This window comes from Azospirillum sp. HJ39 (genome assembly GCF_041507355.1).
In the GTDB taxonomy this organism is placed as follows: domain Bacteria; phylum Pseudomonadota; class Alphaproteobacteria; order Azospirillales; family Azospirillaceae; genus Azospirillum; species Azospirillum thiophilum.
In genome coordinates this window covers 57,672-115,342 of the sequence record NZ_CP167914.1, presented here as the reverse complement: position 1 = coordinate 115,342, position 57,671 = coordinate 57,672, and the positions used below count along the sequence as shown (strand labels likewise).

At 67.9% G+C, this 57,671-nt stretch carries 35 protein-coding genes and 1 pseudogene (2 of these 36 cut by a window edge); 12 read left to right on the top strand and 24 right to left on the bottom strand.

Features of this window, described 5'->3' with window-relative positions; all coding sequences use genetic code 11:
* The 5 genes from ABMY26_RS35885 to ABMY26_RS35865 all read right to left on the bottom strand — a co-directional run.
* Nucleotides 1-990, bottom strand: the 5' portion of a protein-coding gene (locus ABMY26_RS35885; RefSeq protein WP_372400716.1) for a tetratricopeptide repeat protein. 1,017 nt of this gene lie to the left of the window's left edge; 990 of the gene's 2,007 nt are visible here — the first part of the coding sequence; it begins with the start codon at nucleotides 988-990; the stop codon falls past the left edge of the window.
* Nucleotides 987-2,558, bottom strand: coding sequence for a tetratricopeptide repeat protein (locus ABMY26_RS35880; RefSeq protein ID WP_372400715.1), 1,572 nt, complete (start codon nucleotides 2,556-2,558; stop codon nucleotides 987-989). Before ABMY26_RS35880 ends, ABMY26_RS35885 begins: the two co-directional genes overlap by 4 nt.
* A gap of 79 nt (nucleotides 2,559-2,637) precedes the next feature.
* Nucleotides 2,638-3,462 (bottom strand): class I SAM-dependent methyltransferase, encoded by an 825-nt coding sequence (locus tag ABMY26_RS35875; RefSeq protein ID WP_372400714.1) that lies wholly within the window; start codon nucleotides 3,460-3,462, stop codon nucleotides 2,638-2,640.
* A gap of 63 nt (nucleotides 3,463-3,525) precedes the next feature.
* On the bottom strand, nucleotides 3,526-5,244 hold the full coding sequence (locus ABMY26_RS35870) for a tetratricopeptide repeat protein (RefSeq protein WP_372400713.1): 1,719 nt from the start codon (nucleotides 5,242-5,244) through the stop codon (nucleotides 3,526-3,528).
* 9 nt (nucleotides 5,245-5,253) lie between these two features.
* The gene (locus ABMY26_RS35865) at nucleotides 5,254-5,841 is read right to left on the bottom strand and encodes an SIS domain-containing protein (RefSeq protein WP_372400712.1); all 588 of its coding nucleotides are present in this window, start codon (nucleotides 5,839-5,841) and stop codon (nucleotides 5,254-5,256) included.
* A gap of 204 nt (nucleotides 5,842-6,045) precedes the next feature.
* Between ABMY26_RS35865 and ABMY26_RS35860 the strand changes: the two genes are divergently transcribed.
* Entirely contained in the window at nucleotides 6,046-6,576 is a 531-nt protein-coding gene (locus ABMY26_RS35860; protein ID WP_372400711.1) for a hypothetical protein, read from the top strand.
* 28 nt (nucleotides 6,577-6,604) lie between these two features.
* Here the strand turns inward: ABMY26_RS35860 and ABMY26_RS35855 are convergent, their stop codons facing one another.
* A complete protein-coding gene (locus tag ABMY26_RS35855) occupies nucleotides 6,605-7,933 on the bottom strand; it encodes a hypothetical protein (protein WP_372400710.1) in 1,329 nt (442 codons plus the stop codon).
* Nucleotides 7,934-8,109: 176 nt separating this feature from the next.
* Between ABMY26_RS35855 and ABMY26_RS35850 the strand changes: the two genes are divergently transcribed.
* The 3 genes from ABMY26_RS35850 to ABMY26_RS35840 all read left to right on the top strand — a co-directional run bounded on the left by ABMY26_RS35850 (nucleotide 8,110) and on the right by ABMY26_RS35840 (nucleotide 16,032).
* Nucleotides 8,110-9,699, top strand: coding sequence for a tetratricopeptide repeat protein (locus ABMY26_RS35850; protein ID WP_372400709.1), 1,590 nt, complete (start codon nucleotides 8,110-8,112; stop codon nucleotides 9,697-9,699).
* Between the two features lie 112 nt (nucleotides 9,700-9,811).
* Nucleotides 9,812-12,802, top strand: a complete 2,991-nt coding sequence (locus ABMY26_RS35845) for a glycosyltransferase (RefSeq protein ID WP_372400708.1) — start codon at nucleotides 9,812-9,814, stop codon at nucleotides 12,800-12,802.
* A 110-nt stretch (nucleotides 12,803-12,912) separates the two neighbouring features.
* Nucleotides 12,913-16,032, top strand: a complete 3,120-nt coding sequence (locus tag ABMY26_RS35840) for a M10 family metallopeptidase C-terminal domain-containing protein (protein WP_372400707.1) — start codon at nucleotides 12,913-12,915, stop codon at nucleotides 16,030-16,032.
* A 6-nt stretch (nucleotides 16,033-16,038) separates the two neighbouring features.
* Here ABMY26_RS35840 and ABMY26_RS35835 read toward each other — a convergent pair whose 3' ends face one another.
* The 5 genes from ABMY26_RS35835 to ABMY26_RS35815 form a co-directional block, all read right to left on the bottom strand.
* The gene (locus ABMY26_RS35835) at nucleotides 16,039-18,303 is read right to left on the bottom strand and encodes a site-2 protease family protein (RefSeq protein ID WP_372400706.1); all 2,265 of its coding nucleotides are present in this window, start codon (nucleotides 18,301-18,303) and stop codon (nucleotides 16,039-16,041) included.
* Nucleotides 18,304-18,339: 36 nt separating this feature from the next.
* Nucleotides 18,340-19,794, bottom strand: coding sequence for an efflux RND transporter periplasmic adaptor subunit (locus ABMY26_RS35830; RefSeq protein WP_372400705.1), 1,455 nt, complete (start codon nucleotides 19,792-19,794; stop codon nucleotides 18,340-18,342).
* Entirely contained in the window at nucleotides 19,791-20,612 is an 822-nt protein-coding gene (locus tag ABMY26_RS35825) for an efflux RND transporter periplasmic adaptor subunit (protein ID WP_372400704.1), read from the bottom strand. The genes ABMY26_RS35830 and ABMY26_RS35825 overlap by 4 nt, the downstream gene beginning before the upstream one ends.
* The gene (locus ABMY26_RS35820; RefSeq protein ID WP_372400703.1) at nucleotides 20,609-22,762 is read right to left on the bottom strand and encodes a TolC family protein; all 2,154 of its coding nucleotides are present in this window, start codon (nucleotides 22,760-22,762) and stop codon (nucleotides 20,609-20,611) included. Before ABMY26_RS35820 ends, ABMY26_RS35825 begins: the two co-directional genes overlap by 4 nt.
* Nucleotides 22,763-22,828: 66 nt before the next feature.
* Nucleotides 22,829-38,287, bottom strand: a complete 15,459-nt coding sequence (locus tag ABMY26_RS35815; RefSeq protein WP_372400702.1) for an Ig-like domain-containing protein — start codon at nucleotides 38,285-38,287, stop codon at nucleotides 22,829-22,831.
* A gap of 712 nt (nucleotides 38,288-38,999) precedes the next feature.
* Here ABMY26_RS35815 and ABMY26_RS35810 point away from each other — a divergent pair.
* Nucleotides 39,000-39,101, top strand: a pseudogene (locus ABMY26_RS35810) (recombinase family protein); the annotation flags it as partial.
* A gap of 52 nt (nucleotides 39,102-39,153) precedes the next feature.
* Here ABMY26_RS35810 and ABMY26_RS35805 read toward each other — a convergent pair.
* The 3 genes from ABMY26_RS35805 to ABMY26_RS35795 all read right to left on the bottom strand — a co-directional run bounded on the left by ABMY26_RS35805 (nucleotide 39,154) and on the right by ABMY26_RS35795 (nucleotide 41,021).
* Nucleotides 39,154-39,840 (bottom strand): phage tail protein, encoded by a 687-nt coding sequence (locus ABMY26_RS35805; protein ID WP_372400701.1) that lies wholly within the window; start codon nucleotides 39,838-39,840, stop codon nucleotides 39,154-39,156.
* A gap of 78 nt (nucleotides 39,841-39,918) precedes the next feature.
* Nucleotides 39,919-40,239, bottom strand: a complete 321-nt coding sequence (locus ABMY26_RS35800) for a hypothetical protein (RefSeq protein ID WP_372400700.1) — start codon at nucleotides 40,237-40,239, stop codon at nucleotides 39,919-39,921.
* A gap of 110 nt (nucleotides 40,240-40,349) precedes the next feature.
* Nucleotides 40,350-41,021, bottom strand: a complete 672-nt coding sequence (locus ABMY26_RS35795) for a phage tail protein (RefSeq protein WP_372400699.1) — start codon at nucleotides 41,019-41,021, stop codon at nucleotides 40,350-40,352.
* Nucleotides 41,022-41,324: 303 nt separating this feature from the next.
* Here ABMY26_RS35795 and ABMY26_RS35790 point away from each other — a divergent pair, with 303 nt between their 5' ends.
* A complete protein-coding gene (locus ABMY26_RS35790) occupies nucleotides 41,325-41,894 on the top strand; it encodes a GNAT family N-acetyltransferase (protein WP_372400698.1) in 570 nt (189 codons plus the stop codon).
* Between the two features lie 142 nt (nucleotides 41,895-42,036).
* On the top strand, nucleotides 42,037-42,528 hold the full coding sequence (locus ABMY26_RS35785) for an RT0821/Lpp0805 family surface protein (RefSeq protein WP_372400697.1): 492 nt from the start codon (nucleotides 42,037-42,039) through the stop codon (nucleotides 42,526-42,528).
* A gap of 75 nt (nucleotides 42,529-42,603) precedes the next feature.
* Here the strand turns inward: ABMY26_RS35785 and ABMY26_RS35780 are convergent, their stop codons facing one another.
* Nucleotides 42,604-43,947, bottom strand: a complete 1,344-nt coding sequence (locus tag ABMY26_RS35780) for a surface carbohydrate biosynthesis protein (RefSeq protein WP_372400696.1) — start codon at nucleotides 43,945-43,947, stop codon at nucleotides 42,604-42,606.
* 311 nt (nucleotides 43,948-44,258) lie between these two features.
* Here ABMY26_RS35780 and ABMY26_RS35775 point away from each other — a divergent pair, with 311 nt between their 5' ends.
* Nucleotides 44,259-44,951 carry a hypothetical protein gene (locus ABMY26_RS35775; protein WP_372400695.1) on the top strand — a complete coding sequence of 231 codons (693 nt, stop codon included), beginning with the start codon at nucleotides 44,259-44,261 and terminating at the stop codon, nucleotides 44,949-44,951.
* Between the two features lie 154 nt (nucleotides 44,952-45,105).
* Here the strand turns inward: ABMY26_RS35775 and ABMY26_RS35770 are convergent, their stop codons facing one another.
* The 8 genes from ABMY26_RS35770 to ABMY26_RS35735 form a co-directional block, all read right to left on the bottom strand.
* On the bottom strand, nucleotides 45,106-46,191 hold the full coding sequence (locus ABMY26_RS35770) for an alpha-ketoacid dehydrogenase subunit beta (RefSeq protein WP_372400694.1): 1,086 nt from the start codon (nucleotides 46,189-46,191) through the stop codon (nucleotides 45,106-45,108).
* On the bottom strand, nucleotides 46,184-47,137 hold the full coding sequence (locus ABMY26_RS35765) for a thiamine pyrophosphate-dependent dehydrogenase E1 component subunit alpha (RefSeq protein WP_372400693.1): 954 nt from the start codon (nucleotides 47,135-47,137) through the stop codon (nucleotides 46,184-46,186). Before ABMY26_RS35765 ends, ABMY26_RS35770 begins: the two co-directional genes overlap by 8 nt.
* 11 nt (nucleotides 47,138-47,148) lie before the next feature.
* Nucleotides 47,149-48,162 (bottom strand): kinase, encoded by a 1,014-nt coding sequence (locus ABMY26_RS35760; RefSeq protein WP_372400692.1) that lies wholly within the window; start codon nucleotides 48,160-48,162, stop codon nucleotides 47,149-47,151.
* A 62-nt stretch (nucleotides 48,163-48,224) separates the two neighbouring features.
* Nucleotides 48,225-49,169, bottom strand: a complete 945-nt coding sequence (locus ABMY26_RS35755; protein ID WP_372400691.1) for an NAD-dependent epimerase/dehydratase family protein — start codon at nucleotides 49,167-49,169, stop codon at nucleotides 48,225-48,227.
* Between the two features lie 46 nt (nucleotides 49,170-49,215).
* A complete protein-coding gene (locus tag ABMY26_RS35750; protein ID WP_372400690.1) occupies nucleotides 49,216-50,379 on the bottom strand; it encodes a DegT/DnrJ/EryC1/StrS family aminotransferase in 1,164 nt (387 codons plus the stop codon).
* A gap of 175 nt (nucleotides 50,380-50,554) precedes the next feature.
* Nucleotides 50,555-51,448 carry a GSCFA domain-containing protein gene (locus ABMY26_RS35745; protein WP_372400689.1) on the bottom strand — a complete coding sequence of 298 codons (894 nt, stop codon included), beginning with the start codon at nucleotides 51,446-51,448 and terminating at the stop codon, nucleotides 50,555-50,557.
* 150 nt (nucleotides 51,449-51,598) lie between these two features.
* Nucleotides 51,599-52,426, bottom strand: coding sequence for an NAD-dependent epimerase/dehydratase family protein (locus ABMY26_RS35740; RefSeq protein WP_372400688.1), 828 nt, complete (start codon nucleotides 52,424-52,426; stop codon nucleotides 51,599-51,601).
* Complete coding sequence (locus ABMY26_RS35735; protein ID WP_372400687.1) at nucleotides 52,407-53,372, bottom strand: aldo/keto reductase; 966 nt, start codon at nucleotides 53,370-53,372, stop codon at nucleotides 52,407-52,409. Before ABMY26_RS35735 ends, ABMY26_RS35740 begins: the two co-directional genes overlap by 20 nt.
* 205 nt (nucleotides 53,373-53,577) lie before the next feature.
* On the opposite strand from ABMY26_RS35735, the gene ABMY26_RS35730 reads away from it, so the two are divergent.
* A complete protein-coding gene (locus tag ABMY26_RS35730) occupies nucleotides 53,578-54,873 on the top strand; it encodes a tetratricopeptide repeat protein (protein ID WP_372400686.1) in 1,296 nt (431 codons plus the stop codon).
* 46 nt (nucleotides 54,874-54,919) lie between these two features.
* Here ABMY26_RS35730 and ABMY26_RS35725 read toward each other — a convergent pair whose 3' ends face one another.
* Entirely contained in the window at nucleotides 54,920-56,008 is a 1,089-nt protein-coding gene (locus tag ABMY26_RS35725) for a tetratricopeptide repeat protein (RefSeq protein ID WP_372400685.1), read from the bottom strand.
* 464 nt (nucleotides 56,009-56,472) lie between these two features.
* Between ABMY26_RS35725 and ABMY26_RS35720 the strand changes: the two genes are divergently transcribed.
* From ABMY26_RS35720 to ABMY26_RS35710, 3 genes are all read left to right on the top strand, one after another.
* Nucleotides 56,473-56,853, top strand: a complete 381-nt coding sequence (locus ABMY26_RS35720) for a hypothetical protein (protein WP_372400684.1) — start codon at nucleotides 56,473-56,475, stop codon at nucleotides 56,851-56,853.
* Nucleotides 56,854-56,868: 15 nt separating this feature from the next.
* Nucleotides 56,869-57,231: a phytanoyl-CoA dioxygenase family protein gene (locus ABMY26_RS35715; RefSeq protein ID WP_372400728.1), complete on the top strand. Its 363-nt coding sequence runs from the start codon at nucleotides 56,869-56,871 to the stop codon at nucleotides 57,229-57,231.
* Between the two features lie 170 nt (nucleotides 57,232-57,401).
* A protein-coding gene (locus ABMY26_RS35710) for a class I SAM-dependent methyltransferase (protein ID WP_372400683.1) crosses the window boundary here: on the top strand, nucleotides 57,402-57,671 show its start. 624 nt of this gene lie beyond the right edge of the window; only the first 270 of its 894 coding nucleotides appear in the window; the start codon lies at nucleotides 57,402-57,404; its stop codon lies off the right edge, out of view.

Sequence of the window (57,671 nt, the reverse complement as noted above, 5' to 3'; positions counted from 1 at the left end):
GGCCAGTACCTCGAACCGCTCGCGGTCGTGCAGTTCGAACAGCTCGGCAGCCAGATAGGCGGTGGCGTGCTCGTGGAAATCCGCCGAGAAATAGGCGACGCGCAGCCGGCGGTCGTGCTCACGGGGCTGGGCCGCCGCCCGCTCCGGTATCCGCGCCGGCGAGGCCGACCCGCGCTTGACCAGCCGGTCGAAGAACAGCCGGGCGGAGCGGTCCTGCTGGGCCGGGGTGGTATCGATCGACAGGGTGGCGAGCGGGATGACGACGCCGCCGTCGCGGTCGATGGTTTCGCGCACCCTGGCGCACAGCCGGTCGTAATCGTCCCAGGAGCAGAGCGTCTGCTGGAGGTAGAGGTGGTAGCACAGCGCTTCGGTCTTGGCCGGGGCGAGCGCCACCGCGCGGGTGTAGGCGGTCTGTGCCTCGTCCAGCCGCCCCAGCTCGCGCAGGGTGTGGGCGTAGCCGAGCAGCGCCTCGCCGTTGCCGGGGGTGGCGACCAGTGCCCGGCGCAACGCCCGGGCCGCCTCGGCCACCCGCTGCCCTTCGCGCAGGGCGACGCCGAGATTGCCGGCGGCGAGCGCGTCGGTGGGCCGCAGCTGCAGCGCCCGGGCGAAGTCGGTCGCCGCCCCGTCGCGGTCTCCCAGTGCCAGCCGGGTCGAGCCGCGGTTGACGTAGCCCTCGGGGGTGCCGGGGCTCAGCAGGACGCTGCGGTTGTGCGACTCCAGCGCCTCGGCGGTGCGGCCGAGATGCTGGAGGACCGTGCCGAGGTTGCCGTGGGTGTCGGGCAGGTCAGGCCTGTTGGCGAGCGACTGCCGCAGGATGGCTTCCGCCTCCTCCGGGCGGTTCTGCTGCATCACCACCACGCCCAGCAGCTGGGTGACCTCGCCCTGGCCGGGGATCTCGTCCAGGATCGCCCGGCACACCCGTTCGGCCTCGGCCAGCCGGCCGGCCCGATAATGCTCCAGAGCCATCTGGACGGCTTCGTTGAGGGTCATGGCTGCGGCACTCCGGCGGCGGCAATGGCAGAGGCGGTGTGGGCAGAAGCTGTACGGGCGGCGAGCGCCGTGACGTCCGCCGTGACCCGCGCCATCGCCTCGGCCCAGTCGCCGGGGCTGGCCTGCCGGAACAGCCGCATGGTCGGATACCAGGGGCTGTCGAGCCGGTCCCGCATCCAGCGCCAGTCGGCGAACCATTTCAGCACCACCCACACCGGACGCCCCATGGCGCCGGCGAGGTGGCAGACCGAGGTGTCGCAGGTGACGATCAGATCCATGTTGGCCATCACCGCGGCGGTGTCGAGGAAGGCGTCGGGACCGGCATCGAAGCCGGCGCCCAGTTCGGTCACGCGGACCCGGTCGCGCAACCGCTCCAGATGGTTGAGCCCCGACACCTTCTGCAGGCTGTAGAGCCGGACGCCTGGCAGCCGGCCCATCGCCTCGAAACACTCCAGCGGGATCGACTTGCCGGTCTCGTTGCCGTGCCAGTTGATGCCGATGCGCAAGGCGGCGGGCTCGTCGCCGTCCAGCCGGTCCAGCCGGTCCTTCCAGTCCGCCGCCAGCTCCGGCTCGGCCCGCAGGTAGGGGACGCCGCCCGGCACCTTGTCCGGCGTGGTGCCCAGCCGGTGCATCAGGCTCATCAGCGAGACCTGGTAATCATAGGCCGGCAGCGGCTCGCCGAAGGCGACCAGCCCGTCCAGGTCGGGGGCGGTCGACAGCACGCGCTTCAGCACCGGCTGGCATTCGTAGACGACGCGGGCGCCCATGCCCTTCAGAACGGTGGCGTAGCGGATGAACTGGAAGGAATCGCCCAACCCCTGCTCGAAATGCACCAGCAGGGTCCGGCCCTCCAGCGGCTGGCCCTGCCACAGGGTGCCGGGCATGTTGCGCTTGCGCCAGACCGGCTGTTCCAGCCGCCCTTCGTAGGCGATCGTGCCGTTGGGATAGTCGCCGGCCATCAGCAGGCAGGTGCCCAGGTTCTTTCGGTATTCCGGCTTGCCGACATCGATGGTGAGCGCGCGGCGGTAATGGCACGCCGCCTCGGGCGGGCGGCCAAGGCTGAGGCTGACGGCGCCCAGATTGTTGTAATTGGTGGCTTCGTGGGGTTCGACCAGGATCGACAGCCGATAGGCGGCCCGGGCCCGCTCGCCGTCGCCGATGAACATGAAGGCGTTGCCGAGCATCAGCAGCGCGCCTGGATAATCCGGCCTCAGCCGGACCAGTTCCTTGTAGGCCAGCAGCGCATGATCGAGCTGGCGCCGGTCGAGCAGGATGTTGGCGAAGGCGTTCAGCGCATCCGGATAGTCGGGCCGCAGCCGCAGCGCCTGGCGCAGGGCCTCCAGCGCCTCGTCGGTGCGGCCGGCGGAACGCAAGCACAGGCCGAGGTTGCCGTGCAGGTTGGCGAGGTCGGGGCGCTCGTCGATCAGGCGGCGGAAGGTCGCGATCGCCTCTTCGAAGCGGCCGGCCTGGAACTGGGCCGCGCCGGCGTTGAAAGCCTCGATGAAGGCCGGTGAGAATTCGGAAATGGCAACCCCCAACGCTTCGCCACGCGGATGGACCCGCCGCACGGAACCGCGGCTTCTTACCCCAAGACGCCGGCCGTCAGCAATGGACCTTGCCTGCGGCCGGCCGGGAAGTGCCTGCGTCTCAGCCCTGCGGCTTCGTTCCGATGGCGGCCCAGGAGATCTCGTTGACCCAGGCCAGCCGCACCTCCTCCAGCCCGGCGCCCGTCATCAGTGCCTCTACCTCCGCGCGTGTCCAGTAGTTGGCGATCTTCGGCAGCATCTGGTCGAAGACGATGGAGCGCAGGTGGGCGAAGTCGAAGCGGCGGATCAGGCGGAAATATTCCAGACGGTCCAGCCCGAGCCGCAGCGCCAGCCACAGTACGGCGGTCGGCGCCAGCGACAGCGCGTGGACCAGCCCGATCGGCAGGCGGCTGAACAGCGCCTTGCGCAGCGGGTCGGCGAAGCGGACGATCCAGCCGTTGTTCTCGCGGCCATAGACCCAGACCATCACCCGGCCGCCCGGCTTCACCGCGCGCACCATATTGGCGAGCGCGATCCCGGGATGGGCCAGATGGTGGATGACGCCGATCGAGAAGGCGAGGTCGAAGCGCTCGACCTCGCCCAGCTCGTAGGCGCTCTGGCGGCGTACCTCCATCGTCGGATGGGGCGCCAGCGTCGCCCGCGCCGAGGCGAGGCTGCGCTCGTCGATGTCGATGGCCAGCCCCCCGGCGGCCCCGTAACTCATCGGCCAGTGGCTGTTGCGTCCCATGCCGCAGCCGACGTCGACGAAGCTCCGGCCGCGCCAGTCCTCCGGGGTCATGAAAGGCGTCCAGCGGCGGAACTGTTCCTCGTAGATGCTCTTCAGCTCGGCATAGCGGCCCCACTCGTAGCCGAAGCGGTCGGCCGACCCGCTGTGCACCGCGGAGGCGGTGTCGGGGGCGGCGGAAGGGGGCGGCGCTTCGCTCATCGCGGCGGTCCGGTCTCGTGAATGGAAGGAGGGGCTATCGGTAGAAGCCGGGGGGCCGCCTTGTCAAGCCGGGTGCCCGGCGGCATCCCGGCCTGGGGGCCGGTTCACGCCGTCGCACCAGCGCCGCCACATCAGCCGGTAGGCGGTTTCCAGGTTGTGCATGAAGCGCGCCTCGTCGCATAGCGCCGAGGCCTTCACCCGCGCCCGCATCCCCAGGCGCAACCGCATCAGCCGGGTGAGGTCGCCCGCCAGTTCCGCGGCGATGGCGGCGTAGCGCTCGGGGGTGGCGGCGACCAGCTCGGGCAGGCCGATGGCGGCCATCAGGCTGGCGCCGACGCGGGCGGCGTGCCGGGATCCTGCCAGCGTGACCAGCGGCGCCCCCATCCACAGCGTGTCGCAGGTGGTGATGGTGCCGTTGTAGGGGTGCGGGTCCAGCGCGATGTCGATGCGGTTGTAGGCGGCGAGATGACCTGCGGCGTCCTTGATGAAGCCGACGAGTTCGAGCCGGTCCGGGTCGATGCCGGCAGCGGCGAAGCGCGCCCGCAGCGTCGCCGCCGTGCCGGGGTCGGACAGCGGCCGGTCCTTCAGCAGCAGGCGGGAATCCGGCACCCGCCGCAGCACTTCGGCCCACAGCTGGACCGTCTGGTCGGTGATCTTGGACAGCTTGTTGAAGGATCCGAAGGTGACCGCTCCCGTCGCCCCGGCCGGCAGCGGCACGACGGGCGGCGCATCGGCCGGCGGATGGAAGCACAGGAAGGGAGCGGGCAACCGGACCAGCGCCTCCGCCGCATGGGCGTCGGCGAGGCCTTGCGGGTCGCTGACCCTGTCGACGATGCGGTAGCCGACCGCCTCCATGCCGGTGCCGTTGGGGTAGCCCAGCCACGTCACCTGCACCGGCGCCGGGCGGTGGGCCAGCATCGGCAGCCGGTTCAGCCCCGAATGGCCGGCGAGGTCGACCAGGATGTCGATGCCGTCGGCGCGGATCAGCGCGGCGAGCGCGGCGTCGTCGAGATCGCCCACGGCACGCCAGCCGTCGGCCTGCGCCCTGAAGCGGGCGGTGAAGGCGTCGGCGTTGGACTCCGGCAGGATCGAATAGCAGACGATCTCGAACCCCCGGCGGTCGGCGGCCTCGAACAGGGGAGTCAGGAAATAGGCGCCGAGATGCTCGCGGAACTCCACCGACAGATAGCCGATGCGCAGCCGCTTGTCCGGATCGGGCCGGTTGGTGTGCGGAGCCGGTTCCGGCACCGGCGGCCGGCCGAATCGCTCATCGAACCGCCGGTGCTCGGCCAGCAACCGCTCGCCCGACAGGTCGAGGTAGTTGAGGCACAGCAGTCGCTGGCTGGCAATCGTTGCATTGGCGGGAGAGAGCCGTTCGGCCCGATCGAAGCATGCATCGGCGGCGGCGGCCTCGCCGCGCATCTGCCGGGCAACGCCCAGATTGAACCAGAGGCCGGCGTCCTGCCGCGGATTGATGGTGATCGCCCGGCTCCAGCAGCGTACCGCCTCGTCCAGACGGTTCTTGCCATAGGCGTCGCTGCCCCGCCCGACCCAGGGTTTGTCGTAATCAGGCTGCAGGGCCAGGGCGACTTTCAGGGCGGTCGCCGACTCCTCCGGACGTTTCAGATCGGCCAGGATGATGCCGAAATTGTTCCACAGGTCGGCGGCCGTGCCGTCCTGTGCCAGCATCCGGCGATAGAGCGCAGCCGCCTCTTCCAGGCGTCCGGCGACGAAAGCCTCCAGCGCGTGGCGCTTCAGCGCTTCCTGGACGGGCGGGGCCATGGACGGGACTCAGGCCAGCCGGGCTTCGACCTGTTCGCACAGGTAATGATACAGGCAGATGTGGACCTGTTGGATCAGCGGGGTGGAGCGCGACGGTACGTCGAGCAGGATGTCGCTTACCGCCGCCATCTTGCCGCCGCCCTCGCCGGTCATGGCGATGGTGGTCATGCCCAGCCCGCGGGCAACCTCGAAGGCGGCGATCACGTTGCGCGAGTTGCCGCTGGTCGAGATGCCCAGGATCACGCCGCCCGGTTCGCCATAGGCCTCGGTCTGGCGCGAGAAGACGGTGTCGTAGGAGTAGTCGTTGCTCCAGGCGGTCAGCACCGCCGGGTTGGAGCTGAGGCAGATCGCCTTCAGCCCCCGCCGCTCCTTCAGGAAGCGGCCGACCAGTTCGCCGGTGATGTGCTGGGCGTCCGACGCCGAGCCGCCGTTGCCGCAGACCAGCAGCGCCTTGTTGGCGCCCAGCGCCGCGGTGATCGCCGCGACCGCCGCCTCGACCTGGGCGGGCTCCAGCGTGTCGATGGTGCGCCGCAGGACATCGATGGCGTTGTCGAGATAGCCGCGCAGCGAGGGAACGGCGGAAGGCTGGGAGTCCATGGACGGAGCACCTTGTGCTTGGACGACGGGGACGTGCCGGAGGAGGACCGGGCGCGCGAAGGACCGTGTGGCGCGCAGTGCATCCTATGGAACGCGGGGGTCTGTCAACTCCGAGCCGCGCAATGAACGCTTTCCCGCACCTTGCCGAAGCCCTATTTTCGGTGCGTTCTCCGAGTTCCGGGGTTTGGCAAGGCAGGGCTGGCCATGACACCGCGTACGGTCCGACTGGGCCCCCTCAGCGTGAAGATGTACTGCGCGATCGGCATGATCGCGGTGTCCTGGGCCCAGCTGGAGGACATGGTGTCTCTGTGCATCTCGCGGCTGCTGGGCACCGAGCATACCGATTTCCTCCCCATCGCCTCCAACATGCAGATCAAGGCCCGGTTCGACGCCCTGAAGACCCTTGCCACCCTGCGCCTGCCCCCAGACGAGGCGAAGGCGCTGGTCGCCCAGTGCGACGAGGCGCTGGAACTGGGGCGGGAGCGCAACAAGATCCTGCACGGCTCCTGGATCCAGGGCGAGACCGACGACGTCGCCATCCGCCTGAACTACCGCGCCCACGGCCGCGTCTCGGCCAACGCCCCGGTGATTTCCGCCCGCGAGATTGCCGAGATCAGCGACCGCATCACCATGCTGACCGAAGGCTTTGCCCAGACCCTGCAGCGTCTCGGCCTGCTCGACCCCAGGAACCCGATGCGCACCCCCGTCAAACCGCCGGACAAGGCGGCGGATTGAAAAGTGCCTCTCCGCCGGTTTTCCGGGCCTACCGCCACGCCTCGAAGGTTTCCAGCGCGGTGTTGCCGGCCGCCGGGCGCAGTAGCGCGCGCGGGGAAGGGTTCAGCGCGGCGGCAGTGGCGGCGAAGGAGCCGGTGCTGATCGCCAGCAGGTCGGCCCGGGTCAGGATGTGGAAGTCCTGCAGATACTCCAGCCCCTCCCAGCGGACCGGGAAGTCGGCCGGGGTCGCCGGGTTGAAGCGGGCGAACTCCGCTATCACCCCCGGCTCGTCGGTGGAGACGAACAGCACCGGGCTCTCCAGCGTCGGCCAGATGCCGTCCAGCCAGTCCAGATAGAGCGACAGCGGCGTGTAGTCCTGGTTCCACCAGTCGGTCTGGCGGATATGCACGGCGACCAGCGTGCGGCCGCGGCGACGCAACGCCTCGACCGGCGGTTCCAGGAAGCGGCTCCAGCAAGCCCGCGGGGTCAGCCAGGACAGGATGTCGGCCCGGCGGGCCTGCAGCATCGGGTTGACCGGCGAACCGCCCAGGAAGACGTCGCGGTCACGGAACGGGTCGGCCACCCGCTCGTCGAACCCGCGGGCGAAATCCTTGCGCTGCTGCAGCCAGCCCTTGAACTCGGGCAGCACCTCCGTCCCCAGTTTGGGGTCGTCGATGGCGAAGAAGGCGTGGCCGACCCAGTCGGGGGTCAGGAACTCCATCCCATATTTTTCGGCATAGAGGCGGGCGGCGACATACTCGTTCACCGTCTGGGCGAAGCGCCCGTAGGTGCCGAGCGAGGCCATGCTGAGCCGGGGGCGGTCGCGCCGGGCCTCCCGCCGCCCGTAGAAGCGCGCGCCATCCAGCAGGGAAGAGGTTGGCAGGGAGCGCTCGAAACGCCTCAGCGAATAGGAGATGTAGGAAGGCGAATAATTGCCCTTCAGCCGCACCGACCGTTCCAGCAGCGCGTCGGCGCCGTCGACATCGCCCTTGGCCTTGCGCGCCTCGGCCAGGCCGGCCATCGCCTCCGGATAATCGCCCCGCGTCTGCATCGCGCAGGAGAAGGCGATCTCCGCCCGGTCGAACCGGCCGCACAGCAGGAGCGCCGTTCCCAGATGGTGCATGGTGTCGGCCGAGGTGGGGTCGCGGCGGAGCGCTTCCGACAGCACCGTCACCGCGCGGGCCGGATCGCGGTCCTTGTAGGTGGCGATGCCCAGGATCAGCAGGGCCTGGGCATCGCCCGGCTCGGCCTCCAGGATGCGGGTACAAATATGCGTGGAGATGTCGAGCCAGCCCGAATTGCAGTAATTGAGCGCCTGCCGCAGGGCTTCGGACACGGAAACCCGCTGTCCTGGGAAGATTTCGATCTCGATGGACATGACGGTTCCGGTGGGATGGCGGCGGCGGTCCGGGTCGGGTGGGGAAGCCCCGGATAGGGTCCTGACTTGTACCGCCACCGCCCGGAGGGTCAAGCTGCCTTGTTGCAAGGTCCGGGAAATTGACTGATCTTCCCATCCCCTTTCAGCGATTTCCAGCATCGGGGCTGCGGCGTTCCATGACATCGATCCATGACATCCTGACGCGCGCCGTCGGCCTCCATCAGGCCGGCGAACCCGGGCAGGCGGCCGCGCTCTACCGCAGCGTCCTGGCGATCGCGCCGGACCAGTCGGATGCCTTGCATCTCCTGGGGCTGCTGATTCGCCGCGACCGGCTGCAGGACGGGGTGACCCTGATGGCGCGCGCTCTGGTGCTGTTCCCCACGCTGCCCGCTGCCCTGTTCAACCTGGCCAATGCCTTGATCGACCAGGGGCGGCTGGACGAGGCGGCTGCGCATTTCCGCCGCAAGCTGGAGCTGGACCCGGACTGCGGCATGACGCTGTCGCGGCTGGGCAGCGACGCCCTGGCCTGCGGGCGGATCGACGAGGCCGAGCGGTGGTTCCGCCGCACCGTGGCCGTCGACGGCATGAGTTCCCGGCTGCACTACGCGTTGGAACGCTGCGTCACCGCGCGGGCCTTGCGCGACGATGCCGCCGACCCGTCGCTGCCGCCGGGGCTGGTGGTGCGCGGCGTGTTCCGCGACAGCAGCGGTTACGCCTACAAGGTTCGCCGGCTCGTCCGGCATCTGGTGGAGGCCGGGGTCCGGGTCCGGCTGGTCGACCTGAACTATGGCGATACCGACAACCTGCCCGACGACCAGATCGACCCGTTGCTGCGCACGCTCGACCAGCCGGTGCGGGCCAGGGCGGTGCTGACCATCACCACCCCGCCCGCGGTGGAGGCCATCCCGGGGCTGAAGACGATCAACTTCACCATGTTCGAGGCGGCGGGCATCCCGGCCCTGTGGGCGGGGCACAGCCGGCGTCACGATCAGGTCATCGTGGCGACCGAATCCTCGCGCACGGCGTGGCTGGGTGCCGGCCATCCGGCTGACCGCATCCATGTCTGCCCCGAAGGGGTGGAGACGGTGGCGGCCTCCGGCGTGGCGCCCGCGGCCATCGTCGACAGCGCGGGGCGCCGGCTGTCCGACCACCGGGTGCGCGTGCTCAACGTCTCCGACCTCAACAGCCGCAAGAATCTGGCAGGGCTGCTGCGGGTCTGGCTGCGCACGACGCGGCCGGAGGATTCGGCGGGCCTGATGCTGAAGGTCGGCAAGGGCGGCGGCATCGCCGGCAGCATCCGCGAGATGCTGGCCGGGGCGTCGGCGGAAACCGGCCGGACCCTCGCCCAGGCGGCGCCGGTCTTCCTGGTGGAAGGCAAGCTGTCGGATGCGGAGATGATGTCGCTCCACGCCTCCTCCACCCATTACTGGAGCATGTCGCACGGCGAGGGCTGGGATTTGCCGATGGCCCAGGCCGGCGCCATGGGGCTGACCCTGCTGGCACCCGACCACAGCGCCTACTGTGCCTATCTGGACGACCGGGTGGCACACATGATCCCCTGTCGCGTCACCCCGGCCTCCGGCGGCTACCGCGGCCAGGACTGGTGGACGCCCGACGAGGACGCCGCCGCCCGGCTGCTGCGCGCGGTGATCGACGACCCGGACGGCACCCGCCGGTCGGCGCAACGCCATCTGCTGGACCATTTCAGCTGGCCCCAGGCGGCGCAGCGCCTGATCGCCCTGCTGACGGAGATGGATGCGCTCTGAGGCCGGAGGAAAGACTGGAGGGAACCGTCAGGAGAGACGCTACCACGAAGGGCTGGCCTTTCGCCGGGCAGGAGTGCCAATAAGGGCACCCGTCTCCCCGGAGTCCGTCCGCATGCCGTCCCCGCTGCCCAGTCCGCGCACGCTGTTTTGCTGCCTGGCGCCGCCCGACTATTACCGCCGGCCGCTGTTCTCCGAGCGGGAGGTGTTCTGCGGCCCCGACTGTCCGACGGTCGAGACCGGCGACGGTTTTTCCTCGCTGGCCACCCCGGCCGGCGAGTTCGACCTGCCCGCCGTCGTCGCCCGGCTGCCGGCCCACCAGCGGCCCGAGCTGATCGTCGTCAAGGCCGACGCCACCCGGCGCAACCTCGCCCGCGGGCTCGACCGGCTGCCGGGGGCCAAGGTGCTCCTGGTCGGCGACACCCACCATTTCGCCAGCCCGCTGCGCACGCTGCTGGCCTACGGCGCGATGGAACGGTTCGACGCCGTGATGCTGGACCACACCCGCCAGCACGCCCACCTCTTCCTGGAAGCGGGGTTCGAGCGGGTCTACTGGATCCCGGCCGTCGACTACGCGCTGCGCCGCCGTGACATCCCGGCCACCGCCACCCATCCGCTGACCTTCGTCGGCCAGATCGGCGCCTTCCATCCCTGGCGCCGCCATGTGCTGGACCAACTGGTCAAGGCCGGGCTGCCGTTGCGGGGGCTGCGGGCCTCGCCGGAGCAGGCGGCCGACGTCTACGCCGCCTCCGCCGTCACGCTGAACGTCTCGCTCAACGGCGACCTCAACCTGCGGGTCTTCGAGGCGCTGGGTGCCGGCGGCTTCCTGATCACCGACGCGCTGTCGCCCGAAGCCGGGCTGGAGCGCTGCTTCACCCCCGGCTCCCATCTCGTCACCCACCGCTCGGCGGGGGAACTGGTGGAGCTGGTCCGCCATTACCTCGCCCACCCGGCCGAGGCGATGGCGATCCGCCGCGCCGGGCAGGCCCACCTGCTGGAATTCCACAGCCCGGAGGTCAAGCGTGCCCAGTTCTTCGATGCGGTGTTCGACGACCGCGTCGACCCGGCGCTGGAGGTGCGCGGCGAACGGCGCGGCCTGCCGCCGCTGCCGGCGCACGGAGCCGGCCTGCGCCGCCGCATCGAGGCCTACGAGGCGGTGCAGCGCCTGCACCTGAAGGCGGAGCGGCTGACCGTCCACACCGATGCCGGGGACAGCCTGAACCTGCGTGCCCTGCTCCGCGACCTGCCGCGCGTGGCGGTGGCCGGGGGGCCGGCCGAGGAGGGGCTGGAGGCCATGGCCAGCCCGGTCGCCCTGCCGCTGCCGCCGCCCGCCGACACGGTGCGGGTGGAGGCGGTGCTGCTGCTGCCCTGGCACGGGCTCGCGTCCATGGAGGTCGACCGCCGGATGGCGGCGCTGCCCGGCGCCTCCGTGCTCTGCCCGACCGCGTCGGCGCGCGACCACGCCGCAGCATCCGCCCATCTGGCCGGCTGGGGCTTCGTCCCGACCGAACCCGGCGGTGCCCTGTTCCAGTGCGCCGACCCGTTCCGTTATGCCGAGCGGTCGCTCGCCGCGCCGGATCCGGCGGCGGAGCTGAAGCGCGCCCGCGTCGTGGCGCTGGAGCCGCTGGTCCGCACCGCCGATCAGGCGATGGCGGGCGCGCGGCTGGCCGGGGCGCTGGGCGATGCCGGGCTGGCGGAGCGTTTCCTTCAGCGTTGCGTGGGGCTCGACCGCCAGCGGGTGGACGCGCTCGCCGGTCTCGCCCGCCTGTGCGCGGCGGCCGGCCGCACGGTCGAGGCCGCCATCTATGCCAACGAGGCCAGCCGCGCCGCGCCCGGGGGAGCATCGGATCTCGACGGGGACGCGCTCGCCGCTGCGGCCGCCGGCCATCCGGGGCTGGAGCGCTACCGGTCGCTGTTCCGGCAGGCCGCCGTCCCTTCGACCGGGCGCCGGCGCCGCATCCTGGTGGTCACCAACCTGTTCCCGCCGCAGGAGTTCGGCGGCTACGGCCGCAAGCTGTGGGAATTCTCGGCCGAGCTGATCCGCCGCGGCCACGAGGTCCGGGTGCTGACCGCCGACATGCCCGAGCTGGCGCGGCCGGGCATGGCCGGCACCGAGGACATCGAGGGGCGGGTGGACCGCTCGCTGGCGCTCTACGGCAGCTGGAAGGACGGGCGCGGCGTCGCCAGCGACGATCCGGAGCGCTGCGCAGCCCTGGTCCACGCCAACATCCACCGCGTGCTGGAGACGGCGGAGACCGTCCATGCCGAGGCCTGTCTGGTCGGCAACCTCGATTTCGTCGGGATCGGGTTCCTCGATCCGCTGACCCGGCGGATGGGCGTGCCGGTGCTGCACTGCCTGGGCAACCAGACCCCCGGCTACGGCCGGGAGGCGGCCCCGCGCTCGCCGCTGTACCGCGTCGGTCCGGCGAGCGGCTGGGTGGCGGAGCGGCTGGCCGCGGACGGCTACGACCTGCCCGCCACCGTGATCCACCCCGGCGCCCGCGTCGATTATTTCCACCGCGCGGTGATGCCGGCGACCGACCGGCTGCGCATCGCCTTCGCCAGCCTGATCACGCTGTACAAGGGACCGCAGACGCTGATCAACGCGCTGGGCATCCTGCACCGCCAGGGCATCGACTTCGATTGCAGCATCGCCGGCGAGGCGCCGGATGCCGATCTGCTGGCCCGCTGCCGCAACTTCATCGGGCGCCAGGGCATGGCGGACAAGGTGCGTTTCACCGGCTTCCTCGACCGCCGCGGCCTGTCCGACCTGTTCGCGCGGTCCAACGTGCTGGTCTTCCCCAGCGTCTTCCAGGAACCCTTCGGCATCACCCATGTCGAGGCGATGGCCGCCGGCCTGGCGGTGATCAGCAGCGGCACCGGCGGCAGCCGCGACATCCTGCGCGACGGCGTCGACGGGCTGCTGTTCCCGGCCGAGGACCATGAGGCGCTCGCCGCCCGTCTGCGCGGTCTGGTCGAGGACCGTGCCGCCTGGATCCGCCTGGCGCTGTCGGGCCGCGACCGCGCCCGCAACTTCACCGTCTCCCGTTCGGTCGACCGCATCGAAGCGGTGTTCGAGGAGCTGATCGCGGCGAAGGGGAATTGACCCACGATCCGCCTGTGAGAAAAGACGTCCGGGCCGGCCTCCCCTTTCGATTGGGGAGTGAAAGATTGTAAGCTGCGGAGGCCGCATTCCGCGTCGCGACACTCCCGACCATGACGACCGCAAGCCTCGATTCCCTGGCCATCCCCGTCCCGGCCCCGGCCGACACTGTGCTCGCCTGCTCCTGCCTGCTGTGCAGCGCCGCCGGCTGGAGCGCCGCGCCGCTTGCCGGTGGCCTCGACGCGCAAGCGGCCCCGCCCGGCGCGCTGTCCGGCACCGTGGCCGCCCTGCTGCCGTCGGGGACTCCGCGTTGGGGCAGCGGCGGCGTCGGCAGCGGGGCGTCCGTCAGCTACAGCTTCATGGAGCAGGCGCCATCCTATGCCTCCCTGGGGGATGCCAGCGGCTTCGCGGTGCTGTCCTCGACGCAGCGCGATGCGGTGCGTCAGGCGCTCGCCGCCTGGAGCCAGGTCGCCAACATCTCGTTCGTCGAAACCTCCGACAGTGCCAACGGTGGGCAGGGCGGCTCGATCCGCTTCGGCACCAACCGGCAAAGCTCCAGCGCCGCCTACGCCTACTACCCGACCGGATCGCTCTACGGCGGCGGCGGCGACGTCTATCTCGCCAACAACACCTCGACCAACACCAGCCCGACCGTCGGCAGCTACGGCTACCTTACCATCCTGCACGAGATCGGCCACGCCATCGGGCTGAAGCATCCCGGCAACTACAACGCCACCGGCGGCGGCAGCGAGGGGCCCTACCTGTCCACGGCCGAGGACAGTTACCGCTACACGATCATGTCCTACAACCGGCATCCCAGCCTGGGCCTGAACGGCCTGGCGACCGGACCGGCGCTGTACGACATCGCGGCGGCGCAGTACCTGTACGGCGCCAACAGCCAGACCCGCACCGGCGACGACCGCTACGTCTTCGCCAGCACGACCAACGCGGTTGCCCAAGCCATCTGGGACGCCGGCGGCAGCGACAGCATCGATGCGAGCGCCCAGACCGGCACGGTGTCGATCAACCTGACGCCCGGATCCTTCAGCTCGATCGGTCCCAACGGGTCGGGCGGGGCGGCGGTCGACAACGTCGCGATCGCCGACGGCGTCACCATCGAGAATGCCGGCGGCGGGGCCGGCAGTGACATCCTGATCGGCAACGATGCCGCCAACGTCCTGACCGGCGGGGCCGGCAACGACACGCTGACCGGCGGCGGCGGCAACGACACCCTGGCCGGCGGCGGCGGCATCGACACCGCGGTCTTCTCCGGCAGCCGGTCGTCCTACGGCGTCACCATCAGCGGTGACAATGCCACCATCGCCCACAGTGGCAGCGACGGCACCGACAGCCTGACCGACGTCGAATACGCCCTGTTCGCCGACATCCGGATCAGCCTGATGCCGCCGACGGTCAGCGCCCGTCCCGGCCGCGTTTCCATCGGGTCGGCGGTAAACCTCGCCAGCCTGGTCACGGCGGCCGATCCCGCCGGCGGTGTTGTCACCCAGTATGAACTGGTCGACAACACCGCCGGGGCCGGACGTCTGGTGTCCGGCGGCGTTGTGCAGGCCGATGGGGCCGTACTGTCCCTGACCGCCGCCGGCTTCGCCGGGGCAACGTTCGCCGCCTCCACCCTGACCAGCATCGACGAGCTGTCGGTGCGCGCCTACAACGGCGTGGCGTGGAGCCGCTGGATCGGCTTCACCATCGCCTCGCGGCCGGCCAACCGGGCACCGGTCCTGCAGGGCGACAAGACGCTGATCGCACAGGAAGGCGGGCCGGTCATCCCGCTCGGCATCGATCCGCCGCAAGACCCCGACGAGGGCGATACCATGACCGTCGCGCTGGTCCGGCTGCCGATTGCCGGCACCGTCCGGCTGGCGAACGGCACCGCGGTCTCCACCGGCACGACCATCGCCGCGGCCGACCTGCCCGGCCTGACCTATCGGGCGGCGTTGGGCGCGTCGGGGCCGGCCGGTGCCTTCGCCTACACTGTCACCGACAGCCAGGGCGCCGTCGGCGGCCAGACGGTGTCGTTGCGGGTGAACCCGCTGAGCGACACGCTGGCCAGCTTCGACCCGCTGGTCTATCTCGCCTCCAATCCCGACCTCGCCGCGGTTTTCGGTACGGACGAGGCCGCTGCGCGCGCGCATTACCTGGGTTCCGGCCGCGCCGAGGGGCGGGCGACCGCGTCCTTCGACCCGCTGTCCTATCTGGTCGCCAACCCCGACGTGGCCGCCGCCCATGGCTACGACCGCACCGCCGCGGCCCGGCATTACCTGGCCTTCGGGCGTCGGGAAGGGCGGACGGCCGGTGGCTTCGATCCGCTGTCCTACCTCGCGGCGAACGGCGACCTCGCGGCGGCCTTCGGGACCGACACCGTCGCGGCGACCCGCCACTACCTGACCAACGGCCGCAGCGAAGGGCGCAGCATCCGCTTCGACGGCTACGGCTATCTGGTGTCGAACCCGGATCTGGCCGCCGTCTTCGGTTTCGACCCGGTTGCGGCGACCCGCCATTACCTGACCGACGGCCGCGGCGAGAACCGCAGCATCGGCTTCGACAGCCTGGGCTACCTCGCCGCCAACCCGGATCTGGCCGCCGTCTTCGGCACCGACACCGCCCAGGCAGCCCACCATTACTTGTTCTACGGCCAGCGGGAAGGGCGGAGCTCCAGTTTCGACGCTCTCTCCTATCTGGCGGCGAACAGGGATCTTGCCGCAGCCTTCGGCAACGACGCGACACAGGCGGAGGAGCATTACATCCGATTCGGCCGGATCGAGAACCGGGCGACCGTCTTCAGCACCCACGATTATCTGATGGCGAACCCGGAGCTGCTCGGCGTCTTCGGTCTCAACGACCAGCGGGTGACGCTCTACGCCGTCCTCTCCGCCGGGATCCCGCGGCGGGACATCGGCTTCGACCCGCTGAGCTATCTTGCCGCCAATCCGGATCTGGCAGCGCGCTTCGGCACCGACACCGCGGCTGCCGCTGACCATTACCGGTCGATCGGCCAATCGGAAGGCCGGTCAACCAGATTCAACGCCCTGGCATACCTGATGGGAAACGCCGACCTCCAGCGCACCTTCGGCACCGACCAGCAACAGGGGCTGATCCATTTCATCCTGCATGGCCGCAACGAGCCGCGCCCCAACCCGATCGGCTATGTCCGGCCGGCATCGACCGGGCTCGCCAATGCGAGTGACGGGATGCTGGCAATCGGCATGGGGTAGCGGACGTCAGAATCCCGTCTCGCGGATCAGCACCGATGCGGCCACGCGCCAGAAACGTTCGGCGATGCTGCGGGCCTCGCCCTCCACGCGGACGATGCCGCGGGTGACGCGCTCCGGCCCGTCCTGGGCGTCGTTGCGGGCGTTGCTGGGGACGTTGCCGGGAGCGGGAGGCCCGACATCCAGGGCGATGCGGTAGACCGCCTCCACCGGGGCGAGCGCGCTGCGGCCGGCCCCGCCTTGCGGCTGGCCATTCTGGGGAGGCGCCGCCTGTCCTTCCACCGCCACCGGCCCGCCATTGACCGAGGCGAGCGCCGGTACGTCGAGTACCGTCACGCTGACCGGGTCGACCGCACGCACCCGCGCCTCACGGCGCGGGGCCAGCGGGTCGTCGGGGTGGAAGCGTGCGGAGGCCCCCGGCCGCAGACGGTCGAAATCGCCCTCTCCGACATAGCCGACCAGTTCGCCGGCGCCCGGCGCCACCACCATGACCAGCGGCAGCTTGGGTCCGATCCAGCGTCCGGGGATCAGCGCATCCTCCATGTCCCGCACGGTACCCGACAGGGGTGCGCGCACCACCAGCCGCTCCCGGCTGTCGAGAAGCCCCTGCCGTTCGGCGATGGCGGCGGCCAGATCCTCCTCCATCGCCCGCACCCGGTCGAGCTGCTCGCGGCTGGCGCCCAGGCGGGCGATCTGTTCCTGCATCCAGTCGATGCGCAGCTCCGCCTGACGCAGCTTGCCGTCCAGGTCGGGGGCGGTCAGGCGGAACAGCGGCTCGCCCTCGACCACATTCTGGCCGCGGGTGACCAGCGTCTCCTCCAGCAGGGCGGGGAAGGGGGCGTAGACGGTGGCGAAGCCGGACGCCCGCCAGACCACCGGCACCGACACGGTGGCGGTCACCGGCAGCAGAGTCAGCCCCAACGCGGCCGCCAGCCCGGCCAGCGTCAACCCGACGCGCAGATTCGGCCGGAAACGGTCGCGCAAGCTCCACCAGGCCTTGGCCTCGGCCAGGAAGGGGCGGGCGATGAACCAGCCGATCTCGATGGCGAACAGCAGGATGCCCAGGACCTTGACGGCGACATGGTAGACCAGCAGCGCGATGCCGAGGAACAGCACCAGCCGGTAGACCCAGGTGGCATAGGAATAGACCAGCAGGATGCGGCGGCGCGACGCCGGCATCTCCTCCGGCGGGGCCATGCCGAGCCCGAACAGCCATTCCCGCAGCTTCCAGCGCGCCATGGCGAAGCCGCGCTCCTGCAGGTTGGGCACGTCCAGCGCGTCGGACAGCAGGTAATAGCCGTCGAAGCGCATGAAGGGGCTGAGGTTGATCGCCAGCGTGGTGATCCAGCTGACCGTCGCCAGGAAATAGGCGGCGCTGCGCAGCGGCCCGTCGGGCAGGAAGCTCCAGGCCAGCGTGGCGAAGACGGCGATCGTCAGCTCGGTCAGCATGCCGGCGGCCCCCACCGCCAGCCGCTGCCGGCGCGAGACCAGCCGCCAGGCGTCGGTGGTGTCGGTGTAGAGCACCGGCCACATCACCAGGAAGGCCACCCCCATGGTCGGCACCCGGCAGCCGAAGCGCTTGGCGGTGTAGGCATGGCCCAGCTCGTGGCAGATCTTGGTGCCCAGCAGCGTGACGCCGTAGAGCGCCAGCCCTTCGGGCGAGAAGAAATGCTGGAAGGTGTGCAGGAAGGCGTCCCACTGGCGCGCCACCAGCAGTCCGGCCACGGCGGCGGTCAGCAGCACCAGGACCAGCCAGGCCCGGCTGTAGAACGGAGCCATCCATCCCGCCGTCGCCGACAGGAAGCGGTCGGGCCGCACCAGGGGGATGCGGAAGAACAGGTAGTTGTGGATCAGCCACCAGAACCAGCCGGTTTCCCGCGCCGCCGCCTGCCGCGTCAGATAGGCCGTATCGACGGTGACGGTCAGGTTGTTGGCCGCCAGGAACTGGTAGAAGCCGATGACGTCTTCATCCGTCGGCTCGAACAGGCTGTCCTCGGCCACCGCCGCGGCGATGGCGCGCGGGTTGGCGTGGTGCCAGTGCGCGATCAGCGCGAAGGCTTCCGGCCCGATGCGGAAATAGCGGTTGCGCACCGGGTCGTGGATGGTCCAGCCCGGCGCTCCGTCCTGTCCCGCCGGTGCAGGCAGCAGCGCCAGATCGTCGCGCAGGCCCGGCAGCCGCAGGGAGGCCAGCGGGTCTTCCGCATGGTCCGAAGCCCGGACGGCGGCCCGGATCATGCCGGCGGAGGCGGTTGCAGGGGGGAGGGCGATGGACATGGGCGGTGCCTTGGGCCGGAGCCTTGGAATGGAGCCTCAAACCCCCAGCGTCTGGCGCAGCAAGGCCAGCGGGCGGCGGAACAGGTAGAGGGCCAGCGGCACGCGGTCGCCCAGGATCTTGGCGGTGCCGCGCAGGCCGATGCGGGGCGGTGCCTGGCCCGAAGTCCCGGCCGGCTCCAACGCGGCCTTGACCCGGTAGGACAGCACCCCGGCGGTCGACAGGCCGGCCTCGTAGCTGGCATGGGTCAGGCGGGCGCGCAGCGGGTTCAGCGGGTCGACGTTCAGGAACAGCTCGACCGGAGACCCCGGTTCCAGCACCAGGGCGTCGCCGACCGGCACCATGATGTCGATCTCCGGCGCCTGCGGGTCGGCCAGGGTCAGCACGCGCTCGCCCACCGACACCGGCTTGCCCAGCCAGTCGTTGATGTCGGTGAAGACGGCGATGCCGGCGCGCTCGGCCTTCACCGTCACCCGGTCCAGCAGGTCGCGGGCGAGCGCCAGCTCGGCGCGGCGCAACTCGACCTGGGCGCGCAGCTGGGAGACGCGGGCCTTGGTCTGCGGGTCGGCGAAGGCGGCCTGGGAAGCGGTCAGCAGTTCCGCCTCCGCCTGGGTCAGCCCCTTGCGCGCCACCTCGAAACGGCTGCGCAGGACGGTGGACTCGAAGCTGAACAGCGGCTGCCCGGCCGCCACGGCCGCGTTCGGCTGCACATGGAAGCGCTCGATCACGCCGTCCAGCGGGGCGGCGACGATCACCGGGTTGCTGGTCTGGATCTCGGCCGGCGCCAGGGTCGACATCGGCACCGGGATGGCGAGCGCGCCGGCGATCAACAGCAGGACCAGCAGCGGCAGCACGGCGCGCCGCAGCCCGCGCCGGCTGGCGCGCTTGCCGGACAGCGCCCACCAGGCATGGCCGTAGCCCTCCGCCAGATGGCCCAGCAGCAGGATTTCGCCGTCGGTCCAGGGCTCGTCCCGGCCCAGCCACAGGCCGGCCGGCGGCGGGCCGGCCTTGCCAGCGGCTTCCGGCCGGGCACCGGGCAGGATGTCGGGCTTGGTCTCCGGTTTGCGCAGCGGGCACCACAGCACCTGTGCCGGTCCCCACTCCCCCCAGGCGCTGCGCACGGCGGCAGGCAGGGCGGCGGGATCGACGACATGGACGGCGTTGCCTTGCGCCCCGGCGGAGACGGCGCGGGCGGCGTCCTCCAGCCAGCGGGCGAAGGGGGCGTTCGGTTCCAGCACGGCGATGTTCGACACCGCCTCCAGCGTCGGCCGTCCCCGCTCGGCCAAGGTCAGGAAGGCGGCCTGCCGGTAGGCGATCAGCCGGCGGGTCTGGTTGACGATATGGTAGCGCAGCTCCGGCGCCGTCGCCTGCCGCCACGCCTGGCGCTGCAGATCCAGCAGCATCAGCAGGCCGTTGACGGGTTGGGGAGCCGCCTGGGGCGCCGGCTGCGGGGGTGCGTTCTGGGACGGGTTCTGGGCGATGGCTGCGCTCATGGCGCCGCACCGGCTTTGGCCGCACCCGGCTGGGCGGGCAGGGACGACACCGCCGGTGCCGGGAAGATGGCGGTGCCGCTCATCCCGGCCACCAGACCGGAGGGCGCGCCGCCCTCGCCGGTCAGCTTGGCGGTGACCTTCACCGACTGGCTGGCGGGGTCGACCTTGGCGCCGGGCAGCAGCACCTCGCCGGGCAGGGTTGCCCCGGTCTCGTCGACGCGCAGGTCGAAGCGTTGCCCGGGCTTCAGCCACACCAGCCAGGAGGAGGGGACGATCAGCTCCACCTTCAGGTCGCGGTCGGACAGGATCTCCAGCAGCGGTGCGCCGGCGGCGACCGACTCATGCTCCTGGATGCGGCGCTCGACTGCCCGACCGTCGAACGGGGCCTTGATGTCGCAGCGACGGGCCTGCACCTCCGCCTTGCGGACATCGGCGCGGGCGACCTGGACCTTGGCCTCGGCCAACTGGACCTCCGCCTCGCCGATGGAACGCAGGCTGTTCAGGCGCCGGTTGACCCGTGCCGTCACCTCCGCCGCATTCAGCTGGGCGCGGGCGCCGTCCAGCTCCGCCTGATAGCTGGCGCAGTCGAAGGCGACCAGCAGGTCGCCGGCCTTGAAGCTCTGGCCGGCATCGACGCCCATGCGGGCGATGCGGCCGGGGATCTCGGAGGACAGGACCGCGTGCCGCCGGGCCTCGATCAGGGCGCGGACCTGCCCCTGGGAGGCATCCTGGGCGAATGCCGGGGCCGAGGCGATGCCTCCCCCCGGCAGGACGGCCAGAAGCGCGGCGGCGCAGGCCGCCGCGGCGAACCGGATCACAGCGATGCGACCCCGCCGGTCGACGGGGTGCCGGACTGGTTTTCCTGGGCCGAAACGGTACGGACGGTGCATTCCCGCTGCTTATCCTTCACACGATGGCAGAAGCGCTCCGCCGCGGCACGGTCGGCGAAGCCGCCGGCGCGCAGCTGGACGATGGGCTTGCCATCCTGGCTGCGCCGGGTGGTGACGTACAGGGCGCCGGCCCCTTCCGTTCCGGTTCCCAGGCGTCCGGCGATCATACCCCATTCCCGCTCCGCCAACCTGTGGCTTGCGTAAGCCCCGAGATCGGCCTGGATGACGGGAGAGAACGACGCCGTCGCAACCGGAGCCGATGCGGCTGCCGGGGTCTTCACCTCCGGGGCGGGCGCCGCGACGGCCATGTGAGCGGGAGAGGAGCTGGACGATGCGGGCGCGGATGGGATGGAGGCCGGGGTGGCGGCGACCGCCGCATCCTTCGGGGCCTTCGCAACCGGAGCGGCGGCGACCGGGGGTGGGGCCGGGGTTGGGGCCGGAGCCGGGAGCGGGGTGGGCACCGGGGCAGGGACGGGCGCCGCCGGCTTGGCGGCTTCGGCCTTTGTGTCCTTGGCCGCGTCCTTGGCCATCAGCTCCCGCATGCGCAGCATGGTGCCGGCGCGCTCCTGCCAGGAGGACAGGCCCTTGGACACCGCCTGGGTCAGGCTGTTCAGGTCGTCGGCGGCGACCGTTTCGGGCAGCGGGTCGACGCCGGCCGACACCATGACCCGGGCGTAGGCGTTGTGCAGGTCGGCCAGCACCAGATCGCGGCGCAGGTCGGACAGAAGCGCCGTCACCTCCGACTGGATCACGCCCAGCTCGCCCACCTGTCCGGCATCGCCGACGTTGGTGTATTGCGAGCGGATGCGGGTATCGAGGTCGGCCTGCTCGGCGGTCAGCGCGAATTCCTGCTTCAGCTCGCGGAACTGCAGCATCGCCACATGCACCTGGCTCAGCACCGCCATGCTCAGCGCCTGCCGGCGGAAATCGACCAACTCCTCCTGCGCGTCGGCGTAGGACTTCGTGGCGGGGGCGGAGACCAGGTTGATCAGGTTCCAGCTGATCCGCGCACCGTAATCGGCCCAGCGCTGGTTCAGCAGGAAGCTGTTGCTGTCATAGCGCAGGGCCGAATTGACGTCGATGCCCGGCAGCAGCTTCAGCAGCGACCGCCAGGTCTCGTCGGCGGTGATGCGCTGGTTGTAGCTTTCCTCCAGCAGCTCCGGCCGGTTCAGCAGGGCGTAGGTTTCCAGCGCCTCGACCGCCACATCCATCTTGGGCGGGGATGTCATGACGGTGGCGGACGGCAGCTCGATCTCGAACGGCTCGCCCGGCGGCAGGCCCATCAGCGCCCCCAGCTGCGACTTCGACGCCACCAGCTCACGCCGCAGCGACTGCAGCTGGCGCAGCGTCTCCACCAGGGTGCGGGTGTAGTTCAGCGCCTGCAGCGGGGCCTGGACGCGCAACGCCTCCAGCGTGCGGGCGTCGCGGCGCGCGCCCTCGACCCGCTTCTCCAGCGGCGCCAGCCGCCTCAGCAGCCGTTCGGCGGCCACCGCGCGCCAATAGGCGGTGCGCACGTCCTGCATGATGCCCTGGACGACGCGGCGGCGCCGTTCGTCGGCGATCAGCACCAGGTTGGCGTTCTGCCGAGCCCGCAGATAGCTGACGCCGAAGTCCAGAATGTTCCAGGTGAAGGCGAGGTCGCCGGTGCGGCGGTGCCTGTCGGTGGCGGTGGTGCTTTCCCCCGTCCGGCGGCCGGTGGCGAGGTTCAGGCTCTCCGATCCGGCGTCGTTGTTACGGCCGACATAGCCGGCGGATGCCACCACCCGCGGCAGCATGTCGTAGCGCGACAGGTTGAGCTGGTCGGTGGCGACCGCCATCTCCATGATCTTCACGCGTTCGTCGAGGTTGTACTTGATGGCGCGCGCCATCGCCTCGTCCATCGACACCGCCTTGGTCAGCGGCTCCTGCGGAGCCAGGACGACGCCCAGATCCTTGCGCACGCGCGCCATGTTCTCCTCGGCCGTCAGCGGCTCGGGTGTGACCGCGCAGCCCGCGGCCAGCAGGGATGCCGCGAGGGCGGCGACGGGAACCACCGAAGAAAGCAAGCGGCGGCGGAGTCGAGCGGTCGAAGTCTTCATGGCAGGGACAATTCCGTTCGGCGGAAAATGATTGGAAAGGAAAAGGGGTGGGAGGGGCCGGCCGCGTCAAGCGGCTCGGCTGTCGGGCAGGACGTGGCTGGCGAGGGCGGCCAGCAGGTCGGCGGCGCCGGCCGGGCCGCCATGGACGTGGGCGACCTGACGGGCGAAGCCGGGGGAGGCCGGCATGACCTCGGCGCGGCTGTCCGCTCCGCGATCCGCCGGACGGCCCGCCCCGTCCGCCGGGATGCCGCCGCCGTCCTGGGGAGTGTCCTGGGGCTGGCCCTGACCCTGACCTTGCTGGTCCTGCGGAGCGGCCGGCCCCTGCGGCGCCTGGGGTTGGCCCTGGGATTGGGGCTGGGGCTGGCCCCGCGGGGCGAGGGTGGTGGGCTGACCGCCCGGCGTCCCTGGCTGTCCGGCTGTCGGACCGCGGTTCTGTCCGGGACCGGCGCCGTTGCCCTGCTGGCCTTGACCCTGCTGGCCCTGGCTGCCGTTCAGGCCGGTGCCCTGGGGGCCGGTCTGGGATCCGGTCTGGCCGGGAGTGCCCTGGCCGGTCTGGCCACCGGTGGTGCCACCCGTTCCGGTTCCGGTTCCGGTGCCGAGGCCCGTGCCGGCACCGGTATTGATCGCTCCGGGCGTACCGCCGGTGCCGAAGCCGCCCAAACCGCCGCCCAGCCCGCCACTGCCCAGGCCACCGCCCAGGCCGGTGCCGAGACTACCACCCAGGCCACCACCACCCAGGCCACCCCCCAGCCCACTGCCGCCCAGCCCACTGCCGCCCAGTCCGCCGGAACCGGACGAACCGCCGCCGATGCTGTTCAGCGTCACCGAACGGCCGGCGTCCGTGCTGGCCGAGCTGCCGCCGACGCTGTTCAGCGTCACCGAGCGGCCGGCGTCCGTGCTGGCCGAGCTGCCGCCGACGCTGTTCAGCGTCACCGAACGGCCGGCATCCGTGCTGGCCGAGCTGCCGGGAGTTCCGGGTCCGCTGCTGCTGCCGCCGTTGCTGCTTCCCGGCAGGGACGGCAGGGAACTGCCGGCCCCGCTCGTCGAGCCGTTCGAGGGCGAACCGTTCGAGGACGGGCCGTTGGACGACGAGCCGGTGCTCGAGCTGCTCGATTGCGACGGACCGTTGCCGCTGGTGGTGACGGGTGTGCTCGTCACCGGGAGGGTGGTCGTGTTGTTGGTGTCGGCTGTCGTCGTGGCTCGGCTCACCGTGACCGTCACCGACGCCGCAGCCGAGCTGTTGCCGGCGATGTCGCGGGCCTGGATGGCGATCGACCGGCTGGTCGCCGTCCCGCCGAAGCTGGGGTCGGCCGCACTCGACCGCAGGCCGATCGCCCGCACCGCCGCCTGATAGTCGGCCGCCGACGCGACGCCGGTCAGGACGATGCCGGTGCCGTCGCGGGTCGCCGTGATGCCGGCCGGCAGGGTGCCGATCACCAGTTCGTCGCCGCTGCGGGCATCGGCCAGGCTGACCGTTACCCGGTTCAGCGTGCTGGCGTCGGAGAGCGAGATGGCGGAGCCGAGCGTCGCCGTGCCGCCGGCGCTCAGCGTCGGGCCGGCCCCCGTGGAGACCGTCGGGGCCTGGGTGTCGACGGTCAGGGTCAGCGACCCCGACCGGCCGATATTGCCGGCGGCGTCGGTCATGGTGGTGGCGACGCTGTGGGCGCCGTCGGCCAGCGGGGAGGCCGGGGTGAAGCTCCAGCTTCCGTCCGCCCCGGTCGTGGCGGTACCCGCCACGACGCCGTCCAGGATGACGGTGACCGTGCTGTTGGGCTCGGCGGTGCCGGTGAAGGTCGGGCGGGTGGCGGCGGTGACGTTGGCCGTATTGTCGAGGCCGCCGGCAACCGCCGGGGTCGACAGAACCGGCGGCGTGGCATCGATGGTCAGCGTCAGCGCCGCCGACGTGCCGCTGCTGTTGCCGGCCGGGTCGGTCGCCCGGCTGGCGATCGCATGGGTACCTTCGGCAAGCGGGGTGGTGAGGCTGTAGCTCCAGCTGCCGTCGGTGCCGGCCGTGGTGGTGCCGACGGCCGTGCCGTCGACCAGCACGGTGACGGTCGCCCCGGGTTCCGCCGTGCCGCCGACGGTCGGGCGGCTGATGTTGGTCAGCCCGTCGGTGGCCGACGTGCCGGTGTCCTGGCCGGCCGCCAGGACCGGAACCGACGGGGTGGCCGGAGCCACGGTGTCCACCAGGACGTTCTGCAGGCCCGGCAGGCCGGTCAGCGTTGCCGGCAGCGGGATGCGGGCAAGGTCGGTGATGCCGCCGCCGTTGTAGTTCAGACCGGTGACGGCGATGCCGTCGGCGTCGGCGTCGCCCGCCTGCACCACATAGTCGAAGCGCAGGACCGATCCGACGCTGGCCGCCGGGTTGTAGACCGCCTGACGGGTCTGGCCGCCGATGTCGAGCGTGATGGTCGGGGTGCCATTGACGACCACCACCTCGCTCATCTGGATGTAGAAGCTCAGCGTCTTGCCGACGCCGTAGGTGCCGTCGGCCGGCGGGACGATGCTGCGGATCGACGGCGCCGTCGTATCGATGGCGATGTCCTTGTTCAGCCCCAGCGACCGCACGTCGCCCGGTGCCGTCAAGGTCAGGACCCCGGCGTTGCCGGCGGCGTCGGTGATCGAGCCGGCGAGCGCCGACGCACTGACGGCGTCCAGGTCGGCGGCGGTGTCGCCGGCCTGCACCGTGTAGGTGAAGGTCAGCGTGTTGGTGCCTGTCCCGCCGCTGTAGGTGGCGGTGCGGCCGGTGTTCAGCGCCAGGGTCGGGGTGCCGCTGACGGTCACCGTCTCGCTGAAGCTCACCTGGATCGAGATGGTTTCGCCGGTGGTGTAGGTGCCGTTGCCGGTGCCGGACGTGACGTTGGTGACGGTGGGGGGGAGACTGTCGATGCGCACGCTCCCGGTGCCGGCGATGTTGTTCAGCGTGCGGACCGCGCCGTTGCCGATCAGGTCGGCGATGCCGCCGCCGCCGATCGAGGCGCCGATGCCGATGCCGTCGACGTCGACCAGACCCGCTCCCACAATGTAGCGGAAGGTCAGCGCGGTGCCGCCCGACCCCGACAGGTAGCTCGCCTGCACCACCGTGCCGTCGTCCAGCGTGATCGCCAGGGTCGGGGTGCCGGTGACGGTCACCGCCTCGGTGAAGGTGACGGTGACGTCGATGGCCTCGCCGGCCCGGTAGGTCCCGTTCACCGCCGAGACGGCGCTGACCGTCGGGGCGGTGGTGTCGATGACGATGTCCTTGGCCCCGCCCAGCGACGACCCGCTGCCGGTCGCCGGCAGGGTCAGCGTCGCGGCGTTGCCGGCGATGTCGGCGATGGTGCCCGCCAGTGCCGCGGTGGAGGCGTAGTCGAGGTCGGCGGCGGTGTCGCCGGCCTGCACGACGTAGGTGAAGGTCAGCGTCGTGCCGCCCGACCCGCTGGCGTAGGTCGCACTCCGGCCGGTGCCCAGCGCCAGGGTCGGCGTGCCGGTGACCGTCACCGCTTCGGAGAAGACGACCTGGATCGACACGGTGTCGCCGGCCTTGTAGGTGCCGTTGGCGGTCGAGGAGGTGACGGACGAGACGGTCGGCGCCGTGGTGTCGATTGTCACCGGCAGGCCGGACGAGGCGGTGGAGGTGTTGCCGGCGGTGTCTGTCGCCTTGACGCTGAGGCTGTGCGTGCCCGCAGCCAGGGCGGAGCTGGTGATGCTCCAGTTGCCCGAGCCGTCGGCTGTCGCCGTGCCCAGCACGGTGGTGCCGTCGGTGTCGTACAGCGTCACCGTGGATCCCGCCTCCGCCGTGCCGGTGACGGTCGGGGTGGTGGTCCTGGTGATGCCGTCGCTGTTCGACGTGCCGGTGTCGCTGGCCGTCGCCAGGACCGGCGTGCCCGGGGTGGCCGGCGCCGTGGTGTCGATGGTGATCGGCAGGCCGGTCGAGGCGGTCGAGACGTTGCCGGCGGCGTCGGTCGCCTTGGCGGTGATGGTGTGGTTGCCCGGCGACAGGGTGGAGACGGTGATCGACCAGTTGCCGCTGCCGTCCGCCGTGCCGGTGCCGATCAGCGTGGTGCCGTCGGTGTCGTACAGCCGGACCGTGCTGTTCGGCTCCGCCGTGCCGGTGAAGGTCGGGGTGGCGTTGCCGGTGATGTTGTCGGTGCTGGAGGTGCCGGTGTCGGTGCCGGCGGTCATGTCCGCCGCGCTCGGCGCGTTGGGCGCCGTGGTGTCGATGACGATGGCCTTGTTGGCCCCCAGCGAGTTGGCCGCCCCCGGCGTCGCCAGCGTCAGGATCGCGGCAAGGCTGGTGGAACTGTCGAGGATGGTGCCGCCGCTCAGCGCCAGTGCCGCGGTGGAGGCGTAGTCGAGGTCGGCGGAGGTGTCGCCGGCCTGCACCGTGTAGGTGAAGCTCAGCGTGGTGGTGCCCGACCCGCCGGCGTAGGTCGCGCTTCGGCTGTTGTTGCCCAGCGCCAGCGTCGGCGTGCCGGTCACCGTCACCGCCCGGGAGAAGGTGACGGTGATCGTGATGGTGTCGCCGGCCTTGTAGCTGCCGTCGGCTGTGCTGGCGCTGACCGACGAGACGGTCGGGTTGACCAGCGCGGTCAGGACGAGGTCGTTGCCGGTGCCGCCGACATAGTCGACCGTGTAGAGGTCGCCGTTCGTGCTCAGCGTGTCGCCCTGCGCCAATCCCGACAGGGTGCTGGACAGGGTGCCGGCGCCGGTCTGGTCGATCACCTTGTAGGTGGCGGCGTTGACCGCGGCGAAGCTGTTGACGCGGGTGACGGTGACGGCGCTGGACCCGCTGGCCAGCGTGACGCCGCCGCTGACGATCACCTGGTCGTAGCCGGTGCCGGCCGTCGTGCCGGCGATCTCGGCCGCCAGCGTGCCGCTCATCGACAGGTTGCCGTTGACGGTCAGGCTGCCGATGCCGTTGTTGGTCCCGGCGACGCCGGGGGCCAGCGTGGCGCCGGAATCGACCGTCAGGGTGTTGGTCGAGCTGGCGGCGAAGATCGACCCGGTGCCGCCCAGCGTGGCGCCGGAATTCACCGTCACCCCGCTGGTGCCACCCAGCGCGCCCGTGACCAGCAGCGTACCGGCGGAAACCGTGGTCGCTCCGGAATAGCTGCTGCTCCCCGACAGGGTCAGCGTGCCGCTGCCGGTCTTGGTCAGCCCTTTGCTGCCGCCGATGGCGCCCGACAGCGTCACGGCGACGCCGGTGTCGATGGTGGCGGTGCCGCTGGTTCCGGTGCTGAAGTCGTTGTCGATGGTGCCCGCCCCGGTCACGGTCAGCGTGCCGCCGTTCAGCGTCACGGTGCCGGTGCCCAGGTTGGCGTCGCCGGCCACGCTCAGCGTGCCGCCGTCCCGCACCATCATGGTGCCGGTGAAGCTGCTGCTGTTGCTGCCCGACAGCGTCAGGGTGCCGCTGCCTCTCTTGAAGAAGTCGCCGGAGCCGCTGAGGGTGCCGGAGAAGCCGGTGCTGGTGTTGTCGTCGCCGACCTCCAGCGTGTTGGCGCCGATCGAGACTGTGCCGGCGCCCGCCAGCGACCCCAGCGACAGGGACGACGCCGACGAGCTCAGGGTCGCGCCGGAGGCCACCGTTACCGCGCTGTTGTTGCCGACGGTGCCATTGCCGCTCACCGCCAGCGTGCCGGCGGACACCGAGGTCGAGCCGGTGTAGCTGTTGGCGCCCGTCAGGGTCAGGGTGCCGCTGCCCGCCTTGGTCAGCCCGCTGCTGTTGGTGGAGGAGATCACGCCGGAGAAGGTCGTGGAGCTGTTGTCGCCGCCGGCCGTCAGGTGGTAGCTCAGCACCACGTTGCCGGCCCCGGCCAGCGACCCGATGGTCTCGTTGCCGCTGGTCAGCGACAGGGTGGCGCCGCTCGACACCGTCACCGCGCTGGTATCGCCGATCGCCGAACCGCCGGATGCGGCCAGCGTGCCCGCCGAGATGGTGACGGTGCCCGTGTGGGTGTTGGTTCCGGACAGGGTCAGCGTGCCGCTGCCCGACTTGGTCAGCGCCCCCGATCCCGACAGCACGCCCGACAGCGTCGCGGCCGCCGAGTTGCTGATGGTCGACCCGGCAGACACCGCGATGGCGTTGGCGATGGTGGTGGCCCCGGTGATCGACAGGGTGCCGCCCGACAGGGTCGTCGTGCCGGACCCCAGGCTGGCGGCGGCGGCGACCGACAGCGTGCCGGACGACACCGTGATGCCGGTCATGCTGTTGGTCCCGCCCAGCACCAGCGCGCCGGTGCCGGTGTTCGCCACCGTCAGCGCGCCGTTCGACACCGCGCCGCTCAATGTCAGGGCCTCGGTGATGGTGTTGTCGACCGTCCGGGTCGCGCCGCCCAGATCCACGGTGCCGGTGAAGGTCAGCGCCGCCGAACCGGACATCGTCATCGTGCCGCCCAGCACGAGGTTGTTGGCGATCGTCCGCGCGGTGGAGCCCGACCCGCTGACCTTGCCGCCGTTGACGGTCAGCGCCCCGGTTCCCACCGCGGCATCGTTGCCGAACTGCAGGATGCCGCTGCCGAGCGTCGTGCCGCCCGTGTAGGTGTTGGTCCCCGACAGCCCCAGGACATTGCCGGCGTTGGTGCTGGTGATGCCCAGCCCGCCGGTGCCGGAAACGGTGCCGCTCAGCGTGATCGAACCGGACGAGACGTCGACGGTGCCGCCGCCGCTGCCGAGCGTGACGTCGGTGCCGCTGTTGAAGGCCGCGGTCGAGGCGAGCGTGCCGCCGTCCAGCGTCAGCGTCGTCTGGCCCAGATTGTTGGACGCTCCCACCGCCAGGGTGCCCGCCGTCACCGCGATCCCGCTGACGCCGGTGCCGGAGGTGTTGTTGGTCCCGGACAGAGTCAGCGTTCCGCTGCCCGACTTGGTCAGCGTGTAGCTGTTGCCGGTGATGTTCCCGCTGATCGTGACCGCCGCGTCGGTCTGGACCGCCGCCGATCCGGTCAGGGCGACCGCGTTGTCGATGGTGGTCGCGCCCGTGACCTGCAGCTTGCTTCCGGCCGCCAGGCTGACCGTGCCGGAGCCCAGATTGCCGTCGGCGGCGATGCCGACCGTTCCCGCCGAGACCGTCAGCGTCGAATAGCCGTTGGTCCCCGACAGGGTCAGCGTCTCCGTTCCCGTCTTGGTGAGGCCGAAGGAGCCGCCGATGTTTCCGCTCATCGTCAGGCCGCCGGCATTGACGCCAATCTCCGTCGCCGCCGTCAGCGTCACCGCCCCCGACAGCGTGTTGGTGCCGCTGACGTTGTAGATTGCGCCGGAACCGGACACGCCCGTCCCGGCGGCCGACACCGCTTCCGCCAGCGTGATGCCGCCCTGCAGGCCCAGGGCGGCGCCGCTCGTCACCGTGGTTCCGTTGCCCGTCGTGCCCAGCGCGTCGGCATGCGCCGCGATCAGCGTACCCGTGCTGACCGTGGTGGCGCCGCTGTAGCTGTTGGCGCCGGACAGGGTCAGGGCGCCCGACCCGACCTTGGTCAGGGCATAGGCGCCGGAGACCACCCCGCTCAGCGTCAGGGAATCCGTGCCGTTGTAGGCGCCGATGGCGGCGTTGGCCGCCAGGGTGACGGTGCCGGTGACGGTGGTCGCGCGCCCGTTGGCGTCGTCGTTGACCTTGATGGCGCCGATCCCGGCCGAGACGCCGATGCCGCTGATGGTGAAATTCTCGGCGATGGTCAGCCCGCCGAGCAGGCGCAGCGTCGCCCCGCTGGCCACCGTGGTGCCGCCGTCGGTGGTTCCCAGGGCGCTGTTGGTGCCGGCGATCAGCACCCCGGTGCTGACGGTGGTGTCGCCGGTGTAGCTGTTGCTGCCCGACAGGGTCAGCGCGCTGCCGCCGGTCTTGGTCAGGGTGCCGCTGCCGGAGATGGTGCCCGACAGGGTGGCGGCCCCGCTGGCGTCGACCGTGCCGCCGGAACTTCCCAGCGTGATGGCGTTGTCGATGGTGGTGGTGCCGGTCAGGCCCAGCGTGCCGCCGTCCAGCGTCACCGCCCCGCTGCCCAGATTGGCGTCGGCGGCGACGCTCAGCGTGCCGGCACTGACCGTGGTGGTGCCGGAGAAGCTGCCGCTGTTGCCGCCGTTCGACAGGGTCAACGTGCCGCTGTTGAGCTTGGTCAGCCCGCCCGCTCCCGACAGCGCGCCCGACAGCGTCACGTCGGCGGCAGTGTCGATGGAGGCGTCGGACGACAGGGTGATGGCGTTGTCGATGGTGGTGTTATTGCCGACGGTCAGATTGCCGCCGCTCAATGTCAGCGTGCCGGTGCCCAGGTTGGCGTCGGTGTCGATGGACAGGGTGCCGGCATCGACCGAGATGGTGTTGAGACCGGTGTTGCCGCTCGCGGTGTTGTTGGTGCCTTCAAGGATCAGCCGTCCGGTGCCGCTCTTGGTCAAGGCCGAGACGTCGGTGCCGTTGTCGCCCAGGGTCAAGTTCATGACCAGCGTGTCGCCGTCGCCGACGTTGACGCCGAAGCTGTTGCCCAGCGTGAAGCCGTTGCCGGTGATGGTGATCGACCGGCCGTCGATGTCGCTGTCCATCGCCAGGGTCACGCCGCTGCGCACCGTCAGGGTGCTGGGCAGCGCGATGGTGCCCTCCAGCGTGCTGGAGAAGCGGATGGTGATGCTCCCCGTCATGCTGTTGGCGAGCAGGATCGCTTCCCGCAGGTCCAGGCCGCCGCCGTCGGCCTTGTCGGCCGCATAGGTGCCGGCCGGCGCAGTGCTGTCGACGGCGACGACGTCGACCATCAGGTCGTTGGTGACGGTGATGGTGAAGGTCTTCTCGTAGGTGGCGGTGCCGTCGCTGACCTGGACGCGGACCGAATAGCTCTGGCCGCCGGTCAGGGTGGCGGCGTCGTTCGCCTGCAGCGAGGTGCCGGAGATGTTGAACAGCGCGTTGTTCGTGTCTCCGGTGCCGCTGACCAGCGTGTAGGTCAGGGTCTGGCCGGTGTCGGCGTCGGTGGCCGACAGGGTGCCGACCACTCCGTTGGTGCCCTCGAAGATGCTGATCGAGCTGTTCGACAGCGCGATGTCCGTCGGCGCGTCGTTGATCGAGGTGGTGGTGATCACCGTGCCGGTGTTGGCGGTGCCGCTGCTCGTCCCGTCGCTGGTGGTCAGCGAGAAGGTCGTCTGGACCGTGCTGCCCGGGGTCACCTGGTTGGCGGTGGGGGTGAAGACCAGCGCCTGCAGCAGCGTCTGCAGGTCGGCCGGCGAACTGGCGGTCAGCGTGTAGTTGCCGGCCGTGCCGGTCAGCCCGCCGTTGGCGCTGGTCAGCGTGCCGTTGGCCGCGGTGTAGGTGATGGTGACGGTGAAGGTGCCGGTGCTGTCGTCTGCGTCGGTCACCGTCACGCCGCTGAAGGGCGTGGCGGTGGCGTTGTCGTTGACCGGGCCGGCGGCGGTGCCGCCCAGCGCCGGCGCCTGGTTGACCGGTCCGGTCAGCACGATGTCGTTGCTGCCGGTGCCGGCGGCATAGCCGATGGTGACCGATCCGCTGTTCAGCGTGATCGCAGCGCCCGAGGCCAGCGAGGCGAAGGTGCCGGTGACGGCGTCGCTGCCGTCGTTGCTGACGATGGCGAAGCTGTCGCCGCTGGCCGACTTGGTCGGCATATAGGCGCCGGCGACCGACAGGGTGGCGCTGCCGACATCGACCGCCCCGGTGACGGCCACCTGGTCGAAGCTGCTGGAGCTGGCGAGGTCGACCGACAGCGTGCCGCCGGACTGGATGGTCAGTCCGCCGTTGACGGTCAAGGTGCCGACGCCGCTGTTGGTACCGGACACGCCGGGGGCCAGCGTGGCGCCGGACTGGATGGTCAGCCCGCCGTTGACGGTGCCGGTTCCCGCCAGCGTGGCGCCGCTGCCCACCGTGACGGCGCCGGCGCCGGAGCCGTTCAGGGTGCCGGTGACGACCAGCGCGCCGTCGCCGACGGTGGTGGTGCCGGTGTAGCTGTTGGTGCCCGACAGGGTCAGGCTGCCGCTGCCGCTCTTGGTCAGGTTGAAACCGCCGGAAACCGTGCCCGACAAGGTCAGGCCGGTGCCCGACACGCCGACGATGGTGTTGGCGCCCATGGCGACGTTGCCGCTGAGGGTGGCGCTGCCGCTGGTCACCTGCAGCGCGCCGGCATTCGAGACGCCGGCGCCGGCGATGGTCAGCCCTTCGGCCAGCGAGATGCCGTCGGCGATCGCCAGGGTGGCGCCGCTCGATACCGTGGTGCTGCCGGTGGTGGTGCCCAGCGCATTGTTGTGCCCTGCCACCAGGGTTCCGGCGCTGACGGTGGTGTTGCCGCTGTAGCCGTTGTTGCCCGACAGGGTCAGGCTGCCGCTGCCGGTCTTGGTCAGGGTGTTGGCGCCGGAAATGACGCCCGACAGGGTCAGGGCCTTGCCGCTGCCGACGCTGACGGTGCCGTTGCCGGTGCCCAGCGTGATGTCGTTGGCCAGGGTGACGCTGCTGCCGGTGCTTTCCAGCGTGCCGCCGGCCAGGGTGACGGCGGCGGCGCTGATGTTGCCGCTGCCGGAGATCGACAGGGTTCCGGCGCTGACGGTGGTGGTGCCGGTGTAGCTGTTGGTGCCCGACAGTGTCAGGCTGTCGCTGCCGGCCTTGATCAGGTTGAAGGCGCCGCTGACGACGCCCGACAGGGTCAGGTCGCCGGTGGTGGTGACGGTGGTGTCGTCGTTCAGCGTGACGGTGCCGCTGACCGTGTTGGTGCCGCTGGCGCTGACCAGCGCGCCGCCCGACGACACGCCGCTGCCAGACAGGGTCAGGTTCTCCGCGATGGTGATGCCGCCCGTCAGGGCGAGCGCCGCGCCGCTCGCCACCGTGGTGCCCTTGGTGGTGTCGCCCAGCGCATTGGCATGGCTGACCGTCACCGTGCCGGCGCTGATGGTGAAGGCGCCGGTGAAGCCGCTGTTGTCGCCCGACAGGGTCAGGTCGCCGCCGGCGGCCTTGGTCAGGTTTCCGGACCCGCTGAGGGCGCCGGACAGGGTGACGCTGCCGCTGGGAGCGACGCTGATGGTGCCGCCGCTGCTGCCGATGGCGACGGCGTTGTCGATGGTGCCGACAGCACCGCTCAGCCGGAGGAGGCCGCCGTTCAGCGTCAAGGTGCCGGCGCCCAGATTGCTGTCGGACGTCACCAGCAGCGTGCCGGCGGTGACGGTGATGCCGCCGGCGAAGCCGCTGCTGTTGCTGGTGCCGTCCAGCGTCAGGGTGGTGGCGTTGGTGGCGCCGTTCAGCGTCAGGCTGGACGACGAGGTCCCTGTGATGGCGCCGCTGAAGGTCCTGCTGCTCGCCTGGTTGACGGTCAGCGCATTGCCGCCCAGCGCCAGCGTGGCGCCGCTGACCCCGGTCAGCGTGCCGATGGTCTCGCTCGCTGACGACAGGGTCAGCGTGGCGCCCGATGCCACCGTCACCGCGCTGCCATCGGCGAGCGCGGTGCCGGCGCTGCTGTTCAGCGCCAGCGTGCCGGCGTTGACCGTGGTGGCGCCGGTATAGCCGTTGGTGCCGGTCAGGGTCAGGGTGCCGGTGCCGGTCTTGACCAGGCTGCCGGTGCCGCCGATGGCGCCGTCGAAGCTGGTGCTGCTGTTGGCGCCGCCGGTGGTCAGCGTGTTGCCGCCCAGTGTGACGGTGCCGCCGCCGGCCAGCGACCCGATGGTTTCGTCGCCGGACAGGCCCAGGGTGGCGCCGCTCGCCACCGTCACCGCGCTGTTGTCGCCGATGCCGTCATTGACCGTCAGGGTGCCGGCGCTGACGGTGGTGGCGCCGCTGTAGTCGTTGCCGCCGCTCAGCGTCGCCGTGCCGGCCCCGGTCTTGGTGACGGCGCCGCTGCCGGAGATCTTGCTGGAGACGGTCAGCGTGTCGCCGCTGCCGTTGCTGATGGTCAGCACCGTTCCCGTCGACACGGTGATGGTGCTGCCGTCGATGGTCAGTCCGCTGGCCGCATCGGTGTCGAAGGTCAGGTTCTCGGTCACCGCCAGGTCGGAGCCCAGCGTGATGGTGCCGCTGGCCAGCCCGCCGGCGAACTTGATCGTCTGGGTGCCGGTGGTGTCGGCCAGGGCGATCGCCACCGCCTCGCGCAGGCCGACGCCATCGGCCACGCCGGTGCCGGCATCGTCGGCGGTGTTGGTGACATAGATGGTGTCGCTCGTCACCGTCACGTCGGCGTCGGCGCTGCCGCCATTGCCGTCGGTCAGGCTGTAGCGGATGACGGTGTCGCCGGTCGGCGTGTCGTTCCGGTACAGGATGTTGCGCATCACCGTCTGGATCAGCGTCGCCGTGGCGCTGCCGTTGAAGGTGACGGTCAGGGTGCCGTTCGCGTTGGTGACCGTGCCGAACACGGCGTTGGAGTTCGCCGTATCCAGCAGGCTGCCGCCGCTTTCCGAGAAGGTCGCGTTGCTGTTGAACGAGAACAGGTCCGCCGACAGCGGCGTCGCCGTGCCCGAGACCGAGCGGCGGACCGTCAGGACGCTGCCGGTCCAACTGCCGGCGCCGTTCTCTGTATCGGATGCGGTGGCGTTGGCGCCGGCATCCAGCAGCACCGTCTGGCCTTCGCCGGCCCAAACCACGCTGTCGGTGTTCAGGTTGCCGATCACCGGCGGGTCGTTGGCGGTGACGGTGATGCCCGTCCCGGTCGAATCCGAGATGTCGCCGAAGACCGGGCCGTTCCAGTCGTCGGCCGAGGTGAATTTGTAGGTGGTGCCGCCGGTCGAGCTGGTGCCGCTCTTGTTCAGCAGGGCGTCCACGCTGGTCTTGGCCGCCCCGCTCAGCGTCACGGTGAAGCTGGTGGCGCTGGTGATCTCGACCGTGCCGGTCAGCGGGGTGGTGCCGCTGCCCTGGCCGGTGATGGTCAGCTTCGTCAGGTCGATGTCGTTCGCCGACCCCGCCTGGTGCACCATGCCGGTGCCGGTCACGGTCAGCACGCCGCTGGTCTGATCGTAGGTGACCGACGTGATGGTGGGCTTCTGCGTGCTGGAGACGGTGACGCCGTTGCCGGTGGTGTCGGCCGGCGCCGATTGCGTGCTGTCCCAGTTCGCCGCCGCTTCCAGATTGTAGGTGGTCGCCCCTTGCGAACTGGTCCCGTCCTTGTTCAGCAGCCCTTCGACGAAGGCCTGGTCGGTCGCCCCCAGCGTGATGGTGAAGACATTGGAGCCGGGGGTGGAGGTGACGGTGGAATCGCCGGTCAGCGTGTAGCTGTTGCCGCCCTCGCCGGTCAGGGTGAGCTTGGTGACGTCGATGCTGTCGCCGTCGGTGATGTTGGTGCCCGTCACCACCAGCTGGTTGGTGCTGGCGTTGTAGGTGGCCGAGGTGATGGACGGCGTGGGGACGCCCGCGCCGACGGTGATCTGGCTGACCTGCGCGGTGCTGGTGGTTTCGCCGTCGTTGACGGTGATCGTCGCGGTGCGGGTGCCAGCCGTGGCGCTGCCGGCGGTGTTCTTGTACTGGATCAGCTGGATCACCGCCTGATACCCCGCCACGCTGGCGGCGCCCCTCAGGGTGATCGTCGACGTATCGTTGCCGGTGACGCTGATGCCGTAGGTCTTGGCCGTCGCCACGGACGCCGTCAGCATGCTCAGCACTTCCGCAGCACTGTCCAACGTGCCGGACAGGGTGATGGTGGCGCCGAGCAGGCGGGTGTCGCTGTCCGTCTGGGTCAGGACGGCGTCGGGAGCGATCAGCACGCCGGACGCGGGCGTGGTGGTGTTGACGGACTCCCCGGTGCCGGTGCCCGCCCCGTTCAGGTCGACGGACGGCTCGCCCGCGTTCCAATGCACTTCGTAGGTACCGAGGTCGAGCGCACCGTCGCGGATGCGGTCGATGCCGCGGATGTCGTAGCTTCCGCCGTAGTAGCTTGTGTTGCTGCTGTCGCCGGCGTTGATGAAGGTCGTCGCGGTCGAGGCCGGACGATAGTCCCGCAGGCTGACAGTGGCGTTGCTGGAGTCGACGAACGTTGCCGTGCCGGTGATGGCGCCCTGGTAATTGCTTCCTGTGTTGAGGGTGATCTTGCCGCTGTTGTAAATGATCGCGTTCGGGTCGGAGAAGTTTGTTGTGCCAAGTTTTCCCGAGTTTCCGGCAATGATCGTGTTGTAGACATTGACCGTGGCCGTGCCCGTCGATCCGCCGTAATAGGTGCCGATCGCCGCGGTCTGGATGTTGGCAGCAGCGGTATCGTTGTTGATGTAGCTGTTGTTGGCAATGGTGACGTTCCGGATATTGGCCGTGAAGGCCGACGTGGTGCTTTGCACCATGATGACGCCACCCGGATAAGAGACCGAGGCCGTGCCAGCATTCATCAGGTATGTGTTGTCGGCAAAGAGACTGTTTTCGATCGTGGTCGTTCCTGTCACCAATGATTTGATTGTCGAGAAAGCAGCGGTCCCGACCACAACGCTCGAATTTTCACGGAATACGGAATTTTTAACCGTCAATTCTGTTGCTGTATTTGCTGTAGCGATGATGTTACTCAAATTATTTTTGAAGGTCACGCCATCCACTACGAGCGAACCGTTCTGCAACATCAGAAGACCCTGGTTGCCGAGCGATGTATAAAATCGCTCGAAGACCAAATTCTTGACCGTCAGCGTCTTGCCTGCCGCGTTGAAATTGATGCCCCGGTAGTCACTCGACGTTGTTGTATTGTCACCATTGTCGCCGGAGATCGTGATATCGGCGATACCGTCGCCATCCACGTCGCCGTTGATCGTGAAGTCCTGAGCCGCCGCCGCCACGAGGGCCGTCGTGTTGCCCAGGGAAACCGTGCCGGACGTCAGCGTCGAGCTGAACTCGATCACGTCCCCGGCGGCCGCGTTCACGATCGCGTTGTTCAGCGTCCCGGCCCCCGTTCCAGTCGCCGTGGTGACGACGACGGTTGTCAGGCGACCGGCGAAGCTGTCCATGGAGGAGCGGGCGAAGGGATTCGTCGCCTCGATGGCTCCGCTCTGCACCTCCAGCGTCCAGTTCTGCCCGGCGGCGTTGCCGGTCTCGTCGTTGGACACCGCAACGTCGGCCCCGGTGAGCCGATGGACCGTCTGAACGAACTCCTGCCCCGCCTGTCCGGCGCCGACGTTGCAGGCATAGAAAAGAATGTCGCCGCCGGGCTTGAGCGCGGCGCCGATCGCCTGGAGATCCTGCCCCCGGTTCGCCAAGCCGTCCGCCCAATAGGAGCGGCCGGCGATGTAAAGATGGCCTTCGTTGCCGTGGCTGACGACCTGGACCGAATCCAGGTCGGACATCCCGGACAGGGCGTCCGCCATCTGGCCCAGTGCTTCCTTCTGGGAATCGAGCAGGACGACCTTGGCATCGGGGGCGATGTCCTTGATCAGCGTCTGGTAGTCGGGCACCGACGTATCGACGAACACCACCGACCGGTAGCTTTGCTGGTTCTGCGGCTGCGCGTCCGAGGGCAGGCCCGGAGCGGCGGGAGGCGCCTTGTCGGCCGCCGGCGCATCCGGCGCCTGTGGAGCCGCTGCGGCATCGGCTTGCCAGGCGTCGGTGTCATGCGGCTGGCTGTCCGGCGCCGGCTGGTCAGGCTGGACATGCTGCTCTGCCGCCGTCGCCGCACCGGCGGCGTCGAACATGAAGCGCGGCTCCAGCGCCATGGCAAGCGATGAGGTTGGCTTGCGCGTCTTGCCGGAACGATTCTTCCCGCCAACGCCCTTCGCATTCCAAATCCGCATGCTATCCCCCAACCACTAGACCGCCCGGTCCCATGCCGAAAGCGATTATCAATAAGTGTGCAGAAGGGGTAAAAATACCCTTTATTTACGTTCGCGCACAATGCCTTGGAATCAAAAATCCAAGCTATTCCCTTGCCATTTTTCCGATTCTCGTACGCGTGCGATGCAAAAAGCGTTTCATATCGCGACAAATGGTTTTAAATCTAATCAATATGACGATTTTGTCATAATTGGGTCAATGCATTATTGGAGCTCAGGGTCTGAGTCGGAATGTTTCCCTTGCTGCATCAGGCGCTTATAGTCACAGCAGCGAATCCGGATTTGGGCTGGAAACTCTGATTTCCACCATTCCAGTTGGAGGAGAAACTGGGCGCACCGGAAAAATCTTATTAGTATCAATGTCCTGTTTCGGATCAGGCCCTCAGGTATACAGGAGAGGTCCAGCTGCTATCCATGGCTGAGAATCAGCGGCCGCATGCCATCGAGGCTGCGCTTGACCTCATCCCAGTGGATTTCGATCAAGCCCCGGTCAAGCCGGCCTCCGGGAACAGGACCAGGGACGCCAGACCGGGAGCGCGGCCCGAAGGCATAAAGGCGCCGATCGTCGATGGAGCGCGTCTTCGAGGAGACAATGTCCGGCGGCCGCTGGGATCGGCCGGAGTTGCATCGCCTGCTCGATGCCCTGCTGGACCGCATCTGCACGAGCGCGGAGGACGCCGCGTGGGAGAAGCGCCCCGGCCCACCGGACGCGGCCGGGGCGCTCCGCGTCAATCACGCGACGGGAAGTAGCCCAGCATGAAGATGAAGAAGAACAGCGACTGGTAGGGTTGCAGGTTGTTGAGCACGACCGGAGTGGAGAGGACGCCTCCTCCCGGGCTCACCTCCACGGTGGCGCCCGTGGGGCCTCCGCTGACCGTAGCCTGCGTGGAGAGCGCCCCCGTCAGCGAGCTTCCGGTGGGTGGCGTCGGCAGGTTGGCGGCGCGGATGTACGGTCCGTCGACGGTCACGTCGGTGCTCGGGTCGATGAACGGTCCGCCCAGCACGGCAGGAATGGAGGATGGGAGGTTGCTGGTGCCGACGGCAGGGTTCAACGGCACGGTGACCGTCGCGTTGAACGGAACGGTGCCGCCCGAGCTGCCGCCCTGGAAGGCGGCGCCGTGGGTGTGCATCTGCAGGTTGTTGCCGATGATCCCCGTGTACTGCGTGCCGCCCGCATTGCCGGTGTTGAGCGTGGTGCTCATATAGGGGCTGGTGCCCGGCCCCACCATCACGCGGCCGCGCAGGTCCGGCAGATTGAACGTCGCGTTGTTCGATCCGCTGCCGAAGGCCCCGGCCGTGATCGCCCACAGGGCCTGGTATTGACTGGAGTTCACCGTCTGCCCCAGACATTGCTGCGTGTTCACGGGGGCGAAATTGCCGGCGAATGGAAAGACGGATCCTATGTAGAAATCCATGGCGAAATCTCCGCTGGAAACGATGCGCTGGGACGGACGGCGCGCGATGTCGTGCGATGGCAGCTTGGTTGCCGGGGCTCAGTTCAGGATCAGCTCGAAGCAGCCCCGCTCGGGGTCGCGCGGAATGACGCGCACGATGTAGAACGGTCCCAGCGGTCCCATCGTCGGATGGTCGATCTGGAAATTGCCGTTCCACAGCTGGCTGGGGCCGTAGGTTTCGAAAAGAGCCGAAAACGACGTGCGCTTCGCCCAGCGCGGCGTGCATTCCGGACGTGCCGTCAGCTTCGTCAGCTCGACGTCCGTGATCACGGACCCGTCTTCCGGGGCCAGGAAACGGAATGTCTGGCCGAGATGCGGGGCGAACATCTCGTCAGAGATGGTGGCGATGTCGATGGTCATCTCAAGGGTCCGGGCTCAAGTTCTGAAATCACGGCTGTCGTTCCGGTCATGCGGAGCCAGTGCGCCGCGTCCGTCCATCCGGTGTTCGACGATCGGGGAAGGCGTCCGGATCAGTCGCGCATCGGGAAGATGCCGCTGGTCACGATCAGCATGGTCAGGGCCAGATAGGGCTGCAGGTTGTTCACCGGAGACGGGTTGGTGACGCCGCCGCCCGCCCCAATGCTCACCGTGCCCGTCAGTCCGCCCATCGTAACGGTGCCGGTGGCCGAACCGACCAGGGCGGAGCCGCTCGGTGCGGTGCCGGAGCTGTAGGGGCCCTCCATGGTGATGCCGGAGCCGTTGGGGTCGTTGATCTGGAAGGCGCCCAGATAGTTGCTGCCGCTCGCCGGGATGTTGCTGCCGCCGACGACGGTGCTCACCGGGATGGCCGCAGCGGCGGTGACGGTCGCGCTGGTGCTGCTGCCGACCGGAGTGAAGGTCGCGGCGTGTACGTGCGCCGGCAGGTTCTGCTGGGTGAGCGTGTTGTTCGCGACGCCGCCGAAGTTGCCTGGATTGAGCGTCTGGTTGTTGAGATAGGGGCTGGTGCCCGAACCGACCATCACGCGGCCGCGCAGGTCCGGAAGGTTGAAGTTGGTCGTGCCGTTGCCGCCGTACATCGCGCCGGTGACCGCGAACAGGGCCTGGTTCTGGCCGACCTGCATCTGCTGGCCCAAGCACTGCGCCGTGTATTGCGGAGCGTAGGCGCCGGTGAACGGGAAAACCAGACCGAGGTAAACTTCCATGGCGAAACCTCCTGAATATGAAACCCGTTGCGACGAGCTGTGAGCGGCGCCCCTTCAAGGACGCATCACCCCGCCGAATGCGATAAAATCATGGCGATACACTCTCCTATCGGGCTAGGGAGCGGCAATGGTCGATACAAAAAGTCACTTTCCTCCATGAAACGTTCTGTCGATCCCGCTATGATTGCATGCCCCGATATGTATGATGGGTCGCGCCGATGGACCGGGCAGCGATTCTTGCGTTGGATGCACGTCTTCGGCTATGCAGAACTCTTGCATGTGCTACCGGGAAGGGTGTGGCCGATGGCCGTTCTGAATGGGTCGCTGCCTCTGCTCGGCGGGCTGACGGTGCGTTTCCCACGCCCGTCGGACGATGACTTCCTGCTGGGCCTGTTCATGGACGCGCGCCCCTGGCTGGGCAAGGCGCACCACGACCGCGACTTCATCCGGACGCTTTACGAACAGCAGTACAGTGCACGGCGCATGGGGCAGGAAACCCGCTATCCGGAGCATCTCGACTTCGTCGTCGAGAAGACGGGACAACCGGTGGGGCGGATCGTCATCGATCTCGGCCGCTACGACTGGCGGGTGTCAGAGGTGGAGATCCATCGTCTGGCGCGCGGCAAGGGCATCGGCACCGATCTGCTGCGCAGCTTCCAGGGAACGGCGGCGCAGATGCGCATTCCGATCACCCTGTCGGTGGCCGAGATGGACACGCGCGTCCACTGGTTCTACCACCGGCTCGGCTTCGATCTCCTGGCGAAGACGTCCCCGTCGCTGGAACTGATCTGGCTTCCGCCGGGCCATCCCGGCATTCAGCACCTGCCGCCGCAGATCCTGCCCGCCCAGATGCGGCAGGGCGGAGCCTGCTGACCCGGATTGTCCGCGGGGAGGTCCCCGTCCCGCAACGCTTGCCACTACCGCTGGCCTGCAGCCGTTCCACCAAGGACGTCTGCACAAACGGCGGCGCTTGCGCTATGATCGGGGAACAATCCTCGGAAAGAGAGAGCCTCCGATGCGTGCCCGTCCCTGTTCCACCCGTATCGCAGCCGTCGCTGTGCTGGCGTTGTCCACCATGTTGGCAGGCTGCCAGACCGGATCGATGGGCACCAAGGAGGGCTTCGGCACCGTCGGCGGCGCCGTCGCCGGCGGCCTGATCGGCTCGCGCTTCGGCGGCGGCTCGGGCAAGCTGGTGGCAGTCGGCATCGGCACGCTGCTCGGCGCCTTCGCCGGGCGGGAGATCGGTTCCTCGCTGGACAAGGCCGACCAGGCCTATGCCGACCGTGCCGCGACGCAGGCCTATGCCGCGCCGATCGGCCAGCGGATCAGCTGGAACAACCCGCAGTCCGGCAACCAGGGCACCATCGTGCCGGTGCGCGACGGCTATGACGGCTCCGGCTCCTACTGCCGCGAGTTCCAGCAGAGCATCGTCGTCGGCGGTCGCACCGAACAGGCCTTCGGCACCGCCTGCCGCCAGCCCGACGGGTCGTGGAAGATCGTGGGGTAATACCAGCGGCACTGGTCATTGACCTGTGCCGCTGGAGGGCCGCGACGGCGGCCCCGCGGGCCCATTCCCGTCGGGTCAGGCTGGACGCAGAACGAAAACGTCCCGGGCGGGATTGGCAAGGCGCACAGGAGGGAGTGAGGGCAGGGCACGGCGCAGAGCGTCGATCATCTGTTCCACATCCTCGAGTCCAGTGTCAGGGAACTTGACGCGGATGAATTCATTCTTGAGGAACGGCTCAGCCACATAGGGCGCTTGTGCATAGGCGTCGAGGTCGAGGCGCGCCTCGCCCGTGGCCAGTAATTCGGGGGCCCAGGCACAAAGGGCATCGACCATGCGTTCGGCTGAGAGTTTGAAACTGCTGCGATCCACATAGTGGCCATAATGGTGACCGTCCGACAGCAGATCCCGTTGCTGCCTCCGCGGTCGGTCGCGGAGGATCTGGTCCAACCATGCCGCTGCACCATCTGGATCGGTCACGATGTCAGCAAGCGCGTTGGGCAGATAAGGGTCGAAGACCGGATCGTGGACCATGGCATTTGCCAGAATCGGCGTTCCCAGCTCATGCGCCTCGATCGCCGTTGTGCATCCGTTCTGCAGCATGGCAACGGCTGCCCGCAACCATGTGTCCACTGGTTCGGACGGGGGCGATATGATTACATTGGAAATATTCCCCAACGGCGCACGGTAAGACTCCGGCCGTTCCTGCGGATGTGGGCGGACGATGAAGTTAATCTGCGGGAAACGGCTGGCGAGCTGTGTGACAAGGCCGATCATGGCATTCATGGCGCGGCGGTCATGCTCGATGCGCTTCAGGACGAACTCTTCATCCTTGTCGGTCCGGATGTACCCGGCATCCCTCAAGATCGCCAGAAGGCGTTCGTAGGGCATGTGAATGTTGCCAAGAGTGAAATTTGCATTGACCAGGACAAAATCGCCGTAGGCTTGGCGAAGTTCTTCCGCACGCCGCAGAGACTCCAGGGAAAATTCGGGCCGCAGGAAATCAAGCCGCGGAAGGCCGACGATCCTGCTGCGCCGTGCGATGTCCGGGTCGATGGCCGTAAGGATATCGACCGCATCCTGGCCGGGAGCGAAGATTAGGCTGCTCCCCTCGATCGCCTCGCGGGACAGGAAGCGGACGAGGTCCTGGCGGCTCAGATAAACCAGGATTTCCTCATCCATCGTGGCCACGACATGACCGTATGCCCGGTATTGCCGGAAATGCCGAGCATCGACCTCGTTGAGTGACTTGCCTACGACAATCCCGGGACACAGCCCCGAGGCAACATTGTTGAAGGCGTCTTTTTGCGCCAGACACACCGAATAGCCACGCGCGCAGGCGAACAGGGCCACAAGCATCTTCGACTTGAATTCCCGAACTTTTATTTCAATCGGCAGATATAACGGCGGCAGGGTCGGCATAATGGGCAATCCACTCCGTTTCTTATCGTAGGATAATTTCTAACGATTGGCAGAACGTTAACAAGCAGGATGGCGCCGACTGTTCATCTGTAAGCGTGCTCTCCATTCGGTTCCCGCCTTCTGCGGGGCCAAGAAAATCGTCTGCCAGACAAATTATAAAGAGGATAATAGAAGTTTTGATTCCTTTCTTTTTAAATCATCTGTGATGTTGGAATATTATGAGATGATTAACCAATCCCACGCTAATTGAAAGGCGACAGAAGCAGAAGCCTGGGGCATACAATTGCCGGCCCCTGGACACAGGAGGTCCCATGATCCGCACGTTCATCGGTTATGACCCGCGCGAGGCGGTGGCCTACAATGTCTTTGCGCATTCGATCCAGACGCGTGCATCTCGCCCGGTCGCAATCATACCCTTGATGCTCACACAGTTGCAGGATGTGATGTGGCGGGAGCGCCATCCCCTGCAATCGACGGATTTTTCCTTCTCCCGTTTCCTGGTCCCTTACATGGCCGGCTATGAAGGATGGGCGCTGTTCTTCGACTGCGACATGCTGATGCTCGACGATATCGCTCGCCTGTGGGACCTGCGCGACGACAGATACGCGGTCCAAGTTGTCAAGCATCGGCACGAGCCGAAAGAAACGGTGAAGTTCCTGGATGCGCCGCAAACACGGTACGAGAAAAAAAATTGGTCAAGCGTGATGTTGTTCAATTGCGCGCGCTGTTCGATGCTGACGCCGGAATATGTCAATGACGCCCCGGGAACTGACCTTCATCAGTTCAAGTGGCTTGAGGATGATTCCCTGATCGGGGAAATTCCCCATCGCTGGAATCACCTTGTGGATTACGATGAGCATATTCCAGCAGAGCAGCTTTCCAATCTGCACTATACGATCGGCGGCCCTTACTTCGATGAATACCGGAGCTGTGGCTACGCCGACCTGTGGATAACCGAACGGGACCGCATGCTGCATGCGACCCAGCGTTACCCTCAGAGCTGATCGGTTCGGTAATGGCGCTATCGCGGCATAAAGCCTGACGGTGTCATATCAACGGCTTTTGATGGTGACCCATCAAAAGCCGTTTCCTCGATCGCCGGCGGAGCCGCCGTCGCGGCCCTTTGGCGGCACAGGTCAATGACCAGTGCCGCTGGTATCAGAAGGGCCCCCGGAACTGGATCTGGTGGGCCAGCTTGGTCCGTTCGGGATCCGGCGACCATCCGGTCGGATCCCAGCCAAGCCACTTCTGAACCAAGGCCACGAGAGTTTCTACATTGGGATAGAAGCGTTCTTCCAGAGCCGGGGAGGGAGGGCAGGTGGTCGGGGCGAACCCCACCCGCTTGACCGCAATCGATGCCTCCGGCTCCGATCGCTCAAGAACCTGGGCGATGATCTCTGCCCCGGCGCCGCACATGCTCCAACCATTGTCCGCTACCAGCAGGCGGCGTGTCCTGAGCGCCGAGGCCGCGATCGTGTCGATATCGAGCGGAGAGAGCCAGATCGGATCGATCACTTCCACCGAGATTCCGAGATCGGCCAGAAGCTCGCGCGCCCGCAAGGCCTCCAACACCATGTTGGACACTGCGACGATGGTGACATCCTGACCGGCCGCAACCACGCGCGCCTTTCCCGGTGCAACCTCGTACGGTTCTTCCGGCACAAAGGCTTCCGTCGGATAGAGAAGACGGTGCTCCATGACGATGACCGGATTGTCGTCGCGGATCGCGGCGATCATGCAGCCTTTCGCGTCATAGGCGTTGGAAGGAGAGACGACCTTCAGGCCGGGGACATGCATGAACATCGAATGCAGGGCCTGGGAATGCTGCGCACCCTGCCCCCAGGATTTGCCGATCATTGACCGGACGACCAGAGGCACCTTGACGGCTCCCCCATACATCGCATGCGCCTTTGCGGCGATGTTGATCAACTGGTTCATGCACAGCAGAAGAAAATCCATGCGGATATGGGTGTGGATCGGCCGCATTCCGGCCATGGCCGCTCCGATCGCCACACCGGTCATGGCATCTTCGGAGAGCGGGGTAGTGAATATCCGCTCCGCCCCGAACCGCTGCAGAAGCCCGCGCGTCGACCCTTGGATCGCCTTATGGTCGTCGACATCCAGGCCGAACAGGAACACGTCCGGATCGCGCTCCATTTCCTGATGGAAGGCTTCGGCAAGCGCGTCGACATAGCGCAGAACCCGCTGCCCGGTCGGGGAACGGGTGTCAGCAGCCTCAAGCATAGGTAAAGGCCTCCAAATCGTCGGGGCTTGGAAATGGGGCGCTTTCAGCCCAGGCGAAGGCAGCGGACACCTCGGCTTCGACGTCGGCGTCAATGGCTATGCGGATGTCCTCCCGTAGCATGGCGGCCAGTCGGGGAATCTGATCGTTCTCCAGCCATGGCAGCACCTCGCCGCGATCGCGATAGCCCTGGTCGAAATCCTCGTTGGGGCCGACATGCTCGCGCCAGCGATAGCAGGTCACCTCCATGAAGGCGGGTCCATTGCCGGCACGGATCCCGGCGATTGCCCGTTCCGCGCCGGCGCGGATGGAAAAGACATCGCCATCGCCGATCTTTTCGGCCGGAATGCCGTAGGTTGCGACGCGCTCGCACAGGCGGTCGGTAGCCCAGCGTTTCGAAAGAGGTTCGTGGATGGCGTAGCCGTTGTTCTCACAGACGTAAAGGATCGGCAGTTTATGCAGTGCGGCAAAATTGATGCTCTCGGAAAAGCAACCTTCCTCCGTTGCGCCATCGCCCAGGAAACACACCACGATACGCCCCTGCTTCTGGCGCTTGGCAGCCAATGCGACCCCGGTGGCCACCGGGATTCCGGTTCCGACCACCGCGGAGGCCCCGAGTACGCCGGCAGTCATGTCCACAAGATGCATCGAACCGCCCCGTCCACGGGCGCAGCCGGAATCCTTGCCGTACATTTCGGCGATCATTGCCGGCAGATCGCCTCCCTTGGCGATGTAGGCGGCATGGCCGCGATAGCCGGGTGCGACAGCATCGATCGGACGCAGGAGATCGCAGACGCCGACCGCGACGAACTCCTGACCGATCGACAGATGAATCGGACTCTTAATCTTGTCGGACGGATAGATGCGGGCCGTTTCCTCCTCCGTCCTGCGGATCAGCCGTAACATCCGGTACAGGCGGGCTACGGCAGCGGAATCGATGTGCTCCATCGGGACGGTTCCTACTGTTGCTGGCAGTGGTCGAAGTCATCGGGCTCATAGACGACGATCCGACTGCCTCCGGCCTCAAAACGGAAGTTTATGGCAATGTGGTTGCGGAGTTGCCGCTGGACCTCCTCCTGCCGGTGGAGAGGCACGTACAGCAGCAGGAATCCACCGCCGCCGGCGCCCAGCAGTTTTCCGCCCAATGCACCGGCCGACCGTGCAGCGGCGTACATCTCGTCCACCATCGGGTTGGAAACGCCACTCGACAGGGATCGCTTGATTGTCCAGCTGTGATGCAGCATGCGGCCGATATCGTCCAGATCCGCGGAGGTCCGGCACAGGATGTCGACGGCCTCGTCGACCAGGGCACGCAGCCCCTCCAACTCGGATTGGCGACGGTCAAGATTGGCGATCTTGTCTTTCTCGATATCGGAGGCGTAGCGCGACTGCCCCGTGTAATAGAGGACAAGACGTTGCTGCAGCTGGTCGCGGCGGTCATGTGGAACAATCAGGGGCATCACCTCGATTCCGCCATCGGGTCGGAAGTCGATGCGATTGAGTCCACCATAGGCGGCCCACATCTGGTCCTGGCTGCCGACATGCTCTTTAAGGATGTCCTGCTCGACACGGATGGCAGCCTGCGCAAGCTCCCATTTGCCGATCATCTGGCCACGATACGCGTACAGCGCATGCAGCAGGCCTACGGTGAAGGACGACGAGGAGCCCAATCCGGAGCGCGCGGGAAGATCGCCATCGTGATGGATTTCCAGCCCGTTGGCGACACCCGTCTCCGTCAGCACCGCCCGCACCACCGGATGACGGATTTCCTGAATATCATTCACCAGCTCGACGCATGAATAAACAATCCGATGCTTGTGGCTGAAGAAGGGGGGGAGCGTCCGCAAGCTGATATAACAGTACTTGTCGATTGCTCCACCAATCACTGCACCGCCATGGCGCAGATACCATTGGGGCAGGTCGGTGCCTCCGCCGAACAAGGACACACGGAACGGGGTGCGGCTGATGATCATGGCATGACGGCCTTTTCCCGCAGCGTTACGGCATGGTGTCGGAGCATGGAGCGGGGCCCGGCTCAGACATTGCCATGCACGGCATTCCGGACCATGCGATAGCCTTTGATCAGCTCGAGGATGCCATCGTCGAGCGAGAAGGCCGGTCTGTATCCCGTGGCCTCGATGCGGGCGTTGGAGACGATGTAATCGCGCTTGTCCGGATCCTCGCCAATCGGGGCTTCTAGAAAGACGAATTTGGGCAGATGCGCGCGGATACGCTCGCACAGCTGCCACTTCGACAGGTTGGCATCCGACAGGCCGACATTGTAGGGGCGGCCCTGCATCGTCTCGAAATTGGCCAAGCCATGCAGAAAGGCGCGGGCGACATCGCGAATGTGAATGTAGTTGCGGGTAAAGTGCGCCTCGAACAGGACTACCGCGCTGTCATTGACGGCGCGATGGACGAAATCGTTTACCAGCAGGTCAATGCGCATGCGGGGCGCCATACCGAATACGGTGGCCAGCCGGAGGCTGATGGCGTTGCCGCGTTCCAATACGGCGGCTTCCGCCTCCACCTTGGTGCGGCCATAGAGCGACAGCGGACGCAAGGGGCTGTCTTCCGTGCAATGCTTTCCCGCCTCGCCGATGCCATAGCCGGAATTGGTGACCGGCATCAGGATGCGCTGTTCGGGGGAAAGCAGCTTGATCAAGGTGACGACCGCATCACGGTTGGTGCTTTCCGCCGCCAGCCTGTCGGCATTGCACAGCGGTGCCCCGACCAGGGCGGCCAGGGGAATCACCACGTCGGCACCCGCAACCAATGGACGGAGCGTCGCCTCGTCGCGGGCGTCGCCGCGGACCACATCGAAATTCGGATGGATGCAGACATGGTTCAATGGAGATTGCCGGAACAGGAAGCTGTCCAGCACCGTCACCCGATGCCCGGCTTCCAACAACGCCGGCACCATGATCGAGCCCAGGTAACCGGCACCGCCTGTGACGAGAATGTTCAGGCTGTCGCTCATCTCATAATCCCATGATCATAGTTTTCAGCGAAGGCGGTGGAGCCGGTCAGAAGCGGTCTAGCACTTCTCTCAGGCGGACGATCTGAGGAGTCAGGTCGAACGGATGGTTGCCGACGAAGAATCCGAGTTCATGGGCGGTGATCGCGTTTTCAATCGAGCCGACGACTTCATAATCATAATACTTCATGACGTCGTGCCGCAGAAAACACCCGCCCGTAATGATACGGAAGCCGATGTCGGCTTCTTTCAATGCGGCGAAGATTTTCTCCCGATCCAGGCTGTGTTTCGGGTTGAGGATCACGGTGAAGCAAAAGCTGGAGGATTTGCCATGCTCGCGCTGAATGATGAAGCGGTCGTCGCCGGCAAACAACTCCTGGAACAGCGCCAGATTGCGCCGGCGGGCGGCAGTGAAACCCGGCAGCTTTGCAAGCTGGCAGCGCCCGACGGCGGCTTCGAGCTCCAGCGGACGGACATTGTAGCCTGGCAGGATGAAGCGGTAGGCTTCGAAATGATCGCTGGATTTGCGCTGGTACAAAGCCGTGTCGGCCGGCAGATCACGAGTCCAGCCATGGGCGCGCAAGGAGCGGCAGAGATCGGAAAGCTCCCGATCCCGGGTCAGGATCATGCCGCCTTCCATCGTCGATATATGATGAGAGAAGAAAAAGCTGAAGGTGTTGAGGTCGCCGAAAGTACCGGTCTTGCGCCCGGCCAGCTCGGCATCCATCGATTCGCAATTATCCTCCAGGACATAGAGCCCATGGGCATCGGCGAAATCGCGGATGATGTCCAAAGCCGCCGGATTGCCTAGAATCGACACCGGAACGATCATGCGCGTGGAGGGCGTCAGCGCCCGCTCCAGCTGGGCCACATCGATATTGAGCGTTTCCAGGTCCACATCGACGAAGCGAAGCTTCAGCCCGTATTGCTGCAGGGGGTGATAGGTCGTGGCCCAGGAGATCGCCGGCACGATTACCTCATCGCCCCGCTGCAGCGGCCGGTCGGACTTGTAGGCCAGGGCGGCGGTTGCCACCAGATTTGCGGAGGAACCGGAATTGACCATGATCCCGTGATCCATACCGAAGTAACCGGCGAACTCCCGTTCGAACGCCAAGACCTGCTCACCCATGGTATAGCGGCCCGAGGCGATGACATCCGCCATGGCCGCTTTTTCTTCCTCGCCCCAGGTGGACGCTGCCAGTTCGTAGAACATCGCGAGAGTGGCCTCTGTCCTGGTTGTTCGCTTCATGCACCTGCCGAGGGTTCATATCCCATCGGTCATTGAAGTGGAAAGTTTTCCAGCCGCGACGGACAGGCGCCATATCCGGAGCATCGCCAGAAAATTCCTGCCGGCTCCGCTTTCCTGGAACCCCAGGCGTCTCCAGGGTTCAGCTTTCCCCCGCATTCATCTGACGCGCGCGCGCGCGCAGCGCGTCGTTGCCGAATTTCTCCAGGAAAAGCCGGATTATCATGCGTACGCTCGCATGCGAGACATGCCTGGGGTTGCCGTCATCGACACCGAAGACCGGACCCGTATGGGACCCGAGCCACCGGACCATCTCGAAGGATGGCCAGTACCAAAGATTCGGCGTCCGATCCGCTTCGATGTAATGCGCGGCCAGGCGCATGATCGATTTCGAAACGCAGTCGGCGGCGAAGGAGGAAGGGAAATCCCGCGGGACACCTCCCAAGGGTACGGGTGAAACGGTCAGGATGAAGCGTGCGTTCGGGTTGATGCGCGAAATCGACCGCAGGATATAGCGCATGTTGTCGGCATTCTCTTCCGGCGTCGTCATCCGCAGCCGCCGTGCGCGTGCCGTCCTTTCCAGGGGCAGGAACAGCCCGCCCAATTCATCGAACGGGCACAGGGCGACGCCAATCGTGAAGATTAAGATGTCCGCCGTGTGCAGAAGGTCGCGGAACTCCGACAGGCTTACGCCGCGCAGGATTTCTGCGACGAACCGCTCGTTCTCCGCATCCAATGGCACGGCACCTAGGGCCAGGTCGATCAGGAGCCGGTTGTGGAAGGTCGTGTTGTTGAATTCGACTAAGTCGGCATGAATGCATCGGCACCCGAACGCCTGCAATTCCCGGGCGATATTTCCGGAAAAGCAGGATCCCTGGGTCAGGATGACCGACTCCGGAGTCACGAACGGCTCCGTTGGCCCGATCTGCGCAACCATCATCTCCCGTGCAACCCGTTCCGGCGACCCGAACAGGTCGTGGCTTGTGGGATAGCGCCAGGGATTGGCATGCAGCGGCGGAGAGATCGGTTCGGTCATCGCATTATCCAATGCCAGACAAGGCGGGGATCGATCGCAACCGATGCCGCCGGGGATGGAGCATGGTCGAGTGTCCCCGGTCCTGCCTTGCTGAATTCTTAATTGAATCCTGCCCGCAGGGGACCGAATCCACCCAGGCTTCGTCGAGCGTCATACCGCTCGGTCCCGCACCGTTCGGAAGAAGGTCCTTATCGCAGACAGAGAGCTGCTGCGCAGACCGGGCAGAATCTCCGCGGCCTTGTCTATGCAGGTCCATGGAACGGTGTAGTCGATTGTCCCGAAGCGGGGAGTCCGGCCGAAAGCGGCGGCGACCTCCCCCAGCGATACGGTATCCTCGCGGCCCAGGTTGAAGATTCCCGACCGTTCCTGGTGAAGGCAGGCGACGATGAAGGCTGCGACATCGTCATGCAGGAGACAGTTGAACCGCGAGGCCGCGGTCAATGTCAGCCGCGGCTCGTCCGCAGTCAGAAGGCGGATGATGTTGTTGGCCCTGGCGTAGCGGCCCAGAAGGGTGGTAGGACGAAGGATCAGATGTCGGCGGCAGCGCTCGCGCACCACGGCCTCGGCCATCATCTTGGCCGCGCCGTACGCATTGCGGGTGGCGTCGAGGGAAAGGGGGATCTCTTCGCGCGATGGTCCCCCGATCACCGGATACAGGTCGACGCTGGACAGGAACACGAACAGGCCGTGGGGGATACGCGTCAGCCGCTCCGTCAGCAGGATGTTGTCGTCGACGAAACGGAACGCCTGTCCATCGCCGACGGCCGGCAAGGCGTTGGCGGCACAATGAACGATCAGGTCGAACGTCTCTCCTTCCAGAGCCTCGGCGCGATCCCCGCGCAGGAAGGGACGGGCGCCGAACCGCTCGCACAGGTGGCGTCCGAGACCGCTGGCGGCTCCGGTGACCAGAACGCGCCCGAGATCGACCGGTGCCAGCGGCCCAGAGGGGCCCGACGCCTCAGGAAGCCCGGCGCACAAGGAAATTTTCCCGTTGGTTGATGTCCAGAATGGCTGAAACGGCTGCTGCCGAGAGGCGGCCGAAGCCACTGGCGACCGCATTGGTTTCGGCCTCCGCCGGTGTCAGGATGCCTGGAATGACGGTGGATACTGCATCATGGGACAGGCAGAAACGCAGCGCGACCTGTCCGGGGGCCTGAACGGCCGGCGCATCGGCCGCGGCCAGAACGCGGGCCGCTCCCCTCACCCAGGCGGCGATCTGGGCCTGCGGCCAGGCGCTGCGATGGTCCTCGGGCGGAAACCGCGCGTCTTCGGTCAGCGTACCGGTCAGGAATCCGAAGCACAGCGGGGTCCGGGCGATGACGGCGACCCCCCGTTCCCGCGCATGATCGAGCAGGCCGCACTCGAACGCCCTGACATCGAGCATGTTCAGGTTGACCTGAACCACCGGCGGATCGAACGTTCGGATCATCGCGAGCGCTTCGGCCGGCGCCTTGGGCGAAACTCCCCAGGCTCGGATATGGCCGGCTTCCTGCAGCCGATGCAGTTCGGCGGCCACGTCGTCGGTCAAGGCGGCGGATGGAACGGAATGGAGTTGCAGCAGGTCGATCCAGTCGCATCCGAGACGGGCAAGGCTGCTCTCCACCGACCTGCGGATGGCCATGGGGGAAAAGTCGGGAGCGGCCGACCAACTCCGGTATCCAGCCTTGGTTGCGATGACCACATGGTCGCGACGTCCCCGGAACGCGCGGCCTATCAGCGATTCGCTGCGTCCGTCACCATAGGCCGGCGCTGTATCGTAGAAGGTGATGCCGTGATCGAAGGCCCGGGACAGAGCATCCAGCGATGTCCGTTCATCGACGTCGCCATAGGAGGTCGGGCCGGCGGTCGTTCCACCGATGCCCCAGCCGCCGAAGCCGATTTCGGAAACCTTGATGCCGGTGCTGCCGAGATCGCGGTAGAACATGGGACGGGATGGCCTCGTGGTGACGCGGAGTGGCGGAAGCCTGAGGGGGAGGCCTGTGCAACACAAGCGAAAATCGAGGATCGAAATCGGCGCCTGCAAGCGGATGCCGATTTGAGAGGAATGGAGCTACGGTGCTATGGTCCGTTTCCAGGCCCTCAAGATGGACGTTCTTCCGATGCCGGTCCAACCCTCCGAATTCCGCAGCATGCCAGACGCCACAGAGGCCGGGCACATCGACTTCGAGGCTTGGCGGACACGGATCCGGCAGACCACTTTCGCAAACTATCATTATCAGATGGGGGTCGCGCTCGCGCGGACCGGTGAAGCCGACGCAGCCATCGCGGCCCTGCAACGGGCGGTGGACACCGACGCCACCCTGGTGGAAGCCCGTATGCGGTTGAAGGAATGCCTGCTCCAGGCCGGCAGGGCGCAACAGGCTGCCGAGATTCATCGCGCGGCCATCGCCTGCGATCCGAATTACGAGGCACGCGCCCATGCCCGTATCGCGATGGAGCATTATGGGCGCGGTGACTACGGCGCGGCCCAGGATGAAGCCAACCGAGCCATCGCGATCGACGCTGCCCTGGATGAGGCACAGTGCGCATACGGTCTGGTTCTGTTGAGGCGGGGGGAGATCGGCGACGGCCTTGCGGCGCTGGACCGCGCCGTCGCCGGTGGAGCCACAAGCCGGAGCAGGGCGCTGGAAGAGGCGGTAAGAGCCGCCGATGACGCGATGCGAAGCCACGACTACGCCGCAGCTTTCGCCCCTGCCCGCTGGGCGGCGGACAGGGCGCCGGCCTCCGCCGAGGCGGCCAGGACGGCGGGGCGGGCGGCGAGCTATACCGGGCAGCTGTCCGAGAGCCGCCACTATCTCGGTCAGGCGGTCGCCCACGACCCGTCCGACATTCTCAGCCTGGGCCTGCTCGCTTACGTGCAGGAACGGCTGGGACTGGCGAACGAGGCGGCGGACGGCTTCGAGCGGATGGTGTCCATGGCGACCTCTGCCGGACAGCCGCAGCAGGCCGCCGTCGGACAATGCGGCTGCGGCCGCCTGCTGCTGGCGGCGGGCCGGAACGACGACGCCCTGGAGCGCTTTGAGCAGGCGGTCCGGTTGGCACCCGGACTGTCGACGGCTGTCGCTCATCGTGCCCTGGTGAAACTGGCGCAGGGGGATCGCGCCGCCGCCTTGGCCGATGCCCGCCAGGCGCATGGGTTGAATGCGGACGATCCCTGGGCGATGACGGCCCTGGGCACCGTTCTCGTCAGCAGCGGGGACCCTCGGGCCGGCCTGCCGCTCCTCCAGCGCCCGGCGGAGCGCAATCCCGGCGTCGTCTGGACCTTGCTGGACTTCGCCTATGGGCTGGCCGTGGCAGGGGAGGAGGCACAGGCACGGGCGATGTTCCAGCGCGCGTCGGCAGCCCTGCCTCCGGACGGAATCGCCCTGCTTGCGGCAGAGCGCCCTTGGGCGGCGGCGGTCATGGCCAAGCTGGCGGGCGGCTGACGCCTGTCCCGAACCCGTCTGCGATGCGCAGACGGCGCGGGCGCGATCACAGCAGTCCGGTCTCCGCCAGATGACGGTCGAGCGCAGCGGCAAGGCATGTGGCTATCGGGGCCATGCGTGCGTGCGCATCCCATGGATCGTCTCCGACGAAGATTTCGCTCGCCTGTCCGGTCAGCGGATCGCGCATCGCATCGGCAACGTCGATGTACCCCCATCCGCGCTCGGCGCAAGCGGCACGGCACAGAGCACAGAAGCGGTCCGTGATGCGGGTCCGTTCGCTCTGCGGAATCGGAAGCGCCCGTGGATCGTTGCGGACCACCGTTGCAAACCTCTCGTCGTCGGTGATGGGCAGAATCGGTCCGACGATGGTGATCGGTCCATGCCCTTCGGCCAGCAGCGAGTCGAGAAACCGGACATAGGCGGTGACCGTGCCCTCGATGATCCGGTCGATGGGATCGCCCGTCTTCTCGGCCGCCGCCCATGCCGCCCGCCGGCAATCCACCTCTCCGAAAAAGAACAGAAGCCGGGCATGGACAGGGGCCATGTCCAGCCTGCGGCGAATGGCTGCGGCAGCTCCGCTTTCCGAGGCCGCATTGTCGAGGCCGTAGGCCGTGCCGCCCCCGATGTCATGGGCCTCCAGCACGTAAGGGGCGGCGATTCCGTTCATCGCAGCCAGATAGCGAAAATACATCGCATGGGAATCGCCGAACAGGATGAGCCGGGGGGGCGGCGTCCGTCCCTGGTTCCGGGTCTGGCGGTCGGCGATGTCCCAGGCCTCCCACACATACGGAGAGACACCGAGGGTCCGCATGGCCATTGCCTCCGCGTCGGCGGAACGGCCTTGCGTTTCGAACAGCCGGGCCAGTTCCAGCCACCATTGCGGATTGGAAGGGGCGAGATAGGCAGCCATCCGCAGATAGGCCTCGGCCCGCTCCCCGTCTTGAAGCCGGACGAGCGCGGCCGAGACCAGGGCGTGGAACCGGGCGCTCTTGTGGGCAACGGCATAGCTTTCCAGGAACAACCGCTCGACCATGCGCGGCTTGCCCTCGGCCAAATATGCCTGCGCCTGCTCGACCAGGCGTGGAAGATCGTCGAATGTAAGACTTGGCGTTCTTGGCGTGTCGGGCTGGCGCATCGCGCATGTCCTTCATGCGAAGGTTTCTGACTGTCGACTGTTTTCTCGCATCTTTTCTCCTGGAATGCCTCAAGACGATTGAAATCCCGTGAATTCCTCAGGGCAAGATAGGTCCAGAGGTTTCCCAGGCGTCTCGCGGATTTTCGGGGGCGGGTTGCCGTGGGTCAAAGCCGGGAGTGCCGTCCGCCGGCACATGGATCTGGAGCCTATGGCGGCCTTCGGGCATACTGCGCCCGTCCGGTTGCTCGGCAAGGCAATCCGATCCGACGCAACTCACGGATGAGCGCTTACCATCCCGCTCGCTCCTGCGCCACGGGACGGGCACGATCCACGCGAGAGTGTCCGCCGGACGCCGCGCCTATGGCGGCGGACTGAAGCCGCACGGGAAGGGGACGGAAGATGACGGATGATCTCGGGGTGCCTTCGGAACGGCCGATGCTGAAGCCGCGCGCGAGCTTTCGCGGATGGGATATGCCAGACTACCGGGCTTCGTCGGCGCGGACCGCCTGAAGCGCATCCGGACCGACCTGTCCGATGCGCTCGCCCTGGCGGAAGGGCGCCATCCCGACGCGGTGAATCCCTGGGATCTGTCGGCGCGCTACATCGCCCTCAAGGAACGGTCGCCCGAAGCTAAATCCCGGTTTTATGATGTGGTCCGCAGCCTGATGTCCATCCATGCGGCGGTCGTGCAGCCTCCGGCATGGGACGCCATCGCCGCCTTCTTCGGCTGCCGCTCGCTGTGCGTGGACAAGGTCTTCCTACGCATCGACGACCAGGGGAACGACCGTCTTCTGAAACCGCACCAGGAAATCAACCAGCTCGGCGTGCAGTCGGTGGTGATCTAGTTTTCCCTTTTCGACCTGACCGGCCCGGATGACGGGGGGCTTCTGGTTTATCCGGGCAGCCGGGAACTGGGCTATCTGCCCCACGATGCCAACAACCGGCTCGGTTCCTATCAGGTGGCGGACACCGCCGGGCTGGGGGAGGCCGAAACCGTGCGCACGGCGGCCGGGGAGGCGCTGCTGCTCCACTCGCCTCTGGTCCATGCCTCCCTGCCCACCGGGCCGGGCCGGGTGCGCTGGACGGTGACCGCCCGCGTCAGCCCGGTTGACCGCATCCCCTATCTGGTGGGAGCCTCCGACGCGCTCCGGGTTCCCTACGAAGCCGATTACACGGCCGTGGAAGCCGCCTTGCGCGCGTGCCGCCCGAGTGTTCCGGCATGACAGCCGCCCGGTGCTGCCCGATATGCGGCACGACGGCACAAGGGGTCTGGGCCGGCATACAAGCCCCCGCGATGCCTGCTCCGGTACTGGCCGCGCAGGTGGAACGGTGGCGGAAGGAGGCGCCTTTTACGGTGGCGCCGTTGGTCTATGACGCGTGTGGAGTCTGTGGCGTGGCCTTTTCCCAGGTCGGTCGCGATCTCCAGGCCCGCATCGACGCCCTGTACGCCGGCATCGCCTATGGCAGCGCGCAGCTTTCCGGCCTGTCCGGGCTTGCGGACCGTATCATCCACCATCTGGCCGAGGACGGGGTGGACGGAAAGGTGGTGCTGGAGATCGGCTGTGCGGACGGCACACTGCTCGAACGCCTGGCCGGGTTGGGCGCCCAGGTACGGGGCATTGAGCCGGGGGCACTCGCCGCGGCTCGATGTGTCGAGAAGGGA

Coding starts and splice junctions, on each gene's coding strand:
- ABMY26_RS35875 (WP_372400714.1), bottom strand. CDS start 3,462: ATGAGCGAAGCGCCGCCCCCTTCCGCCGCCCCCGACACCGCCTCCGCG.
- ABMY26_RS35870 (WP_372400713.1), bottom strand. CDS start 5,244: ATGGCCCCGCCCGTCCAGGAAGCGCTGAAGCGCCACGCGCTGGAGGCT.
- ABMY26_RS35865 (WP_372400712.1), bottom strand. CDS start 5,841: ATGGACTCCCAGCCTTCCGCCGTTCCCTCGCTGCGCGGCTATCTCGAC.
- ABMY26_RS35860 (WP_372400711.1), top strand. CDS start 6,046: ATGACACCGCGTACGGTCCGACTGGGCCCCCTCAGCGTGAAGATGTAC.
- ABMY26_RS35855 (WP_372400710.1), bottom strand. CDS start 7,933: ATGTCCATCGAGATCGAAATCTTCCCAGGACAGCGGGTTTCCGTGTCC.
- ABMY26_RS35850 (WP_372400709.1), top strand. CDS start 8,110: ATGACATCGATCCATGACATCCTGACGCGCGCCGTCGGCCTCCATCAG.
- ABMY26_RS35845 (WP_372400708.1), top strand. CDS start 9,812: ATGCCGTCCCCGCTGCCCAGTCCGCGCACGCTGTTTTGCTGCCTGGCG.
- ABMY26_RS35840 (WP_372400707.1), top strand. CDS start 12,913: ATGACGACCGCAAGCCTCGATTCCCTGGCCATCCCCGTCCCGGCCCCG.
- ABMY26_RS35835 (WP_372400706.1), bottom strand. CDS start 18,303: ATGTCCATCGCCCTCCCCCCTGCAACCGCCTCCGCCGGCATGATCCGG.
- ABMY26_RS35830 (WP_372400705.1), bottom strand. CDS start 19,794: ATGAGCGCAGCCATCGCCCAGAACCCGTCCCAGAACGCACCCCCGCAG.
- ABMY26_RS35820 (WP_372400703.1), bottom strand. CDS start 22,762: ATGAAGACTTCGACCGCTCGACTCCGCCGCCGCTTGCTTTCTTCGGTG.
- ABMY26_RS35815 (WP_372400702.1), bottom strand. CDS start 38,287: ATGTTCGACGCCGCCGGTGCGGCGACGGCGGCAGAGCAGCATGTCCAG.
- ABMY26_RS35805 (WP_372400701.1), bottom strand. CDS start 39,840: ATGGATTTCTACATAGGATCCGTCTTTCCATTCGCCGGCAATTTCGCC.
- ABMY26_RS35800 (WP_372400700.1), bottom strand. CDS start 40,239: ATGACCATCGACATCGCCACCATCTCTGACGAGATGTTCGCCCCGCAT.
- ABMY26_RS35795 (WP_372400699.1), bottom strand. CDS start 41,021: ATGGAAGTTTACCTCGGTCTGGTTTTCCCGTTCACCGGCGCCTACGCT.
- ABMY26_RS35790 (WP_372400698.1), top strand. CDS start 41,325: ATGGCCGTTCTGAATGGGTCGCTGCCTCTGCTCGGCGGGCTGACGGTG.
- ABMY26_RS35785 (WP_372400697.1), top strand. CDS start 42,037: ATGCGTGCCCGTCCCTGTTCCACCCGTATCGCAGCCGTCGCTGTGCTG.
- ABMY26_RS35780 (WP_372400696.1), bottom strand. CDS start 43,947: ATGCCGACCCTGCCGCCGTTATATCTGCCGATTGAAATAAAAGTTCGG.
- ABMY26_RS35775 (WP_372400695.1), top strand. CDS start 44,259: ATGATCCGCACGTTCATCGGTTATGACCCGCGCGAGGCGGTGGCCTAC.
- ABMY26_RS35770 (WP_372400694.1), bottom strand. CDS start 46,191: ATGCTTGAGGCTGCTGACACCCGTTCCCCGACCGGGCAGCGGGTTCTG.
- ABMY26_RS35765 (WP_372400693.1), bottom strand. CDS start 47,137: ATGGAGCACATCGATTCCGCTGCCGTAGCCCGCCTGTACCGGATGTTA.
- ABMY26_RS35760 (WP_372400692.1), bottom strand. CDS start 48,162: ATGATCATCAGCCGCACCCCGTTCCGTGTGTCCTTGTTCGGCGGAGGC.
- ABMY26_RS35755 (WP_372400691.1), bottom strand. CDS start 49,169: ATGAGCGACAGCCTGAACATTCTCGTCACAGGCGGTGCCGGTTACCTG.
- ABMY26_RS35750 (WP_372400690.1), bottom strand. CDS start 50,379: ATGTTCTACGAACTGGCAGCGTCCACCTGGGGCGAGGAAGAAAAAGCG.
- ABMY26_RS35745 (WP_372400689.1), bottom strand. CDS start 51,448: ATGACCGAACCGATCTCTCCGCCGCTGCATGCCAATCCCTGGCGCTAT.
- ABMY26_RS35735 (WP_372400687.1), bottom strand. CDS start 53,372: ATGTTCTACCGCGATCTCGGCAGCACCGGCATCAAGGTTTCCGAAATC.
- ABMY26_RS35730 (WP_372400686.1), top strand. CDS start 53,578: ATGCCAGACGCCACAGAGGCCGGGCACATCGACTTCGAGGCTTGGCGG.
- ABMY26_RS35725 (WP_372400685.1), bottom strand. CDS start 56,008: ATGCGCCAGCCCGACACGCCAAGAACGCCAAGTCTTACATTCGACGAT.
- ABMY26_RS35720 (WP_372400684.1), top strand. CDS start 56,473: ATGGGATATGCCAGACTACCGGGCTTCGTCGGCGCGGACCGCCTGAAG.